Below are 52,862 nucleotides of genomic sequence, written 5' to 3'. Positions count from 1 at the left end.
CGCCCAGGGCCATGGATGCCGCCACGCACCAGAGCACCACCCACAGTGCCGACACCCGTGCGACCGCCAGCAGAAGGAATCCCAGCGCGGCAATGGCGAGATCCGCCGGTCCGCGGATGCCGGACGCCAGCACGGGGTCGTACAGCGCCGCGGCCAGCAGCCCCACCACCGCGGCATTGATGCCGGCCACCGCGTGGGTCACGCGTGGCCGCGGCGCCACGCGCGCCCATAGCGGCAGCACCGCGAGCAGCAGCAGGAAGCCGGGCAGGAACACCGCCAGCAGCGCGACCGTCGCGCCCACCGCCGCCGGCAGGCCCAGCGGTACTTCGGCACCAAGGAAGGCAGCCAGCGAGAACATCGGGCCCGGAACCGCCTGGGCGGCGCCGTAGCCGGCAAGGAAGGTGTCGAGGCCGACCCAACCGCTCTCGACCACCGTCTGTTGCAGGAGCGGCAGTACCACGTGTCCGCCGCCGAACACCAGCGCGCCGGCCTGGTAGAACGCGGCGGCGAGGTTGGCGGCGCCCGGTGCGCCGTCCGCCGGCAGAAGCAGCGCGGCGCCCAGTCCGAGCAGGAACAGCGCTGCGAACACCGCGGCACCACGCGTGCCGTGCGGCAGCGGTACGCGCGCCATGGCCGCTGCCGGCGGCAGTCCGCGGCAGAGCCACAACCCCAGCGCGCCACCCAGCGCGATGGCCAGCAGCTGCATCCAGGCCGTGCCGGCCAGCGCCACGAGCAGGCCTGCGGCGACGGCGATCAGCACACGCGTCACGTCGGGTGCGAGCTTTCGCGCCATGCCCAGCAACGCGTGCGCCACCACCGCCACTGCCACCAGCTTCAGTCCGTGCATGGCCGCCTGGCCAGGACCGTCGGCCAGGTGCGGCGCCAGCGCGGCGAACGCGAACAGCAGCAGCGCGGAGGGCAGCGTGAACGCGACAAACGCAGCCAGCGCGCCACCCCAGCCGCCGCGCAACAGGCCGATCGCGAAGCCCATCTGGCTGCTCGCCGGCCCCGGCAGGAACTGGCAGACCGCGAGCAGCTGCGCGAACGCGGCATCGTCCAGCCAGCGGCGCCGCTGCACGAACTCCTCGCGCATGTATCCCAGATGCGCGAGCGGGCCGCCGAAGGCGGTCAGGCCCAGCCGCAGAAAGGCCAGGAACACCTCGCGCAGGCGTCCCGGAGAACGGTGGCCGACTGGTCGGGAGTGCTCATGGGCAGTCATGGCCATATGGTAATGTCGCCGGTCTGCATGGCCGGGGGCGCGGGGCATCCCGTGCGGCCATCGCGCAAGCCGATTCCTTTGGGGGGAGCGACATGTCGACACTGCTTGATCTGATGCGCAGGCTTGGCAGCGATGCCGCGCTGGCGGCGGAATATGCGAAGGACCCGGCCGCCGTGGTGCGCCGCGCCGGGTTGTCGGGCGAAGAGCAGAAGGCCCTGCTCGCCGGTGATTACGCGGCGATCAAGCGCCTGACCGGCCTGGAGGACGGGCAGTTCGCCACCAACCACATCATCAAGGCGTACGAGTAGCCGCTTCCGCCGCCTGTCGACCATGACGCGCGCATGAGCCGGTTCCATTCCGTCGCGCTGGTGCTGCTGGCGCTGGTCGGCACGCCGGCGCTGGCCGTCGACAGCGCCGAGGCCGCGGTGGCCGAGATCGAGCGCCTGGCCGTGGCCGCGCACTGGCGCGACGCCGAAGCGAAGATCGCCGCCCTCGCCAGCCGCCCGGGGGCGTTGACCGCGACGCAGCGTCAGCGTGTTGAATACGTGCGCCTGCGCAACCTGGCCCTGGCTGGCGAGCAGTCCGTCGCGCTGGACGGGCTGTCGGAACTGCTGCGCCGCGAGCTCCCCGCATCGCTGCGCGTGCGTGTGTACACGACCGCCGTTAGCATCGCCGCCAACCTCGAGAACTGGACGGCGGCGTTCGCGCTGCTCGGCGAGGGACTGCCGTACCTGTCGCAGGCGCCGGCCGAAGCCCCGGGCCTGCTTGGTGCGGCGAGCTACCTGCACACGCTGGTCGGCGAACACGCCAAGGCACGCGAGCTCGCGCTCAATGCGCTTGCCGCGGTCGAATCCGGCACCGACCCCAGGGCGGTGTGCATGGCCGTGACCGACGTGGCCATCGTCGAGGACCACGCCGGCAACATCGAGGAGTCGACGGCCTGGCGGCACCGCCAGATCGAGGCCTGCACGCGCGCCGGCGACGTGGTGTTCATCGCCAACGGCAAATACGGCGTGGGCAAGATGCTGGCCCGCCAGGGGCGCCATGCCGAGGCCCTGGATTGGTCACGCCAGGCGCTGGCGGACTTCGAGGCCGCCGGTTTCGCGGCCGGTGCCTGGAGCGCGCGACTGGGCGTGGCCGAAGGCCTGATCGAAGCCAACCGCGGACTCGGCGAGGCGGAGGCGCTGCTGGGCGACACGCTCGACTACTACAGCGCGCAGGAGGCGCATCTCGCGATCGCCGAGACCGAGGGCCTGACCGCCCGGCTGGCCGAGCGGCGGGGCGACGCGGCCCAGGCACTGGCGCATTACAGGCGGTCCATGGATGCCTCCAAGGCGGCCGAGCGCGATGCCCGCGAGCGACGGCTGGCCTTCCTGCAGGTCGAGTTCGACACACGGCTGAAGGAGCAGCAGATCGCGCTGCTCGAAGCGGAGAAGGAACTCGCCGCGCTGCAGGTCACCGCCACCCAGCGCCGCCAGTGGCTGCTCGCGGGCGGCATGGCCGGGTTGCTGGTTACCGCGATCCTGCTGTTCGGCCTGCTGCGCCGCTCGATGCGCGAGCGCCGCCGTTACCGCTGGCAGTCCGAGCACGACGGACTCACGCGGCTGTACAACTATCAACAGGTACGCAAGCTCGGCGCCAAGGCGTTCGCGCGTGCGCGCGGCGATGGCCGGCCGTTCACCGCGATCGTCGCCGACATCGACATGTTCAAGCAGGTCAACGACCGCTACGGCCACGCCGCCGGCGACGAGGCGCTGCGCTCGCTGGGCGCGTGGATCACCGACATCGTCGGCACGCAGGGCATTGCCGGGCGCAGCGGCGGCGACGAGTTCACCATCCTGCTCGAGGCGGATGCCGCCGCCGCCGAAGCGCTCATGGGGCAGCTGCGTGGCCGCATCGAGCCGATCACCGTGTTCGGGCAGCGCTTCGAGTTCAAGGTCAGTGCCGGCATCTGCCAGGACGATGGCGAGACCGCCTCGCTGGAGCAGCTGATCCATCGCGCCGACCGCGCGCTGTACCGCGCCAAGCACGACGGACGGGATCGCGTGGTGCTGGCCGGCACGGCGGCCGTCGCAGGCGCGCGGGCCGCGGCCGGGAGCCTGGTGGTGGTGGGCAGCGGCATCCAGTTCGGTCGCCATGCCAGCGAACGTTGCCTGTCGGAAATCCGCGAGGCCGAAGTCGTGTTCTGCCTGGTGGACCCGTTTGCGCTGGGCATGATCCAGCGCTTCCGGCCGGATGCGATCAACCTCGGTGCGCATTACGCGCCGGGCAAGGACCGGCGCCAGACCTACCGCGAGATCGACGCGGCGATCATGGCCGAGGTCGACGCGGGCAGGCACGTATGCGCGGTGTTCTACGGGCACCCGGGCGTGTTTGCCGACGTGCCGCACCTGGTGCTGGACAAGGCGCGCGCCAGGGGCATCGCGGCGCGCATGGAGCCGGGCATTTCGGCGGAGGCTTGCCTGTACGCCGACCTCGGCATCGACCCCGGCAAGCGCGGCGTGCAGTCGATGGAAGCCACGCATTTCATGGTCTACGACCGCCAGCCCGACAGCGCGGGCCTGGTGCTGCTGTGGCAGGTGGCGTTGTCCGGCGACCTGTCGTGCCGCCGCCTGCACGCCGAGCGCGACGGTCTGCAGGCGCTGGTCGACAAGCTGCTGCGCTGGTACCCGGCGGATCACGACGTGATCCTGTACGAGGCGGCGCAACTGCCGATCGCCTCACCGCGCATCGAGCGCCTGGCGCTGCAGGACCTGCCGGCGGCGCGCTACGAGGAATACACCACCCTGGTCATCCCGGCCCTGGGCGAGCTGCGCGAGGATCCGCTGCGGGCGGTGGGCTGAGCCGGCTCAGTCGCGTTCCAGCACCGGCTTGCGCGGCATGCGCTCCTCGCGCGTGGCCGCGTGGTAGACGAACGAGGCGACGATGGCCGCGGCCTGCTTGAGGTCTTCGGGCTCCACGTGGTCCCAGGTGTCGAGGTGGCTGTGGTGGACGTTGGTGAAGTAGTCCAGCCGGTCCTGGATGAACTGGAAGCCGGGCAGCCCGACGCGGTCGAAGGGAATGTGGTCGGTGCTGCCGGTGTTGCGCGTGGCCACGGTGGTCGCGCCCACGTCGTGGAACGGCGCCAGCCAGGCCTGGAAGATCGGCACCGCGGCCAGGTTCTCCTGCGCGTAGATGCCACGGAAGCGGCCCGAGCCGTTGTCCATGTTGAAGTACGCCGAGAAGCGCTCGTAGTCGCGCTTCTTCTCGAGCGGACCGGTGGGTTCGCGCAGCGAGCCGGGCAGCGCCTGCTGCGCCGGATCGACGGGCTCCGGATACGCGGCGAAGTGGCGCGCCACGTGCGACTGCGAACCGACCAGGCCCTGTTCCTCGCCGCTCCACAGCGCCACGCGGATGGTGCGGTCGGGTCGCGCGCCCACCGCCTTGAGGATGCGCATGGCTTCCATCATCACCGCGACGCCCGCGGCGTTGTCGGCCGCGCCGGTGCCGGTATGCCATGAGTCCATGTGCGCGCCGAGCATGACGATCTCGCCGGACTTGCCACCGCGCCCGGGGATCTCGGCCAGCGTGTTGTAGCCGGGCTGGTCGGCTTCGTCGGTGAAGCGGGCGCCCACGTTGACGCGCAGTTTCACCGCCTGGCCGCGCTCGACGGCGCGCACCAGCGGGTTGTAGTGCTCGGCCGCCATGGCCAGTTCCGGGATGCCCGCCGATTCGCCGGCCTTGCGCGAGCCGCCGCCGCCGACGCGGATGATGCCGTTGTCCCAGCCGCTGATGCTGAGCGCGGCCAGTGCGCCTTCGCTGGCGAAGAACGCGTTGGTGGCCCTGGCCAGTTCGGTGCGGTCGGTGTATTCCTTCGCGCGCTTGGCGCGGCTGTCCTTCTCGTCCTTGGGCACGGAGAACGCCTGCAGTTCGGCCAGGCCGGCATCGTCGTGGCGGTGCGAGTCGGCCTTTTCGCCGCGCACGTACTCGCGCGCTTCGCTCAGCAGCAGGATCTTGCCGGCCAGCCTGCCCTTGTACTTCTCCAGGTCCTCGCGCGTCTTGATGGTGACGACCATCGCCTCGCCCTCCACCGGGCCGTCGGTGCCGGGCGTCCAGGCCTTGGGCAGCGCGTGCAGCGGCTGGGTGCGCGGGCCGAGCATCTGCACGCTGGCGTGGCTGAACTCCCAGCCGCGACCGAAGCCGTCAAAGGCCTCGTCACGCACGTTGGCCAGGCCCCACTCGTTGAATTTGCCGCGCGTCCAGGCGTTGGCCTCGGCCATCTGCGGTGAATTTGTAAGGCGCGGGCCGATGGCCTCGGTGAGGTGGCTGAAGGTCGCCATCACCTGCGAGTTGTGGAACGCCTCCTGGCGGATGCGGCTGACCATGTCCAGGTCGACCGGCTCTGCGGCCACCGACAGGCCGCTGGTACCCAGGCAGAACAGCATCGCGCAACGCTTCAACATCCGGCACTCCCCGGCGCCCGGGCAGGGCGCGCCAAAGGGATCGACTGTAGCGGGCAGCGGCGCGGTGCTCGCCGGTCTTTAGTCACGCCCGCCGCAAATCCCGCCCACCGCCCGGCGGTCAGGCGGCGCTGCCCGCGATGGCCGCGGGTGGCTAGAATTGCCGGTTCAGACCGTCCGGGAGCCCCGATGCAGATCGTCCACTCGCCCTTGCACCTGCGCCACGACGGTGGCATGGAGCTCCATCGCGGTGCGCTGGTGCCCTGCTACGAAATGCCGGCGCGCGCCGAGTACATCCGCGAGGCGCTGGTGGAGGCGGGGCATGCGCTCGTGGTGCCGCGGGACTTCGACCCGGAGGCGTTGCTGGCGGTGCACGATGCGGACTTCGTCGCGTTCCTGCGCACCGCGCATGCGCGCTGGCGCGAGGACGGGCGCGACGGTTTCATGTTGCCCAGCGGCTTTCCCGCGCGCGGGCTGCGCCGCGATCGCGTGCCGTCCGGCATCAGCGGCGCGATGGGCTATTACGCATTCGATGCCGGCACGCCGATCGTGGAAGGCACCTGGGATGCGGCGTTCGCGGCGGCGCAGTGCGCGATGACCGCCGCCGCGCTGGTCGCCGAGGGTGAGCGATCCGCGTACGCGTTGTGCCGCCCGCCGGGTCACCACGCCGGCCGCAGCGTGTACGGCGGGTACTGCTTCCTCAACAACGCCGCGCTCGCCGCGCAGCAGCTGCGTGAGCGCGGCTTCGGCAAGGTGGCCCTGTTCGACGTCGACTACCACCACGGCAATGGCACCCAGGACATCTTCTGGGAGCGCGACGACGTGCTGTTCGTGTCCATCCATGGCACGCCGGAGACGGAATACCCGTATTTCCTGGGCTACGCCGACGAGCGCGGCGCGGGCGCGGGCGAAGGCTTCACCCTCAACCTCCCACTGCCGCGCGGCACCGGCTGGGACACGTACGACGCGGCGCTCGACACCGCGCTGCAGCGGATCGCGGACTTCGGAGCCGACGCGCTGGTGGTCTCGCTGGGCGTGGACATCTACGAGGGCGATCCGATCAGCGCGTTCAAGCTCGGCGCGGAGCGGTTCCCGCAACTGGGCGCGCGGCTGGCTTCGCTCGGCCTGCCAACCGTGCTGGTGCAGGAGGGCGGCTACGCTGTGCGCGAGATCGGGACCAACGTCGCCGGCGTGCTCGGTGCGTTCGGAGCGTGCCGCTGATGGGCGCGCTGCGCGCGACGCTGGTGTTCGTGCTGGTGGTCATCAACACGCTGGTGCATGCGCTGCCCTTGCTGGCGGTGGCCCTGGTCAAGGCGCTGCTGCCGTTGCGGCGCGTGCGCCTGGCGGCCAACCCGTTGCTGACCGGTGCGGCGGAGAACTGGATCGCGGTCAACACCGCGCTGATCGACCTTTTCAGCGGCACCCGTTTCGACGTGGTGGTCGACGCGCACCTGCAGGTCGACGGGCACTACCTGGTGCTGGCCAACCACCAGAGCTGGGTGGACATCGTGGTGCTGCAGAAGGTGTTCAACCGCCGCATCCCGCTCTTGCGGTTCTTCCTCAAGCGCCAGCTGTTCTGGGTGCCGGTGCTGGGCCTGGCGTGGTGGGCGCTGGATTTCCCGTTCATGGGCCGCTACACGCGCCGCGAGATCGCCAGGAACCCGGAGCTGGGGCGACGTGACATGGAAGCGGCGCGGCGCGCCTGCGAGAAATTCCGCGACATTCCGGTGGCGGTGATGAATTTCGTGGAAGGTACGCGCTTCACGCCTGGAAAACATGCCGCGCAGGCCTCGCCGTACCGGCACCTGCTGAAGCCGAAGTCCGGTGGCGTGTCGTACGTGATCGACGCCATGGGTGGCGGGCTGCATGCCGTGCTCGACGTGACCATCGCCTACCCCGGCGGTCGCCCGACGCTGGTGGACCTGATGGGGGGACGCGTCCCCGCGATCAACGTGCTGGTGCGGCAGCGTGAGATCCCCGCCGACCTGTCCGGTGGCGGCTCGCGCGATGACCGCGCCGTGCGCGCCCGATTCCAGCGATGGATGAACGGCATGTGGGACGAGAAGGATGCCGACCTGCAGCGCATGCTGCAGTCGCCGCCGCCAGGCCCCGAGGCGCGCTGACCGCTGTCCGGCCCGGTGCTACGCTTCTCGGCCACCGAGCCCGGAAACCGACATGTCCACACGCGTACCCGACGAGGCCAGGCTCGACCGCATCGTGGCCGAGGCGCGCCGCAGCGCCGAGCAGCGCGACCTGGGCTACCGCGAGCGCGCGCTGAAGATGTACCCGTGGATCTGCGGACGCTGCGCGCGCGAGTTCACCCGCACCAACCTGCGCGAACTCACCGTGCACCACCGCAACCACAACCACGACGACAACCCGGCTGATGGCAGCAACTGGGAGCTGCTCTGCGTGTATTGCCACGACAACGAGCACTCGCGCCAGCTCGACCATACCGGCGTCAGCGCGTTGGCCGCGGAGGATGCGCCCGCATCGGCCACTTCAAACCCGTTCGCCGGCCTCAAGTCGCTGCTCAAAGGCAAGGACTGAGGCTCTTCGATCATGACGGCTCCGGGCTGTCCGGTCGCGGCCGCCCCTTCCCGTCAACCACGAACCGCGCGCGTCGCGCGCCGTAATAGAAGCTCGCGCGATAGTGCCCCGCGTCTTCGCCGGTCCCGCGTTCGCACAGGACGGAAATCTTGCTGTCCGCCATCAGCTGCCGGAACTCGTCGACCCCGAGCTCCAGGGCGCGCGCGACCAGCACGGCATCGATTTCGATGGGAGGGATGCTCAAGGCCGGGTCCTCTGTTCCGATCGTGCCAAGGGTGGCGCAGAAGCGGGGACTCCGCCTTGACCGGGATCATGCCGTGCAGCGGGACCGCGTCTTAACGTCGCATCCGCGACCATCGCAGGGTCCGGCGCCCGCCGGCCCATGTCACCTGCAAGGATTCCCCATGCCCGCTTCCAACAAGAACCCGGACCGCGTCCGCCTGCACGTCGAGGACAGCGGCGGCGATGGACGCCCCGTGGTGCTGATCCATGGCTGGCCGCTGTCGGCCGACTCGTGGAGCGCACAGGTCGGGCCCCTGCGCTCCGCGGGGTTCCGTGTCGTGGCGTATGACCGCCGCGGCTTCGGGCGTTCGGCGAAGCCCGCGGACGGCTTCGACTACGACACCCTGGCCGCGGATCTCGCCGGTGTCATCGAGGATCTCGACCTTCGCGACGTCACCCTCGTCGGATTCTCGATGGGCGGTGGCGAGGTGGCGCGCTATGTGGCCAACCACGGCGAAGACCGCCTGCGCAGCGTCGTGTTCGCCTCGGCCGTGCCGCCGTACCTGATGAAGAGCGAGGACAATCCGGACGGTCCCCTGACGCAGGACGCGGCGAAGGAGAAGGAAGACGGCCTGAGGGCGGATCGCGAGGCCTTCTTCGACAAATTCACCACCACCTTCTTCAGCGCCAACGGCGAACTGAAGGTGACCGAGGCGCAGCGCCAGGAGGCCATCGCGCTCTGCAGGCAGTCCGACCAGGCCGCTGCGCTGGGCTGCATGAAGGCCTTCGCCACCACCGACTTCCGCGGCGATCTGGCCAAGGTCAGCGTCCCGACGCTGGTGCTGCACGGCGACAGCGACGGCAACGTGCCGTTCGAAGGATCCGGCAAGCGCACGCATGCGGCCATCCCAGGCAGCGAGCTGGTGGTCCTGGCCGACGCGCCACACGGCTGCAACCTCAGCCATGCCGATGCCTTCAACCAGGCGCTGCTGGCATTTCTCGCGAAGCAGGCAGCATGACGATTCACGCGAACCCCGGACCCATCGGCATTCCCGGCGAGCCTTGGGGCCCGCGCGAGAAGTCGGAATGGCGCTCACGCCAGCAGGTGCAGCGCAGCTATGCCGATGAGGTCGTCGCCGCGATCGACCGCCTGCGCGATCGCTTCGACGTGCAGCAGTACGGCGTGCTGGACCACGGGCACGACGGCCGGTATCCGCTGTTCGCAGTACGCAGCCGCGGCTGGGACGACGCGCTGCCGGTCATGCTGGTCACCGGCGGCGTGCATGGCTACGAGACCAGCGGCGTGCAGGGCGCGCTGCAGTTCCTGGACCAGCGCGCCGTGGAATATGCGGGCCGCGCCAACCTGCTGGTGGTGCCGTGCGTCAGTCCATGGGGCTACGAACGCATCCAACGCTGGAATGCCGACGCCATCGATCCCAACCGCTCCTTCCGCGTCGACAGCCCGGTGCGGGAATCCGCTGCGTTGATGCAGCTTGTCGCGCCCCTGCGCGGCCGCGTGCTGATGCACATCGACCTGCACGAGACCACCGACAGCGACGAAAGCGAGTTCCGTCCGGCGCTGGCCGCCCGCGACGGCAAACCGTTCGAGCCGGGCGGCATCCCCGACGGTTTCTACCTGGTGGACGACAGCGTGCATCCGCAGCCGGCATTCCAGCATGCGGTGATCGACGCCGTGGCCGCGGTCACCCACATCGCGCCTGCCGATGACAACGGCGACATCATCGGCTCGCCGGTGGTGGCACCCGGCGTCATCCGCTACCCGCTCGCGTCGCTGGGGCTGTGCGCGGGCATCACCGGCGCACGCTATACCACGACCACCGAGGTCTATCCCGACAGCCCGGCCGCCACGCCGGCACAGTGCAACGCCGCGCAGGTGGCGGCGGTGTGCGCCGCGATCGCATTCGCGTTGTCGCACGCAGGCTGAGCGCGGGCCGCGCCGGGCCGCGCCCATCAACTCGTCGAACTGCGCCGCGCTGGTGGCGCTGGCGATCGGCGCGGTGACTGCGGGGCGACCCATCAGCCATGCCGGTGCGACCTGGGCCGGCGTGTGCGCCGATCAGCCTCAGGCGATGCTTTCGACGATGCCGCCTTCGACCCGCAGCGCCGCGCCGGTGGTGGCGCTGGCCTGCGGCGACGCGGCGTAGACGCAGATGTTGGCGACTTCCTCGGGCGTGGCGAAGCGCTTCAGCAGGCTGGACGGGCGGTTTTCGGCGAGGAACAAGGCTTCCATGTCCGATGCCGGCACGCCGCGCTCCGCGGCCTGGTCGGCCATCATCGCGATCGCGCCCCCGGTGCGCGTGGGGCCCGGCAGGATGGTGTTGACGGTGACGCCGGTGCCGGCGAGCACCTTGGCCAGCCCGCGCGACAGGCCCTGCAGCGCGGCCTTGCTCACCCCGTAATGCACCATCTCGGCGGGGATGTTGAGCGCCGATTCGCTGGAGATGAACTGGATCCGCCCCCAGCCGCGGTCGCGCATGCCGCGCGCGTAGTGCCGCGCCAGGCGCACGCCGCTGAGCACGTTGACCTCGAAGTACTCGCTCCACAGCGCGTCGTCGATGGCGAAAAATTCCTGCGCGCCATAGATGCCGAGGTTGTTGACCAGGATGTCGGCGTCGGACCGCGCGGCGATCAGCGTGGCGCAGCCGTCGGCGATGCCGACGTCGGCGACCACGCTGCTCACATCGGCGCCGGCGGCGTGGGCGCGCAGCGTGGCGAGGGCGTCATCCACGCGCGCCTGCGTGCGGCCGACGATGGTGACGCGTGCGCCTGCGTCCGCCAGTCCGCTGGCGATGGCCAGACCGATGCCGCCGGTGGACCCGGTGACGATGGCGGTCTTGCCCGAAAGGTCGATCTTCATTGCTTGCTCCTCGTGTGCCGCGGCGCGTGCTCAGCCGAAGCGGAATGCGGAAATGGTGGTGGCCATGACGGTCTCCGAGTAGACCTTGCGGCCCTCGGAGTCGGCGGCAGCGCCCGCGGCGACGAGCAGCGGAAGCAGGTGTTCCTCGCCGCCCGGTGGATGGCACAGCCGCGCGTGCGGCGCCTGGGTCCAGTCGGCGAGCAGGGCGTCGCGTTCCGCAGGCGCGTGTTCCACGGCGGCGGTCAGCCAGGCGTCGAATTCGGCGGAGACCGGCGTGAAGCGCGCATCGCCATAGCCGCGCATGTTGTGGAAGCTCATGCCGCTGCCGATGATCAGCACGCCTTCGTCGCGCAGTGCGGCCAGCGTGCGGCCCGCCTCGAGGTGGGCACCCGGGTCCAGGTCGGCGCGCAGCGACAGCTGCACCACCGGGATGTCCGCCGCCGGGAACATCAGCTTCAGCGGGATGAACACGCCGTGGTCGAAGCCGCGTTCGCCGTCCACCCGCGCCGCCGCGCCGTCCTGGCCAAGCAGCCCCGCGACCTGTTCGGCGAGCGCCGGGCTGCCCGGTGCGGGATACGCCAGCTCGTAGGTGTGCGGCGGGAAGCCGGAATAGTCGTAGATGAGCGGCGGGCGTGCGCTGCCGGTGACGTTGAAGCCGGGCTCCAGCCAGTGGCCGGAGACCAGCACGATGGCCTTGGGCCGCGCCGGCAGCGTCGCGGACACGCCCTTGAGGAAGGCCGCCATCCGGTTCCAGGTGTCGGCGGGATTCCAGTCCATGAAAAAGCATGGTCCGGCGCCATGGGGGATGAAGAACACCGGCATCCGGGCAGGCTGGCCGGGTTCAATGCGGCTGTCACTGGTCATCGTGAGGGGTCTCCGCTGATCGATGGGTCCAGTATGGGTCGCGACCCGGAGGTGGAGAACCGGCTAGTATCGACCAACACTTCGCACTGAAAGTAGGAGGCGGGATGGATCGCATCACCAGCATGCGGGTGTTCGTGCGTGCGGCTGGTGCCGGCAGCCTGTCCGCGGCCGCGCGCCAGTTGGGCATGTCGCCGGCCATGGCGACCAAGCATGTCAATGCGCTGGAAGCGCGGCTGGGCGTCAAGCTGTTCCATCGCACCACGCGCCGCCTTGCACTCACCGAGGCCGGCAGCAATTACCTCGATGCCTGCCAGCGCATCCTTGCCGAAATCGACGAAGCGGAGGCGGAGGCCGCATCGCAACGCGTCACGGCGAGCGGACTGCTGCGCATGAACGTGCCGCTGTCGTTCGGCAGCCGTTTCATCGCGCCGTTGATGCCGGCGTTCGCGCGGCTGCATCCGGAGGTGCGGGTCGAACTTGGCCTGAGTGACGCGCAGCTGGACGTGATTGCCGACAACTGGGACCTGGCGATCCGCATCGGGCGGCTGGCCGACAGTCCACTGCAGGCGCGGCGGCTTGCGGACTGCGCGATGCGCGTGTGCGCGGCGCCGACCTATCTCGACTCCCGCGGGGTGCCGCGGCGCATCGCCGAGCTGGCGCAACACAATTGCCTGGGCTACACGCTCACGGCCATGCAGGACGGCAGCCATTGGGCGTTTGGCCTGCGTGGCGAATTCCGTGTGCCGGCTTCGGGCAACCTGATGGCCAACAACGGCGACGCGCTGCTGGCGGCGGCGGTGGGCGGGCAGGGCATCATCTACCAGCCTGACTTCATCGTCGCCACGGCGCTGGAACGCGGCGAACTGGTGGCGCTCGAGCTGGACCGGCCGGTCGTCGACCTTGGCGGCATCCACGTGCTGTATCCGCCGGACCGGCGCCCGCCGGCCAAGGTGCGGGTGATGATCGACTATCTGGCCGAGGCGTTCGCCGACAGGCAATGAGCGCCATGGGCGGCGTGCCGCGCCATGGCCGCGACGCCCTCCCTGGCATCGCGGACATCGGTCGTTATCAGCCGACGCTGATGGAACCCTTCATCAGTGCCGCATGGCCCGGGAAGCTGCAGAAGAACATGTACGGTCCGCCATCCTGGAGTTTGGACACCGGGAAGGTGACGGACGTGCTCTGGCCGCCGCCGATCATCTCGGTGTGCGCGACCACGCGTGAATCATCGGCCTTGACGAAGCTTGCACCCGCACCCGCAGCGATGCCGTCGGCGTTGACGCCCATCATGTTGGACTCGCTGCTGATCACGACGTTGTGGCCCATGGCGGCGACCGGCAGCTTGCCGACATGCTGCAGGGTGATGGTGAATTCGCTGCACGAGGCCGGCACCACGATCGCGCCGACGTTGTACTGCATCGCATCGTTGCCTTCGATGGTGGTCTTGCAGTTGTCCACCACGGCGTTCGGCTTGCCGCTGGTGCCGGTGGCGGGCGCTTCGGACGTCGCTGGCGGCATGGTGTCAGCGGGGGTCTCGACCGGCGGCGCTTCGACCGGGGGGGTGGTCGCCACCGGTGCCGTGGACGGGCCCGGGGTGGCGCTGGTGTCGGTGCCCGGTTCGTTGTTGCCGCACGCAGCCAGCGACAGGGCGCAGGCGGCGGCGAGGAGTGCGATCGAAGTCTTCATGTCAACCTCTTTGCGTTGTAGACCCGGCGATGGTCGCGCGCCGCGTGGGCGTTGGGTGTGAAGACGGCCGGCGCGCGCCGCGGGCGGTGTACCGTGTGGGCCCCACGTTGCGGAGCATCCGGATGCCGGACACGATGACTGCGATCGCCATCCGCGGTGGCTCCGGCCCCGCCGAGGCCCTGCATGCGGTGACAGTGCCGCGCCCGCGACCGCGCGAGGGTGAGCTGCTGCTGCGGGTGCACGCGGCCGGCGTGAACCGCCCCGACGTGCTGCAGCGCACCGGCCGCTATCCGCCGCCGCCGGGTGCGCCCGACACCCTGGGGCTGGAAGTCGCCGGCGAGGTGGTCGAAGCCGCGGGCCGCTGGAAGGTCGGCGACCGGGTCTGCGCGCTGCTCGGCGGCGGCGGCTACGCCGGGTATGCGCTGGTCGACGCGCGCCACGCGCTGCCGGTGCCGGCGGGGCTGGATTTCGTGCAGGCCGCGGCGCTGCCGGAGACGTTGTTCACGGTGTACGCGAACGTGTTCGAGCACGGCGCGCTGCGTGCCGGCGAGACGTTGCTGGTGCACGGCGCGACGTCGGGCATCGGCGTGGCCGCGATCCAGATGGCGAAGGCCGCCGGCGCACGCGTCGTGGCCACCGCGCGCGGCGCGGACAAGGCGGCCGCCGCGCGCGCGCTCGGTGCCGACGTGGCGGTGGACACCACGCGTGAGGATTTCGCTGCGGCTGCGCTGGCCGCGGGCGGCATCGACGTGGCCGTGGACATGGTCGGCGCACCATACTTCGCCGCGACGCTCGACGCGCTCAACACCGGTGGCCGCATCGTCTACATCGCCGCCCAGGGCGGCAATGAACTGCAGGTTCCGGTGGCGACGGTGATGCGCAAGCAGGCGGTGATCACCGGCTCCATGCTGCGTCCGCGCAGCGCCGACGAGAAGGCGCGGCTCGCGGCCGAGGTCGAGCGCGTGGCGTGGCCGTGGATCGAATCGGGGCAGGTGCGCGCCGTGGTCGACCGCACGTTCCCGCTGGCGCAGGCGGCCGAGGCGCATGCGTGGCTCGAGAGCGGTCGTCACACCGGCAAGATCGTGCTGCTGGCGCGATGAGCCAGCGTGCCGGCGGCGCGTGGCTGGGCTGAGCCGGGTGTCGCAGGGCGACGTTCCCGCCAGCCGGCTGCAGCTGCCGCCAGGCCCCTGGGCGACGGTGCTCGAAGCCCTTTGCGAGCGGTTTCCCGCGATCGACCGCACGGCCTGGCTGGACCGCTTCGCACGCGGCCGCGTGCTGGATGCCGATGGCCGGCCGCTCGCGGTGACCGCGCCGTACCGGACCGGAGCCGAGATCCGCTACTTCCGCGAAGTCGCCGACGAGCCGCGCATTCCCGTCACCGAGGCGGTGCTGCATGTCGACGCGCACCTGGTGGTCGCCGACAAGCCGCATTTCCTGCCGGTCGCGCCCACCGGCGCCTACGTGCGGGAGACCCTGCTCGGACGGCTGGTGCGGCGGCTCGGCAACCAGGACCTGGTGCCGCTGCACCGCATTGATCGCCTGACCGCGGGACTGGTGCTGTTCTCGGCGAACCGCGACAGCCGTGCGCGCTACCAGGCGTTGTTCCGCGAGCGGCGCATCGACAAGGCCTACCTGGCCCTGGCGCCGCCGCTGCCCGCGCTGGCGTTCCCGCAGGTGCACCGCAGCCGCCTGGAGCGCGGCGAGCCGTTCTTCCGCATGCGCGAGGTCGTTGGTGAAGCCAACAGCGAGACCTGGCTGGACGTGGTCGAACGCGGCGAGCGCGCGTGGTGCTACCGGCTGCGCCCGGTCAGCGGCCGCAAGCACCAGCTGCGCGTGCACATGGCCGCACTCGGTGCGCCGATCCTCAATGACCCGCTGTATCCGGAGCTGCACGCTGCCGTGGCCGATGACCACGCGCGGCCGCTGCAGCTGCTCGCGCACTCGCTCGCGTTCGACGATCCGCTCGATGGCCGGCGCCGTGAGTTCAGCAGCGGGCTGCAGCTCGCGGACCAGTCATTCACGCGCTGATGGCCGGGGGCCGCCTACCGTCGCGGCATGCCAGGTGACGCACCAGCGCCCGATGTCGCGACGATCTGGACGATCGGGCATTCAACGTTGGCGTTCGACGATTTCGTGGCGATGCTCGCGCAGCACCGCATCGAGGCGATCCTCGACGTGCGGCGCTTCCCGGGCTCGCGCCGCCATCCGTGGTTTGCGCGCGAGGCGCTCGCCGACAGCCTGCCGGCGCGCGACATCGAATACGCCTGGCTGCCGCAGCTTGGCGGACGCCGCAGGGCGCGTCCCGGCTCGCTGAACACCGGCTGGCGCAACGCCTCCTTCCAGGGCTACGCGGACCACCTGGACAGCGCCGAATTCGCCGAAGGGCTGGCGGTCACGCTGCAGATGGCGTCGCGTCGGCGCAGCGCACTGATGTGCGCGGAGTCGCTGTGGTGGCGCTGCCACCGCGCGCTGGTGGCGGACGTGCTCAAGCTGCGCGGCGTCGAGGTCCTGCACGTCCTGGGCGTCGGCGCACCCACGCCGCACCCCTGGACCTCGCCCGCACGCGTGGTGGACGGACGCCTGGTGTACCCGCCGGCGCAGGCGTCGTTGTTCGGCGGCGGTGGCTGACGCCGATGCCGCGGTCGCATCGCCGGCGGTCATTCCCCGGGTTTGCGGGCCACCGGCAGCTGCCATCCGCGGCGGATGGCGAGGAAGCGCAGCACGAAGCACAGTGCGGCACCGGCCACCATCGCGGGACCCGGCCGGAAGCCCAGCGCCACGCCGCCCACCACGCAGGCTGCGCCGGCCCCCGCGGCCACGGCATACAGTTCGCGATGCAGCACCGCCGGCACTTCGGCCACCAGCACGTCGCGCACGATGCCACCGCCGATGCCCGACAGCATGCCCAGCAGCACCGCGCCGGTGCCGCCCAGCCCGAAGGCCAGCGCCTTGGCCGCGCCGGTGACCGCGAACAGGGACAGGCCCACCGCATCGAACAGCTGCACCGGGTTGCGCATGCGTTCCACCTGCTCATAGCCGAAGAACACGGTGACTCCGGCCACCGCCGACACCGCGAGGTAGCGCCAGTCGGCCAGCGCAATGGGCGGCGTGGCACCAAGCAGGGTGTCGCGTGCTATGCCGCCGGCGGTTGCGGCCGCGAACGCCAGCACCATGACGCCGAAGAAGTCCAGGCGCTTGCGCACGCCCAGCGTCGCGCCGCTGATGGCGAAGGCGAAGGTGCCAAGCAGGTCCAGCAGTACCACCAGCCATGGCGTCATCGCGCGCCTCCGTGGGTCCCCGCCGCACATCATGCCCCAGGCCGCAGTGTGCGAAGACCGCGTGGCGATGGTGGCCGGGTCGGCGTGGCAGGATGGCGCCCCTGATGCCACGCCCACCGCCCACGACGTGCCCGGCATGACGCGCCTTCCCCGAAGCTTCTTCGACCGCGATGTGCTCGACGTAGCGCCGACGCTGGTGCACCGGATCCTGCGCGTGGCCGATGGCCGCGCCGGTCGCATCGTCGAGGTCGAGGCCTATCGCGGGCGCGACGATCCCGCGGCGCACTCCTTCCGCGGGCCGACAAAGCGCAACGCCACCATGTTCGGCCCGCCGGGCCACCTGTATGTCTACTTCAGCTACGGCATCCACTGGTGCTGCAACGCGACCTGTGGCGATGGTTCGGGCGTGCTGATGCGTGGGCTGCTGCCGCTGGCCGGCATCGAGGCCATGCGTGCGGCGCGGCCGCGCGCGTCGCGTGATGCCGACCTCGCCAACGGGCCGGGAAAACTGACCCAGGCGCTGGGCATCGACGGCACGTTCGACGGTGAAGACCTGGTGGAGAGCACGCGCGTGGGCATCTTCGACGACGGCTTTCGCGGCGGGGGACCACTGCGGGCCACGCCGCGCATCGGGATTTCCAAGGCCGTCGAACTGCCCTGGCGGTGGCTGGCGCGCTGACGGTTGGCGCGCCGCCGCGCGCGTTCCAGGAGCGTCATGACGCCGCAAACGCGAAGGGCACCGCGATCGCGGTGCCCTTGCGTGTTGCCGCCTCTGCGCGGACCGCGTCAGCGCGCGACCGGCATCGACAGGTCCGTGTCGGGGCGGATCGGGCCCGTCTTGGCGGGCTGCGTCATCAGGTCGTGGTTCCAGCGATCACCGGAGACCTGGACGTGTCCCGCGGCACCCAGTTCCACCGCCTCGATCAGGTTGTGGTTGAGGTACACGTGCAGCCCCGGCTGCAGGAACGTGTACAACGCTGCGCCCGCCGAACCGCCGCGGATGAACCAGGTTTCGAGGTCCTTCATCGGCGCGTTGTCGAACTTGCCCTCCTCCCAGACGTAGTCGCCGTGGCCGCCGATCAGGTGCGGACGCGTGTCGCGGTTGGCCTGCGAGTGCACGAACAGCACCGTTTCGCCCACCTTCGCCGTCATCGCGTTCTCGCCGGTGAGCGCGCCGACCGCGCCGTTGAAGACGATGTGCGAAGGCGTGAGCGTGCGCATGGTGGCCAGCGTGTCGGGCAGCGATTCGGCGGAACTGCCATACGAGCGGAAGTTGCCATCGGCGTCGCGCGGGATGTAGAAGTCCGTCTCGCCGACGTAGTAGGCGCGGTCATAGCGCAGCGGCTTGCCGTCGCCATCCTTCAGGCCGTCGCGCGGCAGCACCATGATCGTGCCGTGCATGCCCTGCACCACGTGCCACGGCGTCATCGAGCCACCCGGGGCGCAGTGGTAGATGAAGGTGCCGGAGCGCGTCGCCTTCCAGCGCAGCGTGACTTCCTCGCCCGGTGAGACGACGGTGAAGTCGCCACCACCCAGCGCGCCGGTGGCCGCGTGGAAATCGATGTTGTGCGGCATGCTGTTGCTGGCCAGGTTGATCAGCTTGAGTTCGACGTAGTCGCCCTCGTGCACCACCATCATCGGGCCGGGGATCGAACCGCCGAAGGTCATCGCGTGCATGCGCGTGCCCTTGTCGTCGATCACGATTTCCTTTTCCTCGATCGGCAGGGTGAACTTCACCAGCCGCGGCGCGCCGGGTGCGACCTGGTCGTGCGCGTGCACGAACGGCGGCCGCACCAGTTGCACCTTGTGCTCGGCGAGTGCCGACAGGTCGGGGGCCTGGTCGATGGTGGACTGCATGAGTTCGAGCGCATCCACGGCGTACGCCGGCGGGGCGGCGAATGCGCCGCAGGCAAGTGCGAGGGCCGCTGAGAGCAGCGTGGTCTTCAGGACATTCATTTCCAGCTCCATGGGGGCCTTTCCCCCGTTGCCGAAAAATCTACAGGTGCCGCGACGCGCACGCCTTGACCCCAATCAAGTGTTTGAATGCATGCCGTGCAGGAATCTTGCACACGCAAAAAAACATGCCGGCGCGAGGCCGGCATGTCCGTCGTGGAGCAGGGCGCAACGGCTCAGGGCTTGACCACCAGCTTGCCGCGCATCAGCGCCGAGTGGCCCGGGAACGAGCAGAAGAACGCGTAGTCGCTGCCGGCCTTGAGCGCGCGGCCCGGGAACGTGATCTTGGTGCTCTCACCGCCGCCCAGCATCTTGGTGGCGGCGATGATGCGCTTGTCGCCCGCCGGTACGTAGCCATTCGCGGCGCCTGCCTTCACCGCGGCCTGTGCCACCGGCGTGGCGTCGGCTTCGGTGGTGATCACCACGTTGTGGCCCATCGCCGTCTTGGGCAGCTTGCCGCTGTGCTTGAGTTCGACGGTCACCGTCGCGCAGCCGGCCGACACCTCGATGCTCTTCTGGTCGTACTGCATGCGGTCGTTGCTGTCGAGCACGATGCTGCAGTTGGCGGCGCTGGCCAGCCCGCCCGCGGAAAGGAGCGCGAGGCCGACAAGGACGGGAATGGACTTCTTCATGATGATCTCCGGTGACGTTGGTTTTCGTGATGCATGCAGTCTGCCGCGCGTCTGCCGGCAGCTCCTTGACCTGCGTCATCCGGCCCGGCGAAAGGCACCCGGGTTCATGGCCGGGTCATCCGCCGCGGCCTGGCGGGGCGCGGTCGGCGCGGGCCGCGTATCATCGGGGCGGCACCATGCAAGGGCACCGACATGCGCAATCCACTGCAGGAACAACTGCTCAAGGCCGGACTGGCGAAGAAGTCCAGGGTCGACCAGGTGGCGCGCGAGCAGACCCGCCAGCGCCATGCCAAGTCCCCGCCACCCGCCGATGAAGGCAAGGCCGCGCTGGAACGCGCGCGACTGGACAAGATCGAGCGCGACCGCGCGCTGTCCGCCGAACGCAACGAGCAGGCGCGGGCGCAGGAACTGCGGGCGCAGGTGCGGCAGATCGTGGAACAGAACCGGCTCGCCGTGGACGGCACGATCGACTACCGGTTCACCCATGCAGGGGCGATCCGCACCCTGCCGGTGACCGATGCGGTGCGTCGCCAGCTTGCCGCCGGCAGCCTGGTGGTCGCCTGCCACGACGGCGGCTACGCCATCATCCCGCGCGCCGCCGCGGAGAAGGTCGGGGCCCGCGACCCGGCGATGATCGCGCTGGACCATGCGCGCAGCGCGCCACCGCAGTCCGATGCCGCCGACGATGACTGGTACAGCCGCTTCAAGGTGCCCGACGACCTGGTCTGGTAGCCGTTCATGGCCTGCGACCGGGTAATGCGAGAATGGCCGGCTTCGGCGCGATCCCGCGCCACGCCCCCAGGAACTGAATGAGAACCCCAGCCCCGCTGCAGGCGCTGATCGACGACGGCGTCATCGACGAGGTCGTGCGCCCCCTCAAGAGCGGCAAGGAAGCAGCGGTGTACGTAGTGCGCGCCGGCGGCGAGCTGCGCTGCGCGAAGGTCTACAAGGACATGGCACAGCGCAGCTTCCAGCAGCGCGTGCAGTACCAGGAAGGCCGCAAGGTGCGCGGCAGCCGCGAGATGCGTGCGATCGGCAAGGCCTCCCGCTACGGGCGTCGGCAGCAGGAAGAGGCGTGGAAGAACACCGAGGTCGAGGCGCTGTACCAGCTGCGCGATGCCGGCGTGCGCGTGCCCGAGCCGCACGGCTTCCACCACGGCGTGCTGGTGATGGAAATGGTCACCGACGCCGATGGATTCGTGGCGTCACGGCTCGGCGAGGTTGAACTCACCGCGGAGCAGGCACGCGCGTACCACGCGGTGCTGGTGCGCCAGGTGGTGCTGATGCTGTGCTGCGGGCTGATCCACGGCGACCTGTCGCCGTACAACGTCCTGGTCGGCCCGGACGGGCCGGTGGTCATCGACTTCCCGCAGGTGGTCAGCGCGGGCGGCAACAACGCCGCGCGCACCATGCTGCTGCGCGACGTCAACAACCTCACCGCGGGCCTGGGCCAATGGGCGCCGGAGCTGCTGGATACCTGGTACGGCGAGGAGATGTGGGCGCTGTTCGAAGCGGGTGAACTGCGGCCGGACTCCGTGCTCACCGGCACCTTCGTGCACGATGAGCGCGTTGCCGACCTGGACAGCGTGCGCGAGGCGATCAATGACGCGCGCGAGGAAGCCCTGATCCGCCAGCAGGGACGCGAGGCGGCGGCCGAAGTCGATTGACCCGGCGCGGGCGCCGGCCGTCTCAGCCGGCGGACTTCTTCTTCTTGGTCGCGGCGGGTGCGACCACTGTCGCGGTCGCGGCGCGTGCCGCGGTTGCCGTGGCGCGCTTGGCGGTGCTCTTGGAGCGGAACGCCGGGCCCTGCGCCTGGGTGCGGAGCGGGGTGATGCCGAGGACCTCGATCCGGCCCCCGTGGGTCTTGAACGCCGCGATGTCGGCGGCGATGGTGTCGCTGCTGAGGCTGGCGTTCTGCGCGCCACGGGAGCTGGCGGCGAACACGCGTGAAGGGGTCGTTGGCTTGACTGCGGTCGGGGTGGTCTTGCTGGACATGCGTCTCCTCGTGCTGATGGGGCTGCGTGATGCAGACATGCGGCCACGGCCCGTAAGGGAATGGCGGTGGCGGAAGGAACGTGCATTATACGATAACTGGCGGGAAACCGCCAGCTACGCCGCCGAAGTTCGGCCAACGTGCAACGTTTGAACGACTTTTGACGGCAATTCCGGGCGTCGTGGCGTGTATTCAGTGACGTCAGCGCGACGTTGTGCGGGCACTCTGGTGCAGACGCCGTGCATGCGCGCGCTTGCTAGGATGCGGCGGTCATCGCCAACACCGGACGCCGACATGCCTGTTCCGCCGCGCAAGACCGCAGCCGATTTCGACCCCGCCGTCCTCCAGTTGTTCGACCGGTACGTGCATGGCGACATCGACCGGCGCGGGTTCCTGGCCGGCGCCGCGCGCTTCACCGCGGGCGCGACCACGGCGGCGGGCCTGCTGGCGGCGCTGTCCCCGCAGTTCGCCCTGGCGCAGCAGGTCAAGCCCGACGACGCCCGGCTGGACGCGCGCCATCTCGAGTTCGATTCCCCGCAGGGCTATGGCCGCGCGCGCGGCTACCTCGTCCGTCCAGCAGGTGCCGGCGGGCCACTGCCCACGGTGCTGGTGGTGCATGAGAACCGTGGCCTCAACCCGCACATCGAGGACGTGGCGCGGCGCCTGGCGCTGGCCGGGTACATCGCGTTCGCGCCGGATGCGCTGTTTCCGCTGGGCGGCTATCCGGGCGACGAAGACGCCGCGCGCAAGCTGTTCCAGGGCCTCGACCAGGCCCGCACCCGCGAGGATTTCATTGCCGCGGCGAGGCTCCTTCAGGGCATCGAGGGCGGCAACGGGCGCATGGGCGTGGTCGGATTCTGCTACGGCGGCGGCATGGCCAATTACCTGGCCACGCAGTTGCCGGAACTCGCCGCCGCGGTGCCGTTCTATGGCAGTGCGGCGCCGCTGGAGGAGGTGCCGAAGATCCGCGCCGAACTGCTCGTCGTGCTGGCGTCCGACGACGAACGGATCAACGCCGCATGGCCGGCGTACGCGGAGGCGCTGAAGGCGGCCGGCGTGCGCCATGCGCTCTACCAGCCCGCCGGTACCCAGCACGGCTTCAACAACGACACCACGCCACGCTACGACGAAGCGGCCGCCACGGAGGCGTGGGCGCGGATGCTGGCCTTGTTCAAGCGTACGCTGCGGGTCACCCCGTGAGCGCCCCGGACCTGCAGCCGGGCGAATGCTGGGATTGCATCGTGGTGGGAGCGGGGCCGGGCGGCTGGTCCGCCGCGCTCTACCTCGCGCGGTTCCGCCGCCGGGTGCTGGTGGTGCATGACGGCCGCTCGCGCGCGGCGCGCATTCCGCTGACCCACAACGCGCCCGGGTTTCCGGACGGCGTGGCCGGTCCCGAGCTGCTGGAGCGCATGCAGGGGCACGCCGGACGCTACGGCGCCGAAGTCCTCGAAGCCGAGGTCGTGGCGGCCGCGGCCGGAGTGGAGGGTCGGGACCCGGGATTCACGCTGACGCTGAAGGATGGCCAGCGCCTGCATGCCCGCGCGCTGGTGCTTGCCACCGGGCTGCGCCTGGAACAGATCCCGCTGCCGCATGAGGTCCACGAGGCCGCGATCGAGGCCGGGGTGCTGCGCTATTGCCCGGTCTGCGACGGCTACGAGCACATCGACCACCGCGTGGCGGTGATTGGCTGCGACGGGCAGGGCGCCGCCGAGGCACTGTTCCTGCGCACCTTCACCGATGACATCACCCTGCTGCCGCGCAGCAACGACGAACTCACGCGCGAGGAGCGCGCGCAGCTGGCCGACGCCGGGATCACCATCGTCGCCCGGCCCGTGGTGCGCTACGCGCCTAACCGCGACCGCTTCGACATCCATGTCGAAGGCGTCGAAGCGCCCCTGGCGTTCGACGTGGTCTATCCGGCGCTGGGCTGCCGCCAGCGCACCGAACTCGCGGTGATGCTGGGGCTGGAGGTGGACCAAAACGGCAGCACCGACATGCGCTCACCGTTCGGGACCAGGGTCCCGGGGTTGTACTGCGTGGGCGATATCGTGGACGGCCTGGACCAGATCAGCGTGGCCGTGGGCCACGGGGCAATCGCCGCCACCCGCGCCCACAACTGGCTGCGGGAACTGGAGGGCAGCCGGCTCGACTGAGCGCGGGCGCCTCAGGTCGACTCGGGCGCGGCGTCTTCCGCAGCGGGTTCGGCGGCGTCGGGCGATTGCGGCTTGGCCGCTTCGCGCGCGGCGCGCTTGCGGGCGTCCTTTTCGTCCTGGGCCTTCTTCTTCGCCAGCTCGCGCTGGCGCTTCTCGAACGAATAATTTGGCTTGGCCAAGGGATTTCCTTTTGCTGGGAGTCCCGACAGTGTAAGCCCTGGGGCGGTTTGCTACTTGCCGTCGAGCGCGGCGACCGCCGCCAGCGTCTCCGCGACGTGCCGGTTGGGATTGGAATCCGAGTAAGCGAGGACGATCTCGCCGGACTTTGAGATCACGTAGGAGGTGCGGCTGGACATGTCCGGCCGGCCTTCCAGCACGGCGTCGTACTTCATGGCGATCGCGGCACCCGGGTCGGCGGCGACAGGGAACTTGCCGGCGCAGGTTTCGGTGTCCGCGGAAAAGCCGGCCAGCTGCTCGATGTTGCCGGCGGTGACGCCGATCACCGTGGCGTCGTGAGCCGCGAAGCGGTCGATCGCCTTCGAGAACAGGCTCGCCTCGAGATTGCAGCCGGGTGTGCGCGCGGCCGGGAAGAAGTACACCACGACCGGGCCCTTGCGCAGGGCATCTGCCAGCTTGAACGTGAACGGCTCGCCGGCCATGAATGCCGGCGCGCTGAAATCGGGTGCAGGATCACCGGACTTGAGCGCGGCCATCGACGGCGCGGCGAGCAGCACGGTGGCCGCGAGTGCGACGGTGGCCAGCCTGGACAATACGTTCATCGCGCGGCTCCTGCAGATGTGGGGACCTGCGTTATACACCGCCGCCGGCGGCGACGTGGATCAGGCCTTGCCGCGGCGCGCGGGCTTCACCGCAGGCAGGGCGGCCTCGGCGACGGGCGGGGCGGGGTCACCGCCGATGCGCGTGAGCAGGCGCGTCGTGCCCAGCACCTCGATGTGGCCGCCGGTCGCGTGGAACGCGGCGAGGTCCGACGCGATGCGCTCGCGCGTCATGCCGGCGCCGCGCTCGCCCGCCTTGGGCGCCTTGCCGACGGCGAAGATGCGGCTGGTGGCCGAGCTGGAAGCGGGTGGTGGCTTGCTGGACATGCGTGGCTCCGGTTCAGTACATGACCAGGGGAATGCCCTGTGCCCTGCTGGCACTGTAATCCTCGCGGATCGCGCTGCAATAGGGCGCGCCCATGACGAAGCGGCGGCAGACCTCGGGTCGCGTCTCGTAGATCGAACAATGCATGTGCGCCGGATCCACGGCCACGCACCAGCCTTCCTCGTCGCGCGCCATAACGTGCAGGCCGGCGCTGGTGGTCGCGGTGAGGTAGGCCGGGATGCGGTCTTCGGGTTGCAGCACCACGGTCAGGCGGCAGCAGACCGCGTCGCAGCGTGCGCAATCATCGTCGCGCGTGCTCATGCGGCGCGCCGGGACGCGAGCGTGCGCCGGAAATGCAGCAGGCGGCAGCCGGGCGTGGCGCCTGGTCCGGTCTCGGCGGCGATGGCTGCATGTTCGTCGCCGGCGGTGGGGATGAATCCGAGCACGCCAAGCGCGCGGGCAAACGCGGCGCCGTGGCCGCGTCCGGCATCGCTGACGATCACTTCGGCTTCCGGCAGGGTGTGCCGCGCGACCACTTCGGACAGCAGTGCGGCGTGGCCGCGTTCGTAGAGCACGTCGCTGGCGATGACCAGGTCGAACATGCCGAGCGACGGCAGCGGTTCCTCCCAGCGCATGTGCCGGTAGTGCACGGCGGGCAGGGCGTTCAGCGCGGCGTTGTAGGCCAGGAAGGCATCCGCCAGCGGATGGATGTCGGAGGCGATGACATCGGCGCCGCGACGCTGCAGCACCAGGCTGGCCAGGCCGATGCCGCAGCCGAGTTCGAGGATGCGGCGACCGGCGATGTCGACATGCTGCATGGCACCTGCCAGCAGGCGTCCCGCCGGCCAGAGCTGGCCGAACAGGCTCCATTGCGCGGAGGAAATGCCAAGCGCGTCGGCATGGCTGTCAGGATCGGCGTATTGCTGCAGGTCGCTGAGCACGCGCAGCTGGAACGCCACGCCATCGACGTGGGTCACGAGATTGCGTGTGAGGTATCCGGGCACGGGCGCATCCATGGGGCGTCGCTCCGGAAAACGGAGCGGTGACGCGTGGGGGAGCGAGGCGGGCGACCGTGGGTCGCGCGGGACGCGCGTGCGGCGCAGGTGTGCCGATGCCCGCATCTTAGCAGGCGGCAGGCGGCGGGCCCTGAACGGCCCGCTGCTGCCGCTGCGGTTCAGCGCTTGTCGAGTCGCGTGACCAGGTCGACGAAACCGTCCACGTAGGCCTGCAGGAAGGCGCGGGTGGCCGGATCGGTGAAGTCGCCGTCGGCACCAATGAGGTCCGGCTTGAACTGGATGTAGGCCTCGCCGCCCTGCACCACGGCGCCGAGGATGCCGAGGATCTGGCGCAGGTGCTGCTGGCCGACGGCGGTGCCGATCGCGCCCGGCGTGGTGCCGGTGATCGAGGCCGCCTTGCCGCGCCAGACGTTGGCGTCCATCGGCTTGGACCCCCAGTCGATCGCGTTCTTCAGCACCGCGGGGAGCGAGCGGTTGTGTTCGGGCATCACCACGGCCACGGCGTCGGCGGCGCGGACCTCGTCGGTGAAGCGGGTGACCGCCGTGGGGCGCTCGCCTTCGAGGTCCATGTTGTACATGGGCAGGTCGTCGATGCGCGGATAGCTGACTTCGAAGTTGGCGGGCAGCAGCCGCGCCATGGCTTCGGCGAGCTTGCGGTTGATGGATTCGCGACGGTTGCTGCCGACGATGATGGCGAGGCGGTAGGTGCTCACGGGATGTCCAGTTATTGGATGGAGGCGGAAAGAACTGGTGCGAGAGTAGCGATGCTTCAAGCGACAGGAAGGCCCTGCCGCCGTTTTCGCGCGGAACGATGCATCCCGACGCCATTGCGCGAACGAAGCGTCCCATCGCCATGCACGGAGCGGCACGCTGGACGCCCCATGGCAAAATGCGCGCATGCGCCTCATCCATTCGCCGGCGGTCCGGATCGGCCTCTCGATCGCCTTCGCCACCGGCCTCTACGGCCTGTCGTTCGGCGCGCTCGGCGTCGCCGCCGGCCTGGACGCATGGCAGGTGGTCGCGTTGAGCATGCTGATGTTCACCGGCGGTTCGCAGTTCGCGTTCATCGGCGTGCTGGCTGGCGGCGGCAGCGGTTCGGCGGCGTTCGGCGCGGCGACGCTGCTCGGCGTGCGCAACGCGGTCTATGGCATGCAGATCAACCGCATGCTGCGGCCGCGCGGCTGGCGGCGCTGGGTCGCGGCGCAGGTCACGATCGACGAATCGGCGGCAACGGCCGCGGGACAGGTCGAGCCGGACGAACAGCGTCGCGGATTCTGGACGGCAGGCCTCGGCGTCTACGTGCTGTGGTCGCTGTTCACCGCCGCAGGCGCGCTGCTGGGCGATGCGCTCGGCGATCCCCGCCGCTGGGGACTGGATGGCGCGGCGGTGGCCGCCTTCCTCGCCCTGCTGTGGCCACGGCTGTCGGCCCGCGAACCGGTGGCCCTCGCGGTGGCCTGCGCGCTGGCCACGGTGCTGGCGGTGCCCGTCGCGCCGCCGGGCGTCCCGATCCTGGTGGCTGCGCTGGTCGCCGCGCTCTGGGGCTGGTTCAGCCACGGTCCGGCGGACGAAGGCCTGGAGCCCGACATCGATCCGGCCGAGCACGCGGGTGCGGGGCCACGGGTCCTGCCAGCGGAAGATCCGCGCTGATGTCGGTGTGGGCGTGGATCCTGCTGGCCAGCGTCGCGGCCTACGCGATCAAACTGTCGGGCTACCTGGTGCCTGCGCGCTGGCTGCAAGCGCCACGGATGCGACGTGTGGCGGGGACGCTGACGATCGGCCTGCTGGCGTCGCTGACGGCGATGAACGCCTTCGCCAGCGGCCAGGCGCTGGCCTTCGATGCGCGCGTGGCGGCGTTCGCTGCGGCCGCGTTGGCGCTGCTGTTGCGCATGCCTTTCCTGGTGGTGGTGCTGGTGGGCGCCGCCGCGCCGGCCCTGCTGCGCGCCTGGCTGCAGTAGCCGGCGCGCGCGCATGCGCGCCAGGGGGCGCGCCGCCGTCAGACGTCAAGTTCACGCTCGCGCCTGGGCGGTCGCATCGACCACTCGCGGCGCTCGTCGTTGCTGCGCCAACGACGCACCGTGCGCTGGAAGAACAGGCTGTTGGGGACGCGCAGCACGCTGCCCCGCGGTTCGCCGTCATCCGTGGTTTCCAGCAGCGTGGTGTAGACCAGGTTGATGTCGGTGACGCGACCGCCGAGCCCGGGCTTGTCGCCGCCTTCCAGCAGTTCGATGTCGTCGTGCAGGCGGAACGGCCGCGTGGCCAGGATCAGCATCGCGCAGAAGATGTTCGACAGCACGCTCCATGCCGCGAAGAACGCCACTGCGGCGACGATCACGCGCGGCTTCCTTGTGTGTCATGTCTTGCGGGTGAGCGCTGCCGAAACATCCCACAGCCGCCGCGCCATGGCCGCATCCCGCTGGTGCGCACCCTGTGCTGCCGCGCGGAAGTCACGCAGGTAGGTGCCGCTGACGCCGGCGATCGCAGGATGCACGGCCGCGTAGCACGGCGTGGCCGCGCCCACCTGCACTGTGCGCGCGCTGTCGCGGTAGGCATTGCCGACGTCGCGCAGGATGTTGGTGCGCGTGTGACCCGGCGTCACGCAGTTGGCCGTGGCGGACGTGCCGCGCAGGCGTCGCGCGAGTTCCAGGGAGAACAGGCCGTTGGCGAGCTTGGAGTGGCTGTAGCGGGCATTCCAGCCGGCCCCGGACAGGTCATCGAACTGGATGCCACCGGTCGGTGCCCGCTCGTGGTCGCCGCTGCCGAGCACCACCACGCGCCCCTGCGCCGCCGCGCGCACCTGCGCCAGCAGTTCATTGACCAGCAGGAAGTGGCCGAGATGGTTGACCACGAACTGCTTCTCGAGCCCGCGCACCTGCTCGAGCCGGTCGAGCACGATGCCGGCATTGCAGACCAGCGCATCCAGCTTCGGCGAGAGCGCGCGGACCTGCGCCGCGCAGGCGCGCACCGAATCGAAGTCCGCCAGGTCGAGTACCACCGGCGTGATGCGTCCACGCATGCCCCGGCGGGCAGCCTCCGCCTTGTCGCGCGAGCGTGCAGTGGCGATGACATGCGCGCCGCGCAGGGCGAGCACGCGCATCGTCTCCATGCCGATGCCCGACGTCGCTCCGGTGACCAGCGCGGTCCGGCCTGCGAGGTCGAGCCCGCGGGTGGCCGCTTCGGCGGTTGTTGCGGAATCGAAACCGGAAGGTGGCTCCGGCACGACGTCCGCAGCCGCGGCGAGCGCACGGGCGTGGCCCAACGTCGGCGCCAGCAGTGCGAAGCCGGCGGCGTGCAGGACCTGGCGGCGCGAAAGATCGATTCGCATCGATGGAATTCCGATGACAGGCGAGCCGTGGATGGTCGAGCCCTCGAGCGCCCTGCGCAAGCAGCCATTGGCGGGGACGTGCGGTCCACATGCCGTCACGACGCCGCAATGCCCGTTGCGGCAGCCTTGCCACGGGCTTCCAGGAGGACATGCCATGAGCGGAGAAACGGTGCTGACCGGCGAGGTCTCCAACAGCAAGGTGGTGGCGGTGTTCGCCACCGCAGGCGCTGCCCGCGACGCCGCCACCAGCGTGCAGGCCTCGCTCGGCCTGCAACCTGCGCAGGTCCAGCTGTTGCTGCCCGGCGAAGCGCATGCGCGCCGCAAGCTGGAACCCGAAAGCCAGGGCATCTGGAAGACCATCGTGCGTGCCCACGTGCGCCTGGGGATCGCCGGCGCGGTGCTCGGCGTCGTGGCCTTCGCCGTGCTGTATTTCGCCGGGCTGCAGTTCGTGGTGCGTTCGCCGGTGGCCTCGGTGCTGGTGCTGCTGTTCTTCGGCGCCACGGCCGGCCTGATGCTGGGTGGACTGGTCGCGCTGCGCCCCGATCACGACCGCTTCGTGCAGAACGCGGTCACGGCGCTGGACGAGGGCCGCTCGTCGGTGGTGGTGCATGCGTTTTCGTCGGAACAGCGCGCCCGGGCGGCGCAGGCACTCGAGGCGCTCGGTGGCGACACCACGTCCACGCTGTAACGCAGGCGACCTGATTGCCTGCTACCCCCTTCCACGCGGCCGGGTTCCATGGCGTAATCGGGCGCTCGCAGCAGGCGAAGGGGACGGGATGAGGGCGGAAGCGATCAGCCAGGAATTCGGCATCAGCGAGGCGCGGGCACGGGAGATCATCGGCAAAGAAACGCGCACGGCCCTGCTGCGGCGCTGGCAAGCCTGGGCATGGCTGCTGGTGATGTCGGGGGTGGCCGTCGCCCTGTACCTGTGGCAGCCGGGCAATGCGCCGGGCGCGCTGGTCATCGGTGGCGGTGCGATGCTGGTCTGGTACCAGATTGGCCGCTACTTCGCCGACCCGGCGGTGCGCGTCGCGGCGCGCGCCTCGCCTCCGGTTCACGGCGGGCGCACGCCGCTTGCGTGAAGCTTCCGTTGCCGCATGTGCGGCGTGCAGGGAGTCGACATGATCAAGTGGGCCATCATCCTGGCGGTCATCGGCCTGATCGCCGGCGCGCTGGGGTTCAGCGGTGTCGCCGGCGCCGCGATGGGTATCGCCAAGTTCCTGTTCTGGGCGGCGATCATCCTCGCCGTGGTGCTGTTCGTGCTCGGGCTGACGGTGTTCAAAGCGGTCACCTGAGGAGGGTTGACGCGGTCGCGCGTCGGGCAGGTTGCCAAGGACGCGATGGCACGGCCGGCTACAATGGGTGGCCCCGACGCATCGTGGAGCTCCCATGCCCGCCATCCCCGCCTGTCCGCAATGCGGCCTCGAGAACACCTACGCCGATGGCGCCCTGTGGATGTGCGCCGACTGCGGCCATGAGTGGGCGGCCGGTGACGCCGACGCCGGCGCGATCGCGCTGGTGGTGCGCGACAGCAACGGCAACGTGCTGGCTGCCGGCGATACGGTGGTGGTGATCAAGGACCTGAAGGTGAAGGGGTCGTCGATCCCGCTCAAGCAAGGTTCGGTGATCCGCAACATCCGCCTGGTCGAGGACGACGCCGAGCATATCGAGGGCCACTCGGACAAGATCCGCGACCTCGTGCTCAAGACCTGCTTCCTGCGCAAGGCCTGACGCATGTGTCCGAGCCGGGCAGCGGCGGAGGCGCCGGCACGTCGCCGGGTTGCCGTGGTCGGCGGCGGCCCCGCCGGACTGATGGCGGCGGAAGTGCTGCGCGCGGCGGGTGCCGATGTCGACCTGTTCGAGGCCAAGGGTTCGGTCGGCCGCAAGTTCCTGATCGCCGGCAAGGGCGGCCTGAACCTCACCCACTCCGATCCGCCGGCGCTGTTCGCCGGCCGCTACGGCGCGCGCGCGGGCGAGGTCGGGGGCTGGTTGTCCGCATTCGACGCCGACGCGTTGCGCGCGTGGGCGCGGGGCCTGGGCGTGGAGACTTTCGTCGGATCGTCCGGGCGCGTGTTCCCGTCCGACCTCAAGGCCGCGCCCCTGCTGCGGGGCTGGGTGCGGCGCCTGCGCACGCAAGGCGTGGCGTTCCACGTCCAGCATCGCTGGTGCGGCTGGGACGCGGATGGCGCGCTGCGCTTCGAAACACCCGACGGCGCGCGCTCGGTCGAAGCCGACGCCACGGTGCTGGCCCTTGGTGGCGGCAGCTGGCCGCAGCTCGGCTCGGACGGCGCCTGGCAGGCCGGGTTGCGTGCGGCGGGCGTGGACCTGGCACCGCTGCGGCCGTCCAACTGCGGCTTCGACGTCGCCTGGTCGCCGCATTTCAGCGCGCGCCATGCCGGAGCGCCGCTGAAGCCGCTGGTGCTGCACTGGCTGGAGCTGGACGGCACCCCGCGTGCGCTGCAAGGCGAAGCCGTGGTGTCGGCGCACGGCGTCGAGGGCAGCCTGGTGTATGCCGCGTCGGCGACGCTGCGTGAGCTGATCGCGCGCGATGGCCATGCCGTGGTGCATCTCGACCTCAGCCCGGGCCGCGACGAAGCGCGCCTTCAGCAGGACCTGGCGCGCCCGCGCGGCAAGCGCAGCATCGGCGAGCACCTGCGCCGCACGACCGGCATCGCCGGGGCCAGGGTCGGGCTTCTGCGGGAGGTGCTGGGCGCAGACCGCATGCACGACATGGCCGCGCTGGCCGCGACGGCCAAGCGCCTGCCGCTGCTGCTGCGCGCGCCGCGCCCGCTCGAGGAAGCGATCAGCACGGCCGGCGGCGTGCGCCTGGAGGCCGTGGATGGCGCACTGATGCTGGAGGCACGCCCGGGCACGTTTGTCGCCGGCGAGATGCTCGACTGGGAGGCACCGACCGGTGGCTACCTGCTGACGGCGTGCTTCGCCAGCGGGCTCGTTGCCGCGCGCGGCGCCCTGCAGTGGCTCGGGATGCAAGCCGCGACGCCTGCCGGCTGATCACGCGCAGGGGCGGCACGCCGTGGCAATGTGCCGTGGCCGTCCCGCGCGCTCGCCGGGACCCGATGGAGACCCGTCGCCATGGACACGAGAATCCTGCCGCTGATCCTGCTCATGGCCCTGGCCACGGCCTGCGACCGCCCGGCGGTGCCGCCGTCGCCACCCGAGGTGCCCGACGCGCCCGAGCACCCGCCGGGGCCGGTGGCCTCGGAAGTGTCGACGGGCCGGGCAGCGGAAACCCGCGGCTCCGCGCGGCCGGGGGGGAAGGACGCGGCAGGCGCTGTCGACCAGGCGCTGCCCGAGGCGTTCGTGGTCTCGACCAACGAGCCGTTCTGGAACGCGCGTGTCGAAGCGGGGCGCGTCGTGCTCAACGGCCCCGATGTGTCCGACCGTCGCTTCATCCAGGATGGCGGCGACAGCACGCCGGGAGAACGCGTGGTGCGCGCGCGCGACGATGCCGGACGCACGATCGACGTGCGCATTGCCACGGGGCGCTGCGAGGACTCCATGTCGGGCGCGGTGTTTCCCTACCGCGGATCGGTCGCGCTGGACGGCGGCCCTGCCGCCAGCGGATGCGCGCGACCCGCCGACATGCCGGCTCCGGTCCCTGGCGAGGGGTGATCAGCCGCGGTGCGGCTCGATCAGGATGCGGTCTCCCCAGCCCTCGGGAAGCTCGATCGTGATTGCCGTACCGGCCGTTGTGGCATCGCCCAGGGCCACCGCGTGCGCGGCCATCATGGCCTTGAAGCGGCTGGCGAAGGTTTCATCGAAGCTCGACCCGCGGACGCGAAAGCCCGCGTCCTCCAGCGTGATCCTGACCACGGTGCTGCTCCAGCGGATGGGTGCCCCGGCCCAGCTTTACGACTTGCTCAAGGTCGCGGCCATTCCGTTGCTGAGCGGCATCCGTGACCGGTGCACGGCCGTGCTGCCGGGGCTTGCGCAGCTTGCCGCCCCGCGGCCGGCCTGACCGTCGGTGACTGGCTCGCGCCCGTGTAGGAATCGACCCACCCGGCCGGGGTGCGTCGCACGCGCCGGCCCTCAGGTCGCCGCTGCGCGCTCGTCGGTGATCAGGTCTTCATCGGCGTGTGCGCGCTGTTCGGCCGCCACCTGCGCATCGATGTCGCGGTTCACCGAGGTGTCCGCCGGCGGGCCGACGGCCTCGGCAGCTGCGGGCATGGCAGCCTGCGGCAGCGGGGCCACGTAATGCACAGCGCGCGGGGCTTCGATGCCGGCCTCGGCGAGCGCCGTGCGCACCACGTGCAGGGCTTCGCTGCGCACCTTGCCGGGATCGGCCTGGCGCTGGTCCACCCACGCGAAGAAGCGCAGCGTGAGCCCGGAGGCGTCGTACTCGGCGACCGTCCACGACGGCGACGGATCGTCGAGCACGCCCGTCACCGCGCACAGCGCGCCCATGGCCACCTGCTGCGCCTGGCGGATCGATTCGCCGCCGTCGACCGGGATGGTGAAGTCGATGCGCCGGCGCGCGTTGCGCGTGTAGTTGAGCACCACCGACTTGAACACCAGCGCGTTGGGCAGGGTGAGGCGGTTGCCGTCGAGGGTCACCAGCACCGTCGCGCGCGAGGTCAGTGCCGCGACCTTGCCTTCATAGCTGTCGATGCGCAGCAGGTCGCCGGGCACGAACGGCCGCCGCAGGCTGAGCAGGATGCCGGCCACGTAGTTCTCGGCGATGTCCTTGAACGCGAAGCCGAGCACCAGCCCGACCACGCCTGCGGAACCCAGCACCGCCCCGACCAGCGCGGAGGCACCGAGCAGGTCCAGCGCCACCAGCAGGCCACCGAGCAGCGTCAGCCACTGCGCGAGGCGCTGCAGCAGGCTGGCGAAGTACGGATTGTCGCTGCGCCACTGGCGGCGGCCGATGCGCGCGCCCACCAGCTTGCCCAGCCACCACGACAGCATCACCACCGCGATCGCGACCACCAGCAGCGGCAGCGCCGCCACCAGCCGCATCAGCTTGTCGACCGCGAGCTGGGTGGCGGTGTCGAAGCGGTCGGACAGCCGCGTGCTGAGCGCCAGCTGGTTGTCGACGGCGGTGATCCCGTCCTGCTGCCCGGCCACCTGTTCGGCGAGCGAGCGGTCCTCGATGTCGATCACGTCGCCCTGCAGCCGCGCCACGCCGCCGCGGACGGTGACCGTGACATCCTGCAGGCCGTCGACCTCGCGCAGGCTCTGCGCCAGGCGCCTGCTGGCCGCGAGGTCGGCGCTGGCGTCCGGCGTGACCGCGGTCGGGTCGGGCGCACTCGCGGCCTGCGCACGGGCCGGCTGGCCTGCGGCGATCGCGAACAGGAACGCCAGCACCAGGCTGGCGGCAAACGAAGAGAGCGCGGGGCGAGCATGCATGGCGCAATCCTCGCATGGCCCGCTGCCACGGCGCGTGCATGCGCCGGTGCGCGTCAGCGCGCGAAACCCGGTGCCACCGTGCCCGAATGCAGCACCTGCGCGCACTCCTCGCCGACCTCTCCGGGCGAAGCGCCCGCCAGCAGTGCCTGCACGCCGGCGCGGTCGGGGCGGGGCCCCGGCACCACGCCGACCCAGGCATCCTTGGTGCCACGCTTGGCGGCATACAGGCAACGGTCGGCCAGGCCCACGCAGGCTTCCCAGTCGCCGACATCCGGGCATTCCAGCGCGAACGGCCACGGCGCGAACCCGATCGAGCAGGTGAGCGGCAGCACCAGCCCCGGTGCGACCCGGATCGGTTGCCCGGCGATCGCCTCGCGGATGCGCTCGGCAAGCTGCGCGGCATCGGCGACGCGGGTGAAGCGGGTGATCAGCAGGAACTCCTCGCCGCCCCAGCGCACCAGCAGGTCGTGGTCGCGGCTCAGCAGCCGGAGCCGGTCGGCGAAGTGCACCAGCACCTCGTCGCCGGCCTGGTGGCCGTGGCGGTCGTTGACCCGCTTGAAGTCGTCGATGTCGATCATGAAGAACACCAGCCGCTCCGGCTCGCCGCCGGCCTGTTCGATGGCGGTGCGCAGCGCGCCGGCCTCGCGGCCCAGCCAGTCCTGCAGGTCGCGGCGGTTGGAGATGCGCGTGAGCGGGTCGCGACGGGTGGCGATGTCGAGCTGGGCGTTGGTGGTGCTCAGCCGCAGGTTGGCCTCCTGCAGCTGCGCGGTACGCTCCGCCACGGTGCGCTCCAGGAGCTCGACCTGGCGGCGCTCGCGACGCACCGCCGAGCCCGCGCGGCGCACCAGCAGGGCGAACAGCGCGAGCACCGCGAGCGCGTAGCCGGCATAGGCCAGGTCATGCCGCCACCACGGCGGCGCCATGCGCAGCTCCAGGCGCCGTGTGTCGCCATAGCGGCCGTCGCGGCCAGCGGCCTCGACCTCGAGCACGTAGTCGCCGGGTGGCAGGCTGCTGACCGCGAACTCGGCGCGTGGCGCGCGTGGATACACCCAAGCGTCATGCAGGCCGCGCATGCGGTAGCGCAGCTGTGCCACTTCCGCGGCGCCGAAGTCGATCGACGTCATGGCGATGGAGAACATGCGGTCGCGCCACGCCAGCGACAGGCGGTCGGCATACACGATGTCCGATTCCACCGACGCGGCCTCGTCGCCGCCGGCGCCCGAAGGCGAGATGCGCAGCGTGGTCAGCACCGCGCGGGCCGAGGGGCTCTGCGCGGGCAGCCTGTCCGGATCGAGCACGTCCAGGCCGCGCGTGCCGCCGAAATACAGCAGGCCGCCGCGGTCGCGGAACCCCGAGCCGCTGTTGTACTCGCGGTTCTGCAGGCCGTCGCGCGGCCCCAGCACCTGGATGGACCCGTCGCCGGGGGCGACCACGGACAGCCCGTTGTTGGTGCTCAGCCACAGGCGTCCGGCGGCGTCGCGCAGGATCGCGTACACCACGTTGTTGGCCAGTCCGTCGCGGTCGCTGTAGTTGCGGATCGCGCCGCTGCCGCGGTCGATCCGGTACAGGCCGTGGCTGTAGCTGCCCACCCACAGCGCGTCGTCGTCGGCGGCCAGCGACCACAGCGAGTGGTGCAGGCCCGCGTGCCGCGACGGCGCGGCCACCGCGCCCGCGTCGAGCTGCCAGAGCCCGCCGGTATTGGTCGCGATCCACAGGCGATCGTCGTCGCGCAGCAGTGCGGTGACCTGGCGGCCGGCGAGCGGTGCGAGTGCGGGATCCTCGACGACCTCGCCATTGCTGACGCGGGCCAGGCCGCCGCGGGTCGCGACCCAGACCGTGCCGCCTTCGACCAGCATGGCGTCGATGCGCGGATCGGGCAGGCCGGGGATGCGCCGTGGCGCGCCGCCGCCGGGCCAGTGCCACAGGCCGTCGTGGGTGCCGATCCACCAGCCGCCATCGATCGCGCGACCGATCACGCGCACCGTCCGGCCTTCGAAACCCGGCACCTGCATCCATTCGCCGCCGGCCGCGCGCTGTTGCATGAGGCCGTTGTCGGTACCGACCAGCAGGTGCCCGCCCTCGCCCCAGAGCGCGCGCAGGCTGACGCTGGGCCAGCCCTGCATCTGCGCGGCGTCGGAGCGCCCGAAGCGGATCACGTGCGACAGCGGGCGCGCGAAGTACAGCCCCGAGGTGTACGTGCCGATCCACAACGCATCGGTCGCGCTCTCATGGAGCGTCACCACCGGATTGCCGAGGTCGCGGTCGAGTTGCAGGGGCCTCGGCCCGGCCGCGTCCAGTTGCGCGACGGCGCCGTTGCCGAAGCCGACCAGCACGCTGCCGTCGCGCCTGCGCAACAGGGCCGTGATCACGCTGGCCCCGGGTTGCAGTTCGCCGACGGTGTAACTGCGCAGCCGCCGCCCGTCGCGGACATCCACCAGCGCCAGGCCACCCCGTTCACTGGCGATCCACGCACCTTCCGGACCCGACTGCAGCGCGATGCAGGCGCTGCCGCTGCCGCCGCGGTGGGGCAGGGCGGTCAGCGTCGCGGGCGTGGCGTGCCAGAGGCGGCAGTCGCGGCCGAGGGCGAGTGCGCCGCCCTGCGTCAGTGCTGCCACGCCGGCGATCTCGCCGCCCCCCAGCTTGCGCACGTGGCGCGGTGCAATGCCGACGTGGTCGAGTCCAGCGGCCGTCCCGATCCATGCGCCGCCATCGGGGTCCACCAGGATCGATGTGATGCGGTCGTTGGACAGCCCGTCGCCGCGGGTGAAGCGGACGCGCTCCCAGGTCGGCAGGTGGATGATCTCGACGCCGGTGTCGTCGGTGCCGAGCCAGAGCCTTGTGGTGCCAGGCTCGAATGCCAGCGCGTCGATGCTGCTGCTGGCAAGGCCCTGGTCGTCCCGGCGCTTGCGCCGCCAGGACTGGAAGCGGTGGCCATCGAAGCGGGCAAGGCCGTCCTGGGTGGCGACCCACAGGAAGCCCTGGTCGTCGCCGGCGAGCGCGTTCACCGTCGACTGCGGCAGCCCTTCATCAGGCCCGAAGGCTTCCAGCCGCTGCGGTGCCGCGAGGTCGGCCGCCAGCGCCGGCGCTGCCACCAGCAGCAACACCATCGCGGCGAGGCGCCTGGCCAAGGTGGTCCGGAAGGTGGTTGGTCGCGGCATCGCGTCCAAGCATGCAAGACACGTGCCACTGGCCTCAAGCGCCGTGCATCGCGCTTGACCCGGATCATGGCCGGCGACCGCTGCGCGGCCGACGATGGCGGTACGGCGCGATGGGCGCCTGCGACAGGATGAGACCATGGAATACGAAATCGCCCTGAATGGCCGGGTGGCCAACGTGGCCGCCGTGAACGAGGCGCTGCGCGCCGCCGATCCCGCGGCCCTGGCCGACCTGCACGCCAGCGGTTCACCGCTGCGCGTGGCGACCACGCTGGGGGCCGCGGAGGTGGCGGCCCTGTTGAGCTCGACCGGCCTGGACACGCCAGCGAGTGCAGTGGAGCAGCAGCCTTCGACCTGTTGCGGCGGCTGCGGGGGCTGACCCGGCTGGAAGGCTTGTCTTCCGGCATCGCGTCCCGATAACTCCCGCTACGGCAGACACAAGGCGGGGCGCCACCATGGCCACGGGCTGGGCTGGAGACGGAGCGGTGCAGGACCAGATCGATGCCACCGTGAAGGACGGCATCGAACGGGCGCGCAGCCGGATGCCGCAGGGGCCGGGACTGGCGAACTGCGAGGAATGCGACGCCGCCATTCCCGACGCGCGCCGCAAGGCCGTGCCCGGCGTGCGGCTGTGCGTCGCGTGCCAGGCCGTGCGCGACGAAGACGAGGGTGCGGCAGGCGGATACAACCGCCGCGGCAGCAAGGACAGCCAGCTGCGCTGATCCCGCCCGGTCAGTGGATCCGCTGCAGGGCGGGCAGTGGCCACCGGGCGTTCAGCCGTCGCTGCACGAGGCATGGGTGCTGACGGCCGGACGATTGCTGCGCTAGGCTGCCGGCGTCTTTGCAAGCGGGATGTGCGTGCAGTTGGATGACGGCCGAATCGGGCGGCGGATTGTGACCTGGCTTGCCGGTCTGCGCCGCCGCGTCCGTCCGCTCGACCCGACCGGGCTGCCGCTGCGCCCGGCCCGCCTGCGGCGCGTCGGCGCGTACACCGCGCTGCAGTTCACGCGTGGCCAGACGCAGAGCCGGATGCTCGGGGATGCGCCCGACCAGTTGCTGATCGATTACACCCGCACGATGCTTGCGGCCCTGTTGTGGCAACCACGCCCGCGCACGATCTGCATGGTCGGGCTGGGTGGTGGTTCCCAGGCGAAATTCATCCACCGGCACCTGCCGGGCGCGCGGCTGGAGGTCGTTGAGAACCATCCCGGCGTGATCGCCCTGCGCCGGGAGTTCCAGGTGCCGGATGACGACGCCCGCCTGGAGGTCGTGCTGGATGACGGCGCGCGCTTCGTCGCGGCCCGGCCCGGCCGCTACGACCTGCTGCTGGTGGATGGCTACGACGCCGGCGGCATTCCGGTGGCGCTGTCCACGCCTGCCTTCCACGACGCCTGCCGGAACGCATTGCGCCCCGGTGGCGTGCTCGCCACCAACCTGTTCTGCGTCGACACCGCGCCGCACCTCGAGCGGCTGAGACGGAGCTTCGGCGCCGGCAACGTGCTGGTGGTGAAGGAGCCGCGCATGAGCAACCAGGTCGTGTTCGCCTGGGCCGGCGTGGCGCCGGCAGGCGACGCGGCGGACCTCGCCCGCGTGCGCGCGGCACTGCCCGCCGCGGCGCATGCGGCGCTGTCGCCTTCGCTCGAGCGCGTCGCGCGTGCCCTGCGCCTGCGTGGCGTCGGGGTGCAGGTCGATGCATGAGCGCGTGCCGCTGCCGGCGGGACAGCTCGCGGCGCTTCGCGCCGCGTACGCCACCCCGCCGCGGGCGTATCACGGCTTCGACCATGTCGAAGCGGTGCTCGCGCGATTCGAAGAGGTGGACGACGGCCCCGGCTGGCATCGCCCGCGCGAGGTCTGGCTGGCCGTCCTGTACCACGACGCGATCTACGTCGCCGGTCGCCGCGACAACGAGTCGCGCTCGGCGGCCCTGGCCGGGGACGCCATCGCGCGCTGGCTGCCGGACGCGGGCATCGACACGGTCCGCGTCGCGCGCCTGGTCGAACTCACGGCACGCCACGGACACATCGCCAGGGCCGATCTCGGTGACGGGCCCGACGCCGGCGACAGCATGCATTTCCTGGATTGCGACATGGCGATCCTGGGCGCCGCTGCCGCCGAATTCGACGCCTATGACCAAGGGATCGCCAGGGAATACCGGGGGCGCGTGCCCGCATGGCTGTTCCGCCGCGGGCGCAGGAAATTCCTCGAGGCGCTGCTCGCCAGCGAGCGTATCTACCTCAGCGACTGGTTCCATGCGCGCCTGGATGCGCCGGCGCGCGCGAACCTGCGTCGCGTGCTGGCCGGGTGGCGCTGAGTGCGGATACCCGCACCCGTGCTCGCGGGGACCCCGCTGCGCGTCCTCGAGGCGCGCGATGAAGCGCTGTACTGCGCGCTGTATGGCGACCCGGACACGATGCGTCATGTCGGCCCGGCCCTCGCGCCCGAGGCTGGGCGCACGGCATTCGCGCGCGTCATGGCGCAACTCGCCGCGCGGCCCCCGCGTGCCGCGTATTGGCTGCTGCCATGGCGTGTTGCCGCCACCGTTGCCGGTCCACCCGCTGGCCTGATGGCGCTGCAGATCCACGCCGGCGCCGGCGACGCTGCCGAAGTCGGCGTGCTGCTGCCGCCCGGGGCACAGGGAGCCGGCGTCGCCAGCGCGGGCATCGCGGCCCTGGTCGACGTGGCATTCACCGCGTCTCCGTTGCTGGCCTTGTGGACGCGCCATGTGCGCGACCACGCCGCGGCGGCAGGGCTGATGAGGCGCGCCGGGTTCCAACCCGCGGCGGACGGCCTGGCCGGGGAATGCCGCTGGCGGCTGACGCGCGCGCACTGGGCACGCGCGACGCAGGAGGCAGGGTGATGTCGAAAGCGGGAAGCCTGGCGTGCGTCGGCATCGGCATGATGCTCGGCGCCCACATCGGCGCACGTGCGCGCGCCACCATCGAGGGTGCGGATGTGGTGTTCATGGCGGTGTCGGATCCGCTGGTGGAACTCTGGCTGCAGGGCATGCACCGCGACGTGCGCAGCCTGCAGCCGTGTTACGGCGGTGGCCGCAGCAGGCGCCAGGCCTACGCCGACATGGTCGGGCTGATGCTGTGCGAGGTGCGCGCCGGCCAGCGCGTCTGCGCCGCGTTCTATGGGCATCCCGGGGTGTTCGCGGTGGCACCGCACCAGGCCATCGCCCAGGCCCGCGCCGAGGGCTACACGGCGCACATGGAGCCGGGCATCTCCGCCGAGGATTGCCTGTACGCCGACCTCGGCCTCGATCCGGGCGCCACCGGCTGCCAGCATTTCGAAGCGGGGCAGTTCCTGCAGTACCGCCGCCAGGTGGACCGCGGCGCGCTGCTGGTGCTGTGGCAGGTGGGGATGGCCGTTTCCGGGCCGGGAGGACGTCAACTCTCCATGGGCGCGTGGCAGCGCCTGCTGCTGCAGCGCCTGCTCCAGGACTACCCGGCGGACCACCACGTGACGCTGTACGAAGCTGCTACGCTCGCCACGGCCCGGCCGCGCATCGAGGGGATGCGGCTGTCAGGCCTCGGGGGAGCGGGGTTGCATCCACAGACGACGCTGGTGCTGCCGCCTTGTGCGGCGCTGCAGCGGGACCGCGCGATGCTGGAGGAGATCGCCGCGATCGAAGCCGCCGAGCCAGGTTTCACCACCATCCAGACCACTGATTAGGGGACCCACCGATGTCGAATGCGATCCGTATCCTCGAGGCGCTGGGCGCGAGCCCGGCGCACATGTGCCCCACCGGGCTTGCGGCTGACGCCTCCTCCGGCCTCGATGCGGCCCAGCGTGCCGCGCTGCTGTCCGGCGACGGTCCCGGCCTGGCTGTCCTGCTCGGCGCTCCCGAGCACGTGATGATGCAGCTCTGGACACCCCAGGAAGACACGCCGGCACCCCCGCAGCGGGATCGTCCGGACGACGACGACAAGCGCGACCCGCCGGACGAGTCGCCCGAAAGCTGACGCGCACACACGGAGTCGCCGGCAACAATGCGCAAGCAGTGGCTGATGGTCTGCCTGTTGGTGAGCCTCCTGCCGGGGGCGGTCGTGGTGGGCGCGGAAAATGCCGGCCCGGCGGCGACGTTCGACGCCCGCCTCGAACAGGCCGACACGCTGCGCAGTGCCGATCCGGCCACGTTCCGCGAACTTCTCGCCGAACTCAACGCCACCACGCCCGACGACCTCACGGCCGGGCAAGGCGAGCGCCTTGACTACCTGAACGCGTACGCGCTGGTGCTTGGCGGTCGCTACGAGGAGGGCATCGCCGCGGCCACCGCGCTGTTCGAGCGTGCGCAGGGTGCCAACATGAAGGTCCGCGCCGGCGCGCTGGTGGTCAATGCACGCGCGATCACCCGCGACTTCGCGGGCGGCCTGCGCATGCTCGGCAAGGTATTGCCGTTCACCCGCGACGACATCGACGACGCCAACCGCGAGCACGTGTTCGGCGTGGCGGCGGTCATCCACAACCAGGCCGGGCAGTACCGGATCGGGCGCGAGTACGCCGAGCGCGTGTTGTCCACGACCGAAGCGCCCCGCGCCCGGTGCTTTGCCGGCCAGACCCGTCTCCAGGCGATGCAGGAGCTGAAGCAGTCACCGGCCGAGGACCGCGAGTTCACCGCGCTGGTCGACGTCTGCGAGGCCCAGCGCGAGGCGGTGGTGGCCAACCTGGTGCGGGCCATGCTCGCGCGCAAGTGGGACGGCGAGGGCAACCGGCCGCGCGCGGTCGCGATCCTCGAGCGCCACCTGCCCGAGGTCGAGCGCACCGGCTACCCGCCGCTGATCGGCGAGTTCCACGCGCTGCTGGCGGAATACAAGCTGGCCGCCGGCGACCCGGCCGGGGCAGATGCCCATGCACTGGCCACCATCGAGCGCGGGGGCGGCGATTTCACCAGGTCGCTGGTCGCGGCGCACCTGACCCGCTATCGCGTGGCCGAGGCGCGCAACGATCCCGTGCAGGCGCTGGCCCACTACCGCCGGTACGCCGAGGCCGACAAGGCGCAGCTCGACGAAGTGAAGGCGCGCGAGCTGGCCTACCAGATCGTCAGCCACGAAACGTTTCAGCAGACCCAGCAGATCGAGCTGCTCAACCGCCAGAACGAAGTGCTGCAGCTGCAGCAGCGCGTGCAGGAACAGTCGGCGCAGAATTCCCGCCTGCTGGTGCTGATGCTGCTCTTGTTGCTGGCCTCGATCGCGTTCTGGGCCTACAAGACCAAGCGCGTGCAGGTCTCGCTGCGGCACCTGGCTGAAACCGACGCACTGACCGGCATCAGCAACCGCCACCACTTCAACGACCGCGCCGCGGCCACGCTGGCGCGCAGCGCGCGGATGGGCGAGGACGCCGCGCTGGTGATGTTCGACCTCGACCGGTTCAAGTCGATCAACGACCACTACGGGCATGGCGTGGGCGACTGGGTGCTGCAGCGCGTGGTGGAGGCCTGCGCCACGGCGCGCCGCGACGTCGACTGGTTCGGGCGCCTCGGAGGCGAGGAATTCGCGCTGCTCCTGGTTGGCGCGGACGGTGCCGAGGCGGTGCGTGTCGCCGAAGAGTGCCGCCGCTGCATCGCCGCCATCGACACGCGTGGAAGCGGGTATGCCTTCGCCGTCACCGCGAGCTTCGGCATCAGCACCACCACGCTGTCCGGGTACGACCTGACGCGACTGCTGACACACGCCGACCGCATGCTCTATCGCGCCAAGCGCGGCGGCCGCAACCGCGTATGCCTGTACGGGATCCCCGGGCCTGCCGCGCTGCCGGTGGCCGATGCCCATCCGCCATCGGCGCGCATGGACGAGCCCGTGTCGCTGCACACGGGCGAAAGGCGGCGCGCCACGGCGTCCTGAGGCGGCCGCGGCGGGTATCCTTGCCGCCATGGCCAAGCTGCTCCTCAACATGCGCATGGTGCCCGACGACGAGGCCGACGAGGTGCGCGCGTTCCTCGACGCGCACGCCATAGGCTTCCACGAAACCCTGCCGAGCCGCTGGGGCATTTCGTATGGCGGCATCTGGGTCAGCGACGACGCCGACTTCCCGAAGGCGCGACGGCTGATGGACGAGTACCAGGCGCGGCGCCAGGCACAGGCACGTGAGGCGCGCGCGCGCGAGCTGGGCGAGGGCCGGGCCGAGACGCTGCGCGACGTCGCGCGCGCCGAGCCGCTGCGCGTGGTGGCGACCGTGGCCGGCATCGTGCTGCTGCTCGCGCTGGTGGCCCTGCCGGTGCTGCTGCTGTGGCGCGCCTGGGCGTGAACGACAAGGCGGCCCGGCAGCCGCACTGGCCCGATCGCGCCGCCCACCTGCGGCGGCGCCGTGCGCGAAAGGTGTTTCGGGTGGTCGTGGTGCTGTTGCTGGTGTTGCCCTGGCTCGGCTATCGCAGCGTGCGCGACTGGATCGGGCCCGGCGCGGCCGATCCGCCCGCCGCCCCGGTCGCCACCGTGCCCGCGTCGGCCGATGCGGGACATGCCGCACCGGCAGCGGCCACGTCGTCGGCACCATCGCGACCGACCCGGGATGTCGAAGCCGTGTCCGCGAGCGGCGCGCAGGTCGAGGCGCTCGGCCGTGATGCCGGACGCGGCGACGAAGAGCAGGTGATGGCGCGGCTTGCCAGCCTCGATGCGCGCACGCAACGCGAGGCGATGCTGGCCGACCGCGGCAGCGCGATCCGCCGCGAGGCCGCGCGGCGCGAGGTCGAGGCGATGCCGGGCGTGCGAGCGGCCGGCTGGGTGGATCGCATGAGCATGCTGCTGGTGGCGGCCGGCGGCGCGAGCGGCCACCAGTTGATTGCCGAGGCCTGCCGTCGGCTGGCTGCGCATGGTGACGTCACCGGTGTCGCCATCACCGTGCAGGAAGTCGCGGCCGGCGGGCGTCGCCCGGCAGCGGCGCTCGCCGCGGAGTGTGCCGCCAACGTGGCCGGCGACGCGCCGCCGCCGCAGTTCGCCGGCGGCAGCGTGTTGCCGGGACGCGCGCTGCGCGCCGATGCCGCGGACGCGGATGCCCGGCCCGGCACGCCAGCCGGCGACGCCATCGCCGCCGAACTCGAGGCACGCCGCATCCGCCAGGCGGAAAGCCTGCGGATCCTCAGCGAGACCACGCCGGCGCTGCCCGAGCCGCGCTGACCGCAGCTGCGCAACTAACGCGCGTTGAACGCGGCGCGTCTATGATCGGGCGTCGCATCCCGCCCTGGCATCGCATTGAATCCAGCAAAGTCCCGACACGCGTGTGCCTTCGCACTGATCGCCCTCGCCCTGTCCGCCTGCGGCGGCAGGGAAGCACCCGTCGCCACCGCCGGCCAGCCAGCGGTGACCAGCGCGCCGCCGCCGATGCCGCGCGAAGCGCTCGAGCCCGACACCGCCAACGCCACCATCGAGCGCGCCGCGCCGCCGACCCTGCGGCCACTGGCGCTGGGCCGCTTCGAGCCCGGCAATCCGGTGGCCGAGGCCATGACCGGCGTCGTGGAGATCGAGGACGGCCGCATCACCGCTGCCAATGGCGCGGCGTTCCTGACCGAGCGCGTCGCGATCGTGCGCGGCGGCGACGAGTACGCCGCCGGCCAGCGCTATGCCGACGTGATGTCGATCGACGCCGGCCAACCGGTGGAACTGCGCCGCGTGATCGAAGAGACGCGACCCACCGCGCATCCCGACAACGCGTTCTGCGGCCGCAACGCGACCGGCTACTTCGCGCTCGCCAGCCATGTCGAGGGCGACTACCGGCTGGTCAAGCTGCTGGCGCTGGAAGGCGGCGGCATCCCGGCCGCCACCGCGACCGGAACGACGCTGTGCGCATCCACCTTCTACCTCGCCAGGCCTTGAGGCCCGGGCAGTCGTCCCGGAATCAGGCGACCTCGCCCGCGGCGTGGCCCGACGCCCACGCCCACTGGAAGTTGTAGCCGCCCAGCCAGCCGGTGACGTCGACCACCTCGCCGACGAAGAACAGGCCGGGCATGCTGCGCGACATCATGGTGGATGACGACAGGCCGTCGGTGTCCACGCCGCCCAGGGTGACCTCGGCGGTGCGATAGCCCTCGGTGCCGCTGGCGACGATCGGCCAGTGCGCGAGCGTGGCCGCAATGGTGTCCAGTTCGCGATCGCCGTACTGGCGCAGGGGCCGGCTCTCCATCCAGTGCTCGCACAGGCGCTGCGCGAAGCGCCGCGGGAGGTGTTCGGCCAGCAGCGTGCGCAGTTCGGTCGCCGGACGTTCCGCGCGCGCGCCCCTCAGCAGGGCGGACGCGTCGACTCCCGGCATCAGGTCGATGACCAGAGGCTCACCCGGCTCCCAGTACGAGGACACCTGCAGCATGGCCGGGCCGCTGAGCCCGCGGTGGGTGACCAGCATGGCGTTGCGGAAGGCCTGCCCGCGGCTCGCCGCTTCCACCTGCAGCGAGAGGCCGCTCAGCCCCTCGAGGCGCTCGGCGTGCACCCCGCTCAGGGTCAGCGGCACCAGTCCGGCGCGCGTGGGCAGCACCGCATGCCCGAACTGGCGCGCCAGCGCGTAACCGAAGCCGCTGCCGCCCAGGCTCGGGATCGACAGCGCGCCACTGGCCACGACCAGCGACTGCGTGGTGACCCGGCCGCGGCCGGTCTCGACCACGAAGCCGTCGCCCGCGCGCTGCACGACGTGCACGTCGCAGCCGACGTCCAGTGCCACGCCGGCCTGCGCGCACTCGTCGAGCAGCATCTTCACGATGAGTTTCGCGGACTCGTCGCAGAACAGCTGGCCGAGTTCCTTCTCGTGCCAGGCGATGCCGTGGCCGTCGACCAGGGCGATGAAGTCCGCCGGCGTGTAGCGCGCCAGCGCAGACTTGCAGAAGTGCGGATTGGCCGACAGGAAGTTGGCGGGCGAGGTGCCGGTGTTGGTGAAGTTGCAGCGCCCGCCGCCGGACATGAGGATCTTCTTGCCAACCTTGTTGGCGCGTTCGACCACGCGCACACGGCGGCCGCGCTGGCCGGCGGTGGCCGCGCACATCAGGCCGGCGGCGCCGGCGCCGATCACCAGCACGTCGCAGGTGTCGCTCATGCCGCGCGCGACCCGCGCCGCTGGTGTGTCGTGTTCCGGATCGCGTCGCCGCGGACGCTGGCGCGCGGGCCGTGGTAGCTGCTCATTGCCGCAAAGGATAGCGTGGCGCACGTAGAATGCCGCGATGTTCATTAGCATCGCCGCCTATCACTTCGTCGCCATCGACGACCCCGGCGTGGTCGCCGCCCACGTGCGCGCCCGCGCGATGTCCGACGGCCTGCTCGGGACCGTGCTGGTCGCGGCCGAGGGCATCAACCTGTTCCTCGCGGGAAACGGAGAAGCGATCGACGCCTTCCTTGGCGCGCTTCGCGAGGATCCCCGTTTCGCCACCCTGCAGGCCAAGCGCAGCCGCAGCGACACCGCGCCGTTCGCGCGCCTCAAGGTCAAGGTGAAGCCGGAGATCATCAGTTTCCGCCGCCACGATGCCTCGCCGCTGGACGGGCGCGCACCGTCGGTCACGCCGCACACGCTGGCGCGCTGGCTGGAATCCGGCCGCGACGACGACGGCCGCCGCGTGGTCCTGCTCGACACCCGCAACCGCGAGGAAGTCGGCCACGGCAGCTTCAGCGGTGCGGTCGCGCTGCCGATCGACAATTTCACCGACCTGCCGGAGGCCCTCGACGCCCATCGCGAGGCGCTGGCCGATGCCACCGTGGTCGGCTTCTGCACCGGCGGCATCCGCTGCGAGAAGGCGGTGCCGTGGATGCGCGTGAACGGCTTCGCCCATGCGCTGCAGCTGGATGGCGGGATCCTGGGGTACTTCGAACAGGTCGGCGGCTTCGGCTACGACGGCCACTGCTTCGTGTTCGACGAACGCGTCGCGCTGGATCCGGCACTGCGGCCGGTCACCGCGCCCGAGGGAGCACGGGCATGAGCTGGCTGGCCCTGATGGCCGTGATCGTCGCGCTCTACCTGCTGTTCAAGGTGGTCGGCGTGGTGATGAAGATCGCGCTGTGGATCGTGGTGGTCGTGGCGGCGTACTGGTTGCTGGCGCCGCTCCTCGGCTGGCCGGAGCTGGCCGAGGTGGTGCACGTCCTGGGACCGTGACCCGGCCCGCGCGCGGATCTCAGCCTTCGCCGCGCGGCGGACCCTTGCGGTGCGGGGTGCGCGGCGGGAATGGCGGGCGCGGGCCACGCGCGCCCGCCGGCCGCGGACGGTCACCGGGCGGACGCGGCGAGAACGGGCGCTTGCCCGGACGGCCCGCGCTGCCACCGGCCGAATCGGCGGGTTCGGCACGGCGGATCTTCAGCGGCTGCCCGCCCACGTACACCTTCTTCAGGTGCTCCATCAGCTCGTGTGGCATGCCTTCGGGCAGGTCGACCAGGCTGTAGTTGTCGCGGATGTCGATGCGGCCGATGTAGCGGCTCTCGAGGTCGGCCTCGTTGGCGATCGCGCCGACGATGTTGCCCGGCTGCACGCCGTGGCTGTGGCCCACCTCGATGCGGAAGGTCTCCATGCCGACGTCCGGCGCGTCGCGCGGCGGGCGCGGTGCGCGGTCGAAGGAGGCTGCGCCGGGTTCGCCGGCAACGGCGGAATGCGGCGCGCGCTCATGGCGCGGCGCCTGCTCGCGGCCACGCGGCGCGTAGCCGTCGTCGCGCGGCGGGCGCGGGCCCTGCGCGCGCTCGTGCTGCGGGCGCTCGTACTGCGCACGCTCGGGCGGTGCCACCAGCAGCAGCGGCGTGTCTCCCTGCACCATCTTGGCCAGCGCCGCGGCGATCTCCACCAGCGGCACGTTGTGCTCGCTCTCGTAGCGTTCCACCAGGCTGCGGTACATCGCCAGGTCGGAATCCGATTCCAGCGCCTCGCCGATTCGGCCCAGGAAGCGCGCCACGCGCTGGTCGTTGACCGCGTCGACGCTCGGCAGCTGCATGGGCTCGATCTTCTGCCGCGTGGCGCGCTCGATCGCGCCGAGCATGCCGCGCTCGCGCGGCGCCACGAACAGGATCGCCTCGCCGCTGCGCCCGGCGCGGCCGGTGCGGCCGATGCGGTGCACGTAGCTCTCGGTGTCGTAGGGGATGTCGTAGTTCAGCACGTGGCTGATGCGGTCGACGTCGAGCCCGCGCGCGGCCACGTCGGTCGCCACCAGGATGTCGATGCGCCCGTCCTTCAGTGACTGCACCATCTTCTCGCGCTGCTTCTGCTCCACGTCGCCGTGGATCGCGGCCGCGGACAGGCCGCGCGCCGCGAGCTTCTCGGCCAGTTCCTGGGTGCCGAGCTTGGTGCGCGCGAACACCAGCATGCCGTCGAAGGGTTCGGCCTCCAGGATGCGGGTGAGGGCGTCGAGCTTGTTGGTGCCGCTGACCATCCAGTAGCGCTGGCGGATGTTGGCCGCGGTGGTGGTGGTCGCCTTGATGGCGATCTCGACCGGGTCCTTCAGGTAGGTCTGCGCGATGCGCCGGATCTGCTGCGGCATGGTCGCCGAGAACAGCGCCACCTGGCGCGTTTCGGGGGTCTTCTTCAGCACCGCCTCGACGTCGTCGATGAAGCCCATGCGCAGCATCTCGTCGGCTTCGTCGAGCACCAGGCAGCGCAGCTCGGACAGGTCCAGCGAACCGCGGTTGAGGTGGTCGATCACGCGGCCGGGCGTGCCGACGATCACCTGCACGCCGCGCTTGAGCGCGGACAACTGCGGCGCATAGCCCTGTCCGCCGTAGATCGGCAGCACCTGGAAGCCGGGCATGTGCGCGGCGTATTTCTGGAAGGCCTCGGCGACCTGGATCGCCAGCTCGCGCGTCGGCGCCAGCACCAGGACCTGCGGCTTGCGCTGCGCGGGGTCGATGCGCGCCAGCGCGGGCAGGGCGAACGCGGCGGTCTTGCCGGTGCCGGTCTGCGCCTGGCCGAGCACGTCGCGGCCGGCCAGCAGCGGCGGAATGGTGGCGGCCTGGATCGGCGAGGGGGTCTCGTAGCCGACGGCGGACAGCGCCTGCAGCAGTGGACCCGGCAGACCCAGGTCGGAGAAGGATGGGGTGTCGGGGGTGGTGGCTTCGGTGCTCATGAGTCGGCCTTGGGCGGGGCCGGGACGGCCTTGCAGGGGGCGCATTCTACGCGCCCGACCGTGTGCCTGAGAAATCCTGTCGCGGAGCGGGGCTCAGCCCAGGCGCGTCGCCAGTCGCTCGCCGAGCCGCACGGCACCTTCCGCAACCAGGCCGGGGGCGAGTTCCGCCACGCCCGGCGGCAGCAACACGATCACCGTGGAGCCGTAGTTGAAGCGCGCCATTTCCTCGAAACGGCGCAGTTCGACGACCTTGCCGGCGCCGTATTCCTTGCTGGTGATGGCGTGGCCATAGGCCGGGATCTCCTCGCCACTCCACACGGTCTCCACGCCGGACACCAGCAACGCGCCGACCATGACCACGGCCATCGGTCCGAAATCGGTGTCGAAATGGCAGACCAGGCGCTCGTTGCGGGCGAACAGGCGCGGCACGTGCGCGACCGCGGCCGGGCCCACGCTGAACAGGCGGCCGGGCACGTGCACCGTGCGCATCAGCCGCCCGCCCCAGGGCATGTGCACGCGGTGGTAGTCACGCGGCGACAGGTACACGGTAGCGAACAGGCCGTCCCGGTAGGGCGCGGCCGCCACCGCATCGCCCAGCAGTTCGGTGGCGGTGAACGACTGCCCCTTGGCCTGGAAGATGCGGCCGCCCTCGATGGCGCCGCACTGGCTGATGCGGCCATCCGCCGGCATCACCAGCGCCGCGGGGTCGGGATCGGCCGCGCGCGCGCCCGGGCGCAGGGCGCGGGTGAAGAACGCATTGAAGGTCGGGTAGGCGGCCGGGTCGGGCTGCGCCGCTTCGTCCAGGTCGACCCCGAAGCGCTCGACCACGGTGTCGATCAGCCAGCGGCTGACGCGCGGATGGTCGGAGTACGCCAGGCGGCGCGCCAGCGACGAGGCCAGGCGATGCGGCAGTGCGTAGGTGAGCCGGGTGACGAGGCTCATCGTGCCTGCACGCCGGTCAGCGCGGCGAGGTCGGCGGCGATCGCGGCCGGGTCGAACGGCGGCTGCACCACGCCGGCCATGCGGCCCTCCGCGTCGAGCACGGCCATCGCCGCGGAGTGGTCGATGCTGTACTGGTCGGCCGGCGCGCCATCGGCGGCGGGCGCCTTCATGAACACCAGCGACAGGGACCGGGCGAACGCTTCCAGCGTGGGGATGTCGGCGGTCGCGGCCAGCGTGTCGCGGTGGAAGTGGTGCGCGTACTCGCCGATCCGGTCCGGCGTGTCGCGCTCCGGATCGACCGATACGAACAGGACCCGCGGGCGCACGCCGTCCGGCAGCGTCTCCCATTCCGCCTGTGCGCGCGCCAGTTCGGCGAGCGTGGTCGGGCAGACATCAGGGCAGTGGGTAAAGCCCAGGAACACCAGCGTCCAATGGCCGTTGAGCTCGCCCGGCACCAGCTGCGTGCCATCCGACTGCTGCAGCGCGAACGCCGGCAGCACCCGCGGCTGCGGGAACAGGCGCACGGCCTGCAGCTCCGGACCCGCGGCCGGCTTCGGCGCGCCCGGGAACCAAAACTGAGATGCGACCAGGCCGAGACCGGCGGCCAGTGCCACGGCGAGGACGAGGAGAGTGGTGCGATTGAACATGGAGAACCGACGCGGAAACCGGGGGCCGCCATCATAGCCGGCCCGTGGCACGGCACCCGCGACCACGCCCGCGAGCCTGCGGGAGCTTCGCCTATACTGCGAAACCGCGCCGAAAGCGCCGTGACCACGCACCATGACGACCCAGCAGCTCCAGACCATCATCGACCTGATCCGCTACGGCGCCAGCCGCTTCAATGCAGCCGGGCTGACCTTCGGCCACAGCTACGACAACGCGCTCGACGAAGCCACGCACCTGACCCTGCATGCGCTGCACCTGCCGCATGACCTGAGCCCGGTGTACGGCCAGGCACGGGTGACCGAAGCCGAGAAGGAAGACGTGCTGGAGCTCTTCATCCGCCGCATCGAAGAGCGCACGCCGGTCGCCTACCTGACCGGCGAGGCCTGGTTCGCCGGGCTGTGCTTCAAGTCCGACCCGCGCGCCCTGGTGCCGCGCTCGCCGATCGCCGAGCTGATCGAAGGTGGGTTCGAGCCGTGGCTGGGCGGCCGCGATGTCCACCGCGCGCTGGACCTGTGCACAGGCTCCGGCTGCATCGCGCTGGCGATGGCGCACTACAACCCGGAATGGCATGTCGACGGCGTGGACCTGAGTGACGACGCGCTGGCGCTGGCCGCGGAGAACGAGAAACGCCTGCTGGTGCGCAACGCGCGCTTCCTGCGGTCGGACCTGTTCTCCGCCCTGCAGGGCGAGCACTACGACCTGATCGTCAGTAACCCGCCGTACGTCACCAACGCCGAGACCGATGCGCTGCCGCGCGAATACGCCCACGAGCCCGAGCTCGGCCTGCGCGCCGGCGATGACGGCCTGGACCTGGTGCTGCGCATCCTGCGCGATGCGCCGCTGCACCTCACCGACGACGGCGTGCTGGTCTGCGAAGTCGGCGAGGCGGAGCACGCGCTGACCGCGCTGCTGCCGGAGCTGCCGCTGATGTGGGTCGAGTTCAAGGTCGGTCAGATGGGCGTGTTCGTGGTCGAACGCCATGACCTGGTGACGCACAACGCGCGGATCCGCGTGCTGGCCGATGCCCGCGAGGCGGGCGTGCGTCCGGCGGCCGCGGCTACAGCGGCCACAGCGGCTCGCGCGGACGGGGGCACGGCCGCCGGCGGCCTGTTCTGATGCCGCGGCCCGCGGACACCGAGCGCGTCCCGGGGCCAGGGCCATGAACACCTTCGGCCAGCTGTTCCGCGTCACCACCTTCGGCGAGTCGCACGGGCCGGCGATCGGCTGCGTGATCGATGGCTGCCCGCCCGGCATCGCGCTGGCCGCGGAGGATTTCGCCCATGACCTCGCGCGTCGCGCCACCGGGCGCACGCGGCACACCTCGGCACGGCGCGAGGACGATGCCGTCGAGATCCTCTCGGGCGTCTACGAGGGCACCACCACCGGCACGCCGGTCGCATTGCTGGTGCGCAACAC

At 71.1% G+C, this 52,862-nt stretch carries 63 protein-coding genes and 2 pseudogenes (2 of these 65 only partly in view); 40 read left to right on the top strand and 25 right to left on the bottom strand.

Going from position 1 to position 52,862, the window contains the following annotated elements:
- Nucleotides 1-1,219 carry the 5' portion of a chromate efflux transporter gene (chrA, locus tag IDM46_RS08095; protein ID WP_223877937.1) on the bottom strand. Its footprint begins 11 nt before the window's first position, so the window shows 1,219 of its 1,230 coding nt (coding positions 1-1,219); its start codon is at nucleotides 1,217-1,219; its stop codon lies off the left edge, out of view.
- Between the two features lie 92 nt (nucleotides 1,220-1,311).
- Here chrA and IDM46_RS08090 point away from each other — a divergent pair, with 92 nt between their 5' ends.
- Both IDM46_RS08090 and IDM46_RS08085 read left to right on the top strand, forming a co-directional pair.
- Nucleotides 1,312-1,527, top strand: coding sequence for a hypothetical protein (locus tag IDM46_RS08090; protein WP_182820670.1), 216 nt, complete (start codon nucleotides 1,312-1,314; stop codon nucleotides 1,525-1,527).
- A 33-nt stretch (nucleotides 1,528-1,560) separates the two neighbouring features.
- Complete coding sequence (locus IDM46_RS08085) at nucleotides 1,561-4,062, top strand: diguanylate cyclase (protein ID WP_185115408.1); 2,502 nt, start codon at nucleotides 1,561-1,563, stop codon at nucleotides 4,060-4,062.
- 6 nt (nucleotides 4,063-4,068) lie between these two features.
- Here the strand turns inward: IDM46_RS08085 and IDM46_RS08080 are convergent, their stop codons facing one another.
- Nucleotides 4,069-5,661 carry a M20/M25/M40 family metallo-hydrolase gene (locus tag IDM46_RS08080; RefSeq protein WP_223877936.1) on the bottom strand — a complete coding sequence of 531 codons (1,593 nt, stop codon included), beginning with the start codon at nucleotides 5,659-5,661 and terminating at the stop codon, nucleotides 4,069-4,071.
- Nucleotides 5,662-5,847: 186 nt separating this feature from the next.
- Here IDM46_RS08080 and IDM46_RS08075 point away from each other — a divergent pair, with 186 nt between their 5' ends.
- From IDM46_RS08075 to IDM46_RS08065, 3 genes are read left to right on the top strand one after another with little or no spacing between them, the layout of a single operon-like run.
- Nucleotides 5,848-6,879 carry a histone deacetylase family protein gene (locus tag IDM46_RS08075; RefSeq protein ID WP_185115407.1) on the top strand — a complete coding sequence of 344 codons (1,032 nt, stop codon included), beginning with the start codon at nucleotides 5,848-5,850 and terminating at the stop codon, nucleotides 6,877-6,879.
- On the top strand, nucleotides 6,879-7,781 hold the full coding sequence (locus tag IDM46_RS08070) for an acyltransferase (RefSeq protein WP_185115406.1): 903 nt from the start codon (nucleotides 6,879-6,881) through the stop codon (nucleotides 7,779-7,781). The genes IDM46_RS08075 and IDM46_RS08070 overlap by 1 nt, the downstream gene beginning before the upstream one ends.
- Before the next feature lie 52 nt (nucleotides 7,782-7,833).
- The gene (locus IDM46_RS08065; RefSeq protein ID WP_182820677.1) at nucleotides 7,834-8,208 is read left to right on the top strand and encodes a YajD family HNH nuclease; all 375 of its coding nucleotides are present in this window, start codon (nucleotides 7,834-7,836) and stop codon (nucleotides 8,206-8,208) included.
- Nucleotides 8,209-8,218: 10 nt separating this feature from the next.
- On the opposite strand, the gene IDM46_RS08060 is transcribed toward IDM46_RS08065, so the two are convergent.
- A complete protein-coding gene (locus IDM46_RS08060; protein ID WP_220486464.1) occupies nucleotides 8,219-8,452 on the bottom strand; it encodes a DUF6522 family protein in 234 nt (77 codons plus the stop codon).
- 160 nt (nucleotides 8,453-8,612) lie between these two features.
- On the opposite strand from IDM46_RS08060, the gene IDM46_RS08055 reads away from it, so the two are divergent.
- On the top strand, nucleotides 8,613-9,449 hold the full coding sequence (locus tag IDM46_RS08055; RefSeq protein WP_185115405.1) for an alpha/beta hydrolase: 837 nt from the start codon (nucleotides 8,613-8,615) through the stop codon (nucleotides 9,447-9,449).
- On the top strand, nucleotides 9,446-10,375 hold the full coding sequence (locus tag IDM46_RS08050) for a M14 family metallocarboxypeptidase (RefSeq protein ID WP_185115404.1): 930 nt from the start codon (nucleotides 9,446-9,448) through the stop codon (nucleotides 10,373-10,375). Before IDM46_RS08055 ends, IDM46_RS08050 begins: the two co-directional genes overlap by 4 nt.
- 138 nt (nucleotides 10,376-10,513) lie before the next feature.
- Here IDM46_RS08050 and IDM46_RS08045 read toward each other — a convergent pair whose 3' ends face one another.
- Complete coding sequence (locus tag IDM46_RS08045; protein ID WP_185115403.1) at nucleotides 10,514-11,308, bottom strand: SDR family oxidoreductase; 795 nt, start codon at nucleotides 11,306-11,308, stop codon at nucleotides 10,514-10,516.
- 30 nt (nucleotides 11,309-11,338) lie between these two features.
- Nucleotides 11,339-12,130, bottom strand: coding sequence for a class III extradiol ring-cleavage dioxygenase (locus IDM46_RS08040; protein WP_185115581.1), 792 nt, complete (start codon nucleotides 12,128-12,130; stop codon nucleotides 11,339-11,341).
- Between the two features lie 146 nt (nucleotides 12,131-12,276).
- Between IDM46_RS08040 and IDM46_RS08035 the strand changes: the two genes are divergently transcribed.
- A complete protein-coding gene (locus tag IDM46_RS08035) occupies nucleotides 12,277-13,173 on the top strand; it encodes a LysR family transcriptional regulator (protein WP_185115402.1) in 897 nt (298 codons plus the stop codon).
- A 67-nt stretch (nucleotides 13,174-13,240) separates the two neighbouring features.
- Here IDM46_RS08035 and azu (IDM46_RS08030) read toward each other — a convergent pair whose 3' ends face one another.
- Nucleotides 13,241-13,858: an azurin gene (azu, locus tag IDM46_RS08030; RefSeq protein WP_182820685.1), complete on the bottom strand. Its 618-nt coding sequence runs from the start codon at nucleotides 13,856-13,858 to the stop codon at nucleotides 13,241-13,243.
- Between the two features lie 122 nt (nucleotides 13,859-13,980).
- Here azu (IDM46_RS08030) and IDM46_RS08025 point away from each other — a divergent pair, with 122 nt between their 5' ends.
- From IDM46_RS08025 to IDM46_RS08015, 3 genes are read left to right on the top strand one after another with little or no spacing between them, the layout of a single operon-like run.
- Complete coding sequence (locus tag IDM46_RS08025) at nucleotides 13,981-14,958, top strand: NAD(P)H-quinone oxidoreductase (protein WP_185115401.1); 978 nt, start codon at nucleotides 13,981-13,983, stop codon at nucleotides 14,956-14,958.
- Entirely contained in the window at nucleotides 14,903-15,886 is a 984-nt protein-coding gene (locus IDM46_RS08020) for a pseudouridine synthase (protein ID WP_185115400.1), read from the top strand. Before IDM46_RS08025 ends, IDM46_RS08020 begins: the two co-directional genes overlap by 56 nt.
- Before the next feature lie 27 nt (nucleotides 15,887-15,913).
- Nucleotides 15,914-16,486: a DUF488 domain-containing protein gene (locus IDM46_RS08015; protein WP_185115399.1), complete on the top strand. Its 573-nt coding sequence runs from the start codon at nucleotides 15,914-15,916 to the stop codon at nucleotides 16,484-16,486.
- A 29-nt stretch (nucleotides 16,487-16,515) separates the two neighbouring features.
- Here the strand turns inward: IDM46_RS08015 and IDM46_RS08010 are convergent, their stop codons facing one another.
- On the bottom strand, nucleotides 16,516-17,136 hold the full coding sequence (locus IDM46_RS08010) for a trimeric intracellular cation channel family protein (RefSeq protein WP_185115398.1): 621 nt from the start codon (nucleotides 17,134-17,136) through the stop codon (nucleotides 16,516-16,518).
- A gap of 31 nt (nucleotides 17,137-17,167) precedes the next feature.
- Between IDM46_RS08010 and IDM46_RS08005 the strand changes: the two genes are divergently transcribed.
- Nucleotides 17,168-17,815, top strand: a complete 648-nt coding sequence (locus tag IDM46_RS08005; protein WP_223877935.1) for a DNA-3-methyladenine glycosylase — start codon at nucleotides 17,168-17,170, stop codon at nucleotides 17,813-17,815.
- A gap of 107 nt (nucleotides 17,816-17,922) precedes the next feature.
- On the opposite strand, the gene nirK is transcribed toward IDM46_RS08005, so the two are convergent.
- Nucleotides 17,923-19,092, bottom strand: coding sequence for a copper-containing nitrite reductase (nirK, locus tag IDM46_RS08000; RefSeq protein ID WP_182820695.1), 1,170 nt, complete (start codon nucleotides 19,090-19,092; stop codon nucleotides 17,923-17,925).
- A gap of 173 nt (nucleotides 19,093-19,265) precedes the next feature.
- On the bottom strand, nucleotides 19,266-19,721 hold the full coding sequence (azu, locus tag IDM46_RS07995) for an azurin (RefSeq protein ID WP_182820697.1): 456 nt from the start codon (nucleotides 19,719-19,721) through the stop codon (nucleotides 19,266-19,268).
- Between the two features lie 192 nt (nucleotides 19,722-19,913).
- Between azu (IDM46_RS07995) and IDM46_RS07990 the strand changes: the two genes are divergently transcribed.
- Complete coding sequence (locus tag IDM46_RS07990) at nucleotides 19,914-20,453, top strand: DUF2058 domain-containing protein (protein ID WP_182820700.1); 540 nt, start codon at nucleotides 19,914-19,916, stop codon at nucleotides 20,451-20,453.
- Between the two features lie 77 nt (nucleotides 20,454-20,530).
- Nucleotides 20,531-21,388 carry a PA4780 family RIO1-like protein kinase gene (locus IDM46_RS07985; RefSeq protein ID WP_182820702.1) on the top strand — a complete coding sequence of 286 codons (858 nt, stop codon included), beginning with the start codon at nucleotides 20,531-20,533 and terminating at the stop codon, nucleotides 21,386-21,388.
- Nucleotides 21,389-21,410: 22 nt separating this feature from the next.
- Here IDM46_RS07985 and IDM46_RS07980 read toward each other — a convergent pair whose 3' ends face one another.
- Nucleotides 21,411-21,716, bottom strand: coding sequence for a hypothetical protein (locus IDM46_RS07980; RefSeq protein WP_182823961.1), 306 nt, complete (start codon nucleotides 21,714-21,716; stop codon nucleotides 21,411-21,413).
- A gap of 292 nt (nucleotides 21,717-22,008) precedes the next feature.
- Here IDM46_RS07980 and IDM46_RS07975 point away from each other — a divergent pair, with 292 nt between their 5' ends.
- Nucleotides 22,009-22,914, top strand: a complete 906-nt coding sequence (locus IDM46_RS07975) for a dienelactone hydrolase family protein (protein WP_185115397.1) — start codon at nucleotides 22,009-22,011, stop codon at nucleotides 22,912-22,914.
- Nucleotides 22,911-23,867, top strand: a complete 957-nt coding sequence (locus IDM46_RS07970) for an NAD(P)/FAD-dependent oxidoreductase (protein WP_182820706.1) — start codon at nucleotides 22,911-22,913, stop codon at nucleotides 23,865-23,867. The genes IDM46_RS07975 and IDM46_RS07970 overlap by 4 nt, the downstream gene beginning before the upstream one ends.
- Nucleotides 23,868-23,878: 11 nt before the next feature.
- Here the strand turns inward: IDM46_RS07970 and IDM46_RS07965 are convergent, their stop codons facing one another.
- The 6 genes from IDM46_RS07965 to IDM46_RS07940 all read right to left on the bottom strand — a co-directional run bounded on the left by IDM46_RS07965 (nucleotide 23,879) and on the right by IDM46_RS07940 (nucleotide 26,697).
- Complete coding sequence (locus IDM46_RS07965) at nucleotides 23,879-24,046, bottom strand: hypothetical protein (protein WP_182820708.1); 168 nt, start codon at nucleotides 24,044-24,046, stop codon at nucleotides 23,879-23,881.
- 51 nt (nucleotides 24,047-24,097) lie between these two features.
- Complete coding sequence (locus IDM46_RS07960) at nucleotides 24,098-24,646, bottom strand: peroxiredoxin (protein ID WP_182820710.1); 549 nt, start codon at nucleotides 24,644-24,646, stop codon at nucleotides 24,098-24,100.
- Between the two features lie 60 nt (nucleotides 24,647-24,706).
- Nucleotides 24,707-24,970: a hypothetical protein gene (locus IDM46_RS07955; protein ID WP_223877934.1), complete on the bottom strand. Its 264-nt coding sequence runs from the start codon at nucleotides 24,968-24,970 to the stop codon at nucleotides 24,707-24,709.
- A gap of 13 nt (nucleotides 24,971-24,983) precedes the next feature.
- Nucleotides 24,984-25,289 (bottom strand): YkgJ family cysteine cluster protein, encoded by a 306-nt coding sequence (locus tag IDM46_RS07950; RefSeq protein WP_185115396.1) that lies wholly within the window; start codon nucleotides 25,287-25,289, stop codon nucleotides 24,984-24,986.
- Nucleotides 25,286-25,972, bottom strand: coding sequence for a protein N-lysine methyltransferase family protein (locus tag IDM46_RS07945; RefSeq protein WP_223877933.1), 687 nt, complete (start codon nucleotides 25,970-25,972; stop codon nucleotides 25,286-25,288). The genes IDM46_RS07950 and IDM46_RS07945 overlap by 4 nt, the downstream gene beginning before the upstream one ends.
- Nucleotides 25,973-26,142: 170 nt before the next feature.
- On the bottom strand, nucleotides 26,143-26,697 hold the full coding sequence (locus IDM46_RS07940; RefSeq protein ID WP_185115395.1) for an NADPH-dependent FMN reductase: 555 nt from the start codon (nucleotides 26,695-26,697) through the stop codon (nucleotides 26,143-26,145).
- Between the two features lie 184 nt (nucleotides 26,698-26,881).
- Between IDM46_RS07940 and IDM46_RS07935 the strand changes: the two genes are divergently transcribed.
- Nucleotides 26,882-27,631, top strand: coding sequence for an AzlC family ABC transporter permease (locus IDM46_RS07935; protein WP_185115394.1), 750 nt, complete (start codon nucleotides 26,882-26,884; stop codon nucleotides 27,629-27,631).
- A complete protein-coding gene (locus IDM46_RS07930) occupies nucleotides 27,631-27,939 on the top strand; it encodes an AzlD domain-containing protein (protein ID WP_182820717.1) in 309 nt (102 codons plus the stop codon). Before IDM46_RS07935 ends, IDM46_RS07930 begins: the two co-directional genes overlap by 1 nt.
- 38 nt (nucleotides 27,940-27,977) lie before the next feature.
- On the opposite strand, the pseudogene IDM46_RS07925 reads toward IDM46_RS07930, so the two are convergent.
- A pseudogene (locus IDM46_RS07925) lies at nucleotides 27,978-28,310 on the bottom strand (mechanosensitive ion channel family protein); the annotation flags it as partial.
- Between the two features lie 24 nt (nucleotides 28,311-28,334).
- A complete protein-coding gene (locus IDM46_RS07920; protein ID WP_185115393.1) occupies nucleotides 28,335-29,306 on the bottom strand; it encodes an SDR family NAD(P)-dependent oxidoreductase in 972 nt (323 codons plus the stop codon).
- Nucleotides 29,307-29,460: 154 nt separating this feature from the next.
- On the opposite strand from IDM46_RS07920, the gene IDM46_RS07915 reads away from it, so the two are divergent.
- The 6 genes from IDM46_RS07915 (at nucleotide 29,461) to IDM46_RS07890 (ending at nucleotide 32,939) form a co-directional block, all read left to right on the top strand.
- Nucleotides 29,461-29,994 (top strand): riboflavin biosynthesis protein RibA, encoded by a 534-nt coding sequence (locus IDM46_RS07915; RefSeq protein WP_182820721.1) that lies wholly within the window; start codon nucleotides 29,461-29,463, stop codon nucleotides 29,992-29,994.
- 88 nt (nucleotides 29,995-30,082) lie between these two features.
- Nucleotides 30,083-30,388, top strand: a complete 306-nt coding sequence (locus tag IDM46_RS07910; RefSeq protein WP_185115392.1) for a hypothetical protein — start codon at nucleotides 30,083-30,085, stop codon at nucleotides 30,386-30,388.
- 39 nt (nucleotides 30,389-30,427) lie between these two features.
- A complete protein-coding gene (locus tag IDM46_RS07905; protein WP_182820725.1) occupies nucleotides 30,428-30,601 on the top strand; it encodes a DUF1328 domain-containing protein in 174 nt (57 codons plus the stop codon).
- Between the two features lie 94 nt (nucleotides 30,602-30,695).
- Nucleotides 30,696-31,037: a zinc ribbon domain-containing protein YjdM gene (locus tag IDM46_RS07900; protein WP_182820727.1), complete on the top strand. Its 342-nt coding sequence runs from the start codon at nucleotides 30,696-30,698 to the stop codon at nucleotides 31,035-31,037.
- Nucleotides 31,038-31,040: 3 nt separating this feature from the next.
- On the top strand, nucleotides 31,041-32,318 hold the full coding sequence (locus IDM46_RS07895) for a TIGR03862 family flavoprotein (RefSeq protein ID WP_185115391.1): 1,278 nt from the start codon (nucleotides 31,041-31,043) through the stop codon (nucleotides 32,316-32,318).
- 81 nt (nucleotides 32,319-32,399) lie between these two features.
- On the top strand, nucleotides 32,400-32,939 hold the full coding sequence (locus IDM46_RS07890) for a hypothetical protein (protein WP_185115390.1): 540 nt from the start codon (nucleotides 32,400-32,402) through the stop codon (nucleotides 32,937-32,939).
- Here IDM46_RS07890 and IDM46_RS07885 read toward each other — a convergent pair whose 3' ends face one another.
- The gene (locus IDM46_RS07885) at nucleotides 32,940-33,140 is read right to left on the bottom strand and encodes a hypothetical protein (protein WP_182820733.1); all 201 of its coding nucleotides are present in this window, start codon (nucleotides 33,138-33,140) and stop codon (nucleotides 32,940-32,942) included.
- Between IDM46_RS07885 and IDM46_RS07880 the strand changes: the two genes are divergently transcribed.
- Entirely contained in the window at nucleotides 33,127-33,285 is a 159-nt protein-coding gene (locus IDM46_RS07880; protein ID WP_185115389.1) for a hypothetical protein, read from the top strand. The genes IDM46_RS07885 and IDM46_RS07880 overlap by 14 nt on opposite strands.
- A 71-nt stretch (nucleotides 33,286-33,356) precedes the next feature.
- On the opposite strand, the gene IDM46_RS07875 is transcribed toward IDM46_RS07880, so the two are convergent.
- The gene (locus IDM46_RS07875; protein WP_182820737.1) at nucleotides 33,357-34,676 is read right to left on the bottom strand and encodes a mechanosensitive ion channel family protein; all 1,320 of its coding nucleotides are present in this window, start codon (nucleotides 34,674-34,676) and stop codon (nucleotides 33,357-33,359) included.
- A 53-nt stretch (nucleotides 34,677-34,729) separates the two neighbouring features.
- Nucleotides 34,730-37,804, bottom strand: coding sequence for a ligand-binding sensor domain-containing diguanylate cyclase (locus tag IDM46_RS07870; RefSeq protein ID WP_185115388.1), 3,075 nt, complete (start codon nucleotides 37,802-37,804; stop codon nucleotides 34,730-34,732).
- Between the two features lie 166 nt (nucleotides 37,805-37,970).
- On the opposite strand from IDM46_RS07870, the gene IDM46_RS07865 reads away from it, so the two are divergent.
- The 11 genes from IDM46_RS07865 to IDM46_RS07815 all read left to right on the top strand — a co-directional run bounded on the left by IDM46_RS07865 (nucleotide 37,971) and on the right by IDM46_RS07815 (nucleotide 45,639).
- Nucleotides 37,971-38,210 carry a hypothetical protein gene (locus IDM46_RS07865; RefSeq protein ID WP_182820742.1) on the top strand — a complete coding sequence of 80 codons (240 nt, stop codon included), beginning with the start codon at nucleotides 37,971-37,973 and terminating at the stop codon, nucleotides 38,208-38,210.
- A 76-nt stretch (nucleotides 38,211-38,286) separates the two neighbouring features.
- Nucleotides 38,287-38,553, top strand: a complete 267-nt coding sequence (locus IDM46_RS07860) for a DksA/TraR family C4-type zinc finger protein (RefSeq protein ID WP_182820744.1) — start codon at nucleotides 38,287-38,289, stop codon at nucleotides 38,551-38,553.
- A 172-nt stretch (nucleotides 38,554-38,725) separates the two neighbouring features.
- On the top strand, nucleotides 38,726-39,529 hold the full coding sequence (locus IDM46_RS07855; RefSeq protein ID WP_223877932.1) for a transferase: 804 nt from the start codon (nucleotides 38,726-38,728) through the stop codon (nucleotides 39,527-39,529).
- Complete coding sequence (locus tag IDM46_RS07850) at nucleotides 39,522-40,142, top strand: hypothetical protein (protein WP_185115387.1); 621 nt, start codon at nucleotides 39,522-39,524, stop codon at nucleotides 40,140-40,142. Before IDM46_RS07855 ends, IDM46_RS07850 begins: the two co-directional genes overlap by 8 nt.
- Before the next feature lie 18 nt (nucleotides 40,143-40,160).
- Nucleotides 40,161-40,688: a GNAT family N-acetyltransferase gene (locus IDM46_RS07845; protein WP_185115386.1), complete on the top strand. Its 528-nt coding sequence runs from the start codon at nucleotides 40,161-40,163 to the stop codon at nucleotides 40,686-40,688.
- On the top strand, nucleotides 40,688-41,506 hold the full coding sequence (locus IDM46_RS07840; protein WP_182820751.1) for an SAM-dependent methyltransferase: 819 nt from the start codon (nucleotides 40,688-40,690) through the stop codon (nucleotides 41,504-41,506). Before IDM46_RS07845 ends, IDM46_RS07840 begins: the two co-directional genes overlap by 1 nt.
- 11 nt (nucleotides 41,507-41,517) lie before the next feature.
- The gene (locus tag IDM46_RS07835) at nucleotides 41,518-41,796 is read left to right on the top strand and encodes a hypothetical protein (RefSeq protein ID WP_185115385.1); all 279 of its coding nucleotides are present in this window, start codon (nucleotides 41,518-41,520) and stop codon (nucleotides 41,794-41,796) included.
- 27 nt (nucleotides 41,797-41,823) lie between these two features.
- Nucleotides 41,824-43,674, top strand: a complete 1,851-nt coding sequence (locus IDM46_RS07830) for a GGDEF domain-containing protein (protein ID WP_191073329.1) — start codon at nucleotides 41,824-41,826, stop codon at nucleotides 43,672-43,674.
- A 28-nt stretch (nucleotides 43,675-43,702) separates the two neighbouring features.
- The gene (locus IDM46_RS07825; RefSeq protein ID WP_185115383.1) at nucleotides 43,703-44,077 is read left to right on the top strand and encodes a DUF6164 family protein; all 375 of its coding nucleotides are present in this window, start codon (nucleotides 43,703-43,705) and stop codon (nucleotides 44,075-44,077) included.
- A complete protein-coding gene (locus IDM46_RS07820) occupies nucleotides 44,074-44,943 on the top strand; it encodes a hypothetical protein (protein WP_185115382.1) in 870 nt (289 codons plus the stop codon). Before IDM46_RS07825 ends, IDM46_RS07820 begins: the two co-directional genes overlap by 4 nt.
- A 75-nt stretch (nucleotides 44,944-45,018) precedes the next feature.
- Nucleotides 45,019-45,639, top strand: coding sequence for a hypothetical protein (locus IDM46_RS07815; protein ID WP_221441848.1), 621 nt, complete (start codon nucleotides 45,019-45,021; stop codon nucleotides 45,637-45,639).
- Nucleotides 45,640-45,661: 22 nt separating this feature from the next.
- On the opposite strand, the gene IDM46_RS07810 is transcribed toward IDM46_RS07815, so the two are convergent.
- The gene (locus IDM46_RS07810; protein WP_185115380.1) at nucleotides 45,662-46,843 is read right to left on the bottom strand and encodes an NAD(P)/FAD-dependent oxidoreductase; all 1,182 of its coding nucleotides are present in this window, start codon (nucleotides 46,841-46,843) and stop codon (nucleotides 45,662-45,664) included.
- A 124-nt stretch (nucleotides 46,844-46,967) separates the two neighbouring features.
- Here IDM46_RS07810 and IDM46_RS07805 point away from each other — a divergent pair, with 124 nt between their 5' ends.
- Together IDM46_RS07805 and IDM46_RS07800 are read left to right on the top strand one after the other, a co-directional pair.
- A complete protein-coding gene (locus IDM46_RS07805; RefSeq protein WP_185115379.1) occupies nucleotides 46,968-47,717 on the top strand; it encodes a sulfurtransferase in 750 nt (249 codons plus the stop codon).
- On the top strand, nucleotides 47,714-47,890 hold the full coding sequence (locus tag IDM46_RS07800) for a hypothetical protein (protein ID WP_182820768.1): 177 nt from the start codon (nucleotides 47,714-47,716) through the stop codon (nucleotides 47,888-47,890). Before IDM46_RS07805 ends, IDM46_RS07800 begins: the two co-directional genes overlap by 4 nt.
- A 19-nt stretch (nucleotides 47,891-47,909) precedes the next feature.
- On the opposite strand, the gene IDM46_RS07795 is transcribed toward IDM46_RS07800, so the two are convergent.
- The 3 genes from IDM46_RS07795 to IDM46_RS07785 all read right to left on the bottom strand — a co-directional run bounded on the left by IDM46_RS07795 (nucleotide 47,910) and on the right by IDM46_RS07785 (nucleotide 51,427).
- Complete coding sequence (locus tag IDM46_RS07795; protein WP_185115378.1) at nucleotides 47,910-49,838, bottom strand: DEAD/DEAH box helicase; 1,929 nt, start codon at nucleotides 49,836-49,838, stop codon at nucleotides 47,910-47,912.
- A 93-nt stretch (nucleotides 49,839-49,931) separates the two neighbouring features.
- The gene (asd, locus tag IDM46_RS07790; protein WP_185115377.1) at nucleotides 49,932-50,780 is read right to left on the bottom strand and encodes an archaetidylserine decarboxylase; all 849 of its coding nucleotides are present in this window, start codon (nucleotides 50,778-50,780) and stop codon (nucleotides 49,932-49,934) included.
- A complete protein-coding gene (locus IDM46_RS07785; protein ID WP_185115376.1) occupies nucleotides 50,777-51,427 on the bottom strand; it encodes an SCO family protein in 651 nt (216 codons plus the stop codon). The genes asd and IDM46_RS07785 overlap by 4 nt, the downstream gene beginning before the upstream one ends.
- A 133-nt stretch (nucleotides 51,428-51,560) precedes the next feature.
- Here IDM46_RS07785 and prmB point away from each other — a divergent pair.
- Together prmB and aroC are read left to right on the top strand one after the other, a co-directional pair.
- Nucleotides 51,561-52,475: pseudogene (prmB, locus tag IDM46_RS07780) on the top strand (50S ribosomal protein L3 N(5)-glutamine methyltransferase); the annotation flags it as partial.
- 130 nt (nucleotides 52,476-52,605) lie between these two features.
- Nucleotides 52,606-52,862, top strand: the 5' portion of a protein-coding gene (aroC, locus tag IDM46_RS07775; RefSeq protein ID WP_182820779.1) for a chorismate synthase. The gene runs 853 nt beyond the window's last position; the window shows 257 of its 1,110 coding nt (coding positions 1-257); it begins with the start codon at nucleotides 52,606-52,608; the stop codon falls past the right edge of the window.

It is taken from the genome of Luteimonas sp. MC1825 (assembly GCF_014764385.1).
Lineage (GTDB): Bacteria > Pseudomonadota > Gammaproteobacteria > Xanthomonadales > Xanthomonadaceae > Luteimonas.
This window is presented reverse-complemented; position numbering and strand designations above follow the sequence as displayed.

Coding starts and splice junctions, on each gene's coding strand:
- IDM46_RS08090 (WP_182820670.1), top strand. CDS start 1,312: ATGTCGACACTGCTTGATCTGATGCGCAGGCTTGGCAGCGATGCCGCG.
- IDM46_RS08085 (WP_185115408.1), top strand. CDS start 1,561: ATGAGCCGGTTCCATTCCGTCGCGCTGGTGCTGCTGGCGCTGGTCGGC.
- IDM46_RS08080 (WP_223877936.1), bottom strand. CDS start 5,661: ATGTTGAAGCGTTGCGCGATGCTGTTCTGCCTGGGTACCAGCGGCCTG.
- IDM46_RS08075 (WP_185115407.1), top strand. CDS start 5,848: ATGCAGATCGTCCACTCGCCCTTGCACCTGCGCCACGACGGTGGCATG.
- IDM46_RS08070 (WP_185115406.1), top strand. CDS start 6,879: ATGGGCGCGCTGCGCGCGACGCTGGTGTTCGTGCTGGTGGTCATCAAC.
- IDM46_RS08065 (WP_182820677.1), top strand. CDS start 7,834: ATGTCCACACGCGTACCCGACGAGGCCAGGCTCGACCGCATCGTGGCC.
- IDM46_RS08055 (WP_185115405.1), top strand. CDS start 8,613: ATGCCCGCTTCCAACAAGAACCCGGACCGCGTCCGCCTGCACGTCGAG.
- IDM46_RS08050 (WP_185115404.1), top strand. CDS start 9,446: ATGACGATTCACGCGAACCCCGGACCCATCGGCATTCCCGGCGAGCCT.
- IDM46_RS08045 (WP_185115403.1), bottom strand. CDS start 11,308: ATGAAGATCGACCTTTCGGGCAAGACCGCCATCGTCACCGGGTCCACC.
- IDM46_RS08040 (WP_185115581.1), bottom strand. CDS start 12,130: ATGCCGGTGTTCTTCATCCCCCATGGCGCCGGACCATGCTTTTTCATG.
- IDM46_RS08035 (WP_185115402.1), top strand. CDS start 12,277: ATGGATCGCATCACCAGCATGCGGGTGTTCGTGCGTGCGGCTGGTGCC.
- azu (WP_182820685.1), bottom strand. CDS start 13,858: ATGAAGACTTCGATCGCACTCCTCGCCGCCGCCTGCGCCCTGTCGCTG.
- IDM46_RS08025 (WP_185115401.1), top strand. CDS start 13,981: ATGCCGGACACGATGACTGCGATCGCCATCCGCGGTGGCTCCGGCCCC.
- IDM46_RS08020 (WP_185115400.1), top strand. CDS start 14,903: ATGCGTGGCTCGAGAGCGGTCGTCACACCGGCAAGATCGTGCTGCTGG.
- IDM46_RS08015 (WP_185115399.1), top strand. CDS start 15,914: ATGCCAGGTGACGCACCAGCGCCCGATGTCGCGACGATCTGGACGATC.
- IDM46_RS08010 (WP_185115398.1), bottom strand. CDS start 17,136: ATGACGCCATGGCTGGTGGTACTGCTGGACCTGCTTGGCACCTTCGCC.
- IDM46_RS08005 (WP_223877935.1), top strand. CDS start 17,168: ATGCCCCAGGCCGCAGTGTGCGAAGACCGCGTGGCGATGGTGGCCGGG.
- nirK (WP_182820695.1), bottom strand. CDS start 19,092: ATGAATGTCCTGAAGACCACGCTGCTCTCAGCGGCCCTCGCACTTGCC.
- azu (WP_182820697.1), bottom strand. CDS start 19,721: ATGAAGAAGTCCATTCCCGTCCTTGTCGGCCTCGCGCTCCTTTCCGCG.
- IDM46_RS07990 (WP_182820700.1), top strand. CDS start 19,914: ATGCGCAATCCACTGCAGGAACAACTGCTCAAGGCCGGACTGGCGAAG.
- IDM46_RS07985 (WP_182820702.1), top strand. CDS start 20,531: ATGAGAACCCCAGCCCCGCTGCAGGCGCTGATCGACGACGGCGTCATC.
- IDM46_RS07980 (WP_182823961.1), bottom strand. CDS start 21,716: ATGTCCAGCAAGACCACCCCGACCGCAGTCAAGCCAACGACCCCTTCA.
- IDM46_RS07975 (WP_185115397.1), top strand. CDS start 22,009: ATGCCTGTTCCGCCGCGCAAGACCGCAGCCGATTTCGACCCCGCCGTC.
- IDM46_RS07960 (WP_182820710.1), bottom strand. CDS start 24,646: ATGAACGTATTGTCCAGGCTGGCCACCGTCGCACTCGCGGCCACCGTG.
- IDM46_RS07955 (WP_223877934.1), bottom strand. CDS start 24,970: ATGTCCAGCAAGCCACCACCCGCTTCCAGCTCGGCCACCAGCCGCATC.
- IDM46_RS07950 (WP_185115396.1), bottom strand. CDS start 25,289: ATGAGCACGCGCGACGATGATTGCGCACGCTGCGACGCGGTCTGCTGC.
- IDM46_RS07935 (WP_185115394.1), top strand. CDS start 26,882: ATGCGCCTCATCCATTCGCCGGCGGTCCGGATCGGCCTCTCGATCGCC.
- IDM46_RS07930 (WP_182820717.1), top strand. CDS start 27,631: ATGTCGGTGTGGGCGTGGATCCTGCTGGCCAGCGTCGCGGCCTACGCG.
- IDM46_RS07920 (WP_185115393.1), bottom strand. CDS start 29,306: ATGCGAATCGATCTTTCGCGCCGCCAGGTCCTGCACGCCGCCGGCTTC.
- IDM46_RS07915 (WP_182820721.1), top strand. CDS start 29,461: ATGAGCGGAGAAACGGTGCTGACCGGCGAGGTCTCCAACAGCAAGGTG.
- IDM46_RS07910 (WP_185115392.1), top strand. CDS start 30,083: ATGAGGGCGGAAGCGATCAGCCAGGAATTCGGCATCAGCGAGGCGCGG.
- IDM46_RS07905 (WP_182820725.1), top strand. CDS start 30,428: ATGATCAAGTGGGCCATCATCCTGGCGGTCATCGGCCTGATCGCCGGC.
- IDM46_RS07900 (WP_182820727.1), top strand. CDS start 30,696: ATGCCCGCCATCCCCGCCTGTCCGCAATGCGGCCTCGAGAACACCTAC.
- IDM46_RS07895 (WP_185115391.1), top strand. CDS start 31,041: ATGTGTCCGAGCCGGGCAGCGGCGGAGGCGCCGGCACGTCGCCGGGTT.
- IDM46_RS07890 (WP_185115390.1), top strand. CDS start 32,400: ATGGACACGAGAATCCTGCCGCTGATCCTGCTCATGGCCCTGGCCACG.
- IDM46_RS07875 (WP_182820737.1), bottom strand. CDS start 34,676: ATGCATGCTCGCCCCGCGCTCTCTTCGTTTGCCGCCAGCCTGGTGCTG.
- IDM46_RS07865 (WP_182820742.1), top strand. CDS start 37,971: ATGGAATACGAAATCGCCCTGAATGGCCGGGTGGCCAACGTGGCCGCC.
- IDM46_RS07860 (WP_182820744.1), top strand. CDS start 38,287: ATGGCCACGGGCTGGGCTGGAGACGGAGCGGTGCAGGACCAGATCGAT.
- IDM46_RS07850 (WP_185115387.1), top strand. CDS start 39,522: ATGCATGAGCGCGTGCCGCTGCCGGCGGGACAGCTCGCGGCGCTTCGC.
- IDM46_RS07840 (WP_182820751.1), top strand. CDS start 40,688: ATGTCGAAAGCGGGAAGCCTGGCGTGCGTCGGCATCGGCATGATGCTC.
- IDM46_RS07835 (WP_185115385.1), top strand. CDS start 41,518: ATGTCGAATGCGATCCGTATCCTCGAGGCGCTGGGCGCGAGCCCGGCG.
- IDM46_RS07830 (WP_191073329.1), top strand. CDS start 41,824: ATGCGCAAGCAGTGGCTGATGGTCTGCCTGTTGGTGAGCCTCCTGCCG.
- IDM46_RS07825 (WP_185115383.1), top strand. CDS start 43,703: ATGGCCAAGCTGCTCCTCAACATGCGCATGGTGCCCGACGACGAGGCC.
- IDM46_RS07810 (WP_185115380.1), bottom strand. CDS start 46,843: ATGAGCGACACCTGCGACGTGCTGGTGATCGGCGCCGGCGCCGCCGGC.
- IDM46_RS07805 (WP_185115379.1), top strand. CDS start 46,968: ATGTTCATTAGCATCGCCGCCTATCACTTCGTCGCCATCGACGACCCC.
- IDM46_RS07800 (WP_182820768.1), top strand. CDS start 47,714: ATGAGCTGGCTGGCCCTGATGGCCGTGATCGTCGCGCTCTACCTGCTG.
- IDM46_RS07795 (WP_185115378.1), bottom strand. CDS start 49,838: ATGAGCACCGAAGCCACCACCCCCGACACCCCATCCTTCTCCGACCTG.
- asd (WP_185115377.1), bottom strand. CDS start 50,780: ATGAGCCTCGTCACCCGGCTCACCTACGCACTGCCGCATCGCCTGGCC.
- IDM46_RS07785 (WP_185115376.1), bottom strand. CDS start 51,427: ATGTTCAATCGCACCACTCTCCTCGTCCTCGCCGTGGCACTGGCCGCC.